The organism is Dickeya lacustris, from assembly GCF_029635795.1.
In the GTDB taxonomy this organism is placed as follows: domain Bacteria; phylum Pseudomonadota; class Gammaproteobacteria; order Enterobacterales; family Enterobacteriaceae; genus Dickeya; species Dickeya lacustris.
This window is the reverse complement of the sequence record NZ_CP114280.1, coordinates 3,111,525-3,169,195: the sequence shown is the minus strand read 5'-3', so window position 1 is coordinate 3,169,195 and position 57,671 is coordinate 3,111,525. Positions and strand designations below refer to the sequence as shown.

General features: G+C 52.3%; 46 protein-coding genes, 3 pseudogenes and 1 other annotated feature (2 of these 50 cut by a window edge). Of the genes and pseudogenes, 14 read left to right on the top strand and 35 right to left on the bottom strand.

What is annotated here, in order from left to right:
- From dapB to ribF, 7 genes are all read right to left on the bottom strand, one after another.
- On the bottom strand, positions 1-614 hold the 5' portion of the coding sequence (gene dapB / locus O1Q98_RS14400; protein ID WP_125260698.1) for a 4-hydroxy-tetrahydrodipicolinate reductase. It extends 208 nt beyond the left edge of the window; the window shows 614 of its 822 coding nt (coding positions 1-614); the start codon lies at positions 612-614; its stop codon lies off the left edge, out of view.
- A gap of 148 nt (positions 615-762) precedes the next feature.
- Entirely contained in the window at positions 763-1,680 is a 918-nt protein-coding gene (rihC, locus tag O1Q98_RS14395) for a ribonucleoside hydrolase RihC (protein WP_125260699.1), read from the bottom strand.
- A 116-nt stretch (positions 1,681-1,796) separates the two neighbouring features.
- Positions 1,797-2,747, bottom strand: a complete 951-nt coding sequence (gene ispH, locus O1Q98_RS14390; RefSeq protein ID WP_125260700.1) for a 4-hydroxy-3-methylbut-2-enyl diphosphate reductase — start codon at positions 2,745-2,747, stop codon at positions 1,797-1,799.
- On the bottom strand, positions 2,744-3,202 hold the full coding sequence (gene fkpB / locus O1Q98_RS14385; protein WP_125260701.1) for an FKBP-type peptidyl-prolyl cis-trans isomerase: 459 nt from the start codon (positions 3,200-3,202) through the stop codon (positions 2,744-2,746). The genes ispH and fkpB overlap by 4 nt, the downstream gene beginning before the upstream one ends.
- A 3-nt stretch (positions 3,203-3,205) precedes the next feature.
- Complete coding sequence (gene lspA, locus O1Q98_RS14380; RefSeq protein WP_125260702.1) at positions 3,206-3,715, bottom strand: signal peptidase II; 510 nt, start codon at positions 3,713-3,715, stop codon at positions 3,206-3,208.
- Positions 3,715-6,540, bottom strand: a complete 2,826-nt coding sequence (gene ileS, locus O1Q98_RS14375) for an isoleucine--tRNA ligase (RefSeq protein ID WP_125260703.1) — start codon at positions 6,538-6,540, stop codon at positions 3,715-3,717. The genes lspA and ileS overlap by 1 nt, the downstream gene beginning before the upstream one ends.
- Positions 6,541-6,574: 34 nt before the next feature.
- Positions 6,575-7,516, bottom strand: coding sequence for a bifunctional riboflavin kinase/FAD synthetase (ribF, locus tag O1Q98_RS14370; RefSeq protein ID WP_125260704.1), 942 nt, complete (start codon positions 7,514-7,516; stop codon positions 6,575-6,577).
- A 408-nt stretch (positions 7,517-7,924) separates the two neighbouring features.
- Between ribF and rpsT the strand changes: the two genes are divergently transcribed.
- A complete protein-coding gene (gene rpsT, locus O1Q98_RS14365) occupies positions 7,925-8,188 on the top strand; it encodes a 30S ribosomal protein S20 (RefSeq protein WP_125260705.1) in 264 nt (87 codons plus the stop codon).
- A 66-nt stretch (positions 8,189-8,254) separates the two neighbouring features.
- Here rpsT and nhaR read toward each other — a convergent pair.
- From nhaR to dnaK, 4 genes and pseudogenes are all read right to left on the bottom strand, one after another.
- A pseudogene (nhaR, locus tag O1Q98_RS14360) lies at positions 8,255-9,146 on the bottom strand (transcriptional activator NhaR).
- Between the two features lie 27 nt (positions 9,147-9,173).
- Entirely contained in the window at positions 9,174-10,349 is a 1,176-nt protein-coding gene (gene nhaA / locus O1Q98_RS14355) for a Na+/H+ antiporter NhaA (RefSeq protein WP_125260707.1), read from the bottom strand.
- A 320-nt stretch (positions 10,350-10,669) separates the two neighbouring features.
- Positions 10,670-11,803, bottom strand: a complete 1,134-nt coding sequence (dnaJ, locus tag O1Q98_RS14350) for a molecular chaperone DnaJ (RefSeq protein ID WP_125260708.1) — start codon at positions 11,801-11,803, stop codon at positions 10,670-10,672.
- A gap of 109 nt (positions 11,804-11,912) precedes the next feature.
- A complete protein-coding gene (gene dnaK / locus O1Q98_RS14345; protein WP_125260709.1) occupies positions 11,913-13,823 on the bottom strand; it encodes a molecular chaperone DnaK in 1,911 nt (636 codons plus the stop codon).
- Between the two features lie 380 nt (positions 13,824-14,203).
- On the opposite strand from dnaK, the gene satP reads away from it, so the two are divergent.
- The gene (gene satP / locus O1Q98_RS14340; RefSeq protein ID WP_125260710.1) at positions 14,204-14,776 is read left to right on the top strand and encodes an acetate uptake transporter; all 573 of its coding nucleotides are present in this window, start codon (positions 14,204-14,206) and stop codon (positions 14,774-14,776) included.
- Positions 14,777-14,869: 93 nt separating this feature from the next.
- Here satP and O1Q98_RS14335 read toward each other — a convergent pair whose 3' ends face one another.
- Together O1Q98_RS14335 and mog are read right to left on the bottom strand one after the other, a co-directional pair.
- Positions 14,870-16,183, bottom strand: coding sequence for an MFS transporter (locus O1Q98_RS14335; RefSeq protein WP_125260711.1), 1,314 nt, complete (start codon positions 16,181-16,183; stop codon positions 14,870-14,872).
- A 129-nt stretch (positions 16,184-16,312) separates the two neighbouring features.
- The gene (gene mog, locus O1Q98_RS14330; protein WP_125260712.1) at positions 16,313-16,900 is read right to left on the bottom strand and encodes a molybdopterin adenylyltransferase; all 588 of its coding nucleotides are present in this window, start codon (positions 16,898-16,900) and stop codon (positions 16,313-16,315) included.
- 445 nt (positions 16,901-17,345) lie between these two features.
- Here mog and O1Q98_RS14325 point away from each other — a divergent pair, with 445 nt between their 5' ends.
- Positions 17,346-18,461: a GGDEF domain-containing protein gene (locus O1Q98_RS14325; protein ID WP_125260713.1), complete on the top strand. Its 1,116-nt coding sequence runs from the start codon at positions 17,346-17,348 to the stop codon at positions 18,459-18,461.
- Positions 18,462-18,603: 142 nt separating this feature from the next.
- Here the strand turns inward: O1Q98_RS14325 and tal are convergent, their stop codons facing one another.
- On the bottom strand, positions 18,604-19,557 hold the full coding sequence (gene tal / locus O1Q98_RS14320) for a transaldolase (RefSeq protein ID WP_125260714.1): 954 nt from the start codon (positions 19,555-19,557) through the stop codon (positions 18,604-18,606).
- 24 nt (positions 19,558-19,581) lie between these two features.
- Here tal and O1Q98_RS14315 point away from each other — a divergent pair, with 24 nt between their 5' ends.
- Together O1Q98_RS14315 and yaaA are read left to right on the top strand one after the other, a co-directional pair.
- A complete protein-coding gene (locus O1Q98_RS14315) occupies positions 19,582-19,803 on the top strand; it encodes a hypothetical protein (protein WP_125260715.1) in 222 nt (73 codons plus the stop codon).
- A gap of 87 nt (positions 19,804-19,890) precedes the next feature.
- The gene (gene yaaA / locus O1Q98_RS14310; protein WP_125260716.1) at positions 19,891-20,670 is read left to right on the top strand and encodes a peroxide stress protein YaaA; all 780 of its coding nucleotides are present in this window, start codon (positions 19,891-19,893) and stop codon (positions 20,668-20,670) included.
- Between the two features lie 59 nt (positions 20,671-20,729).
- Here yaaA and thrC read toward each other — a convergent pair whose 3' ends face one another.
- The 4 genes from thrC to O1Q98_RS14290 all read right to left on the bottom strand — a co-directional run bounded on the left by thrC (position 20,730) and on the right by O1Q98_RS14290 (position 26,546).
- Positions 20,730-22,019 (bottom strand): threonine synthase, encoded by a 1,290-nt coding sequence (gene thrC, locus O1Q98_RS14305; protein ID WP_125260717.1) that lies wholly within the window; start codon positions 22,017-22,019, stop codon positions 20,730-20,732.
- 3 nt (positions 22,020-22,022) lie between these two features.
- Complete coding sequence (thrB, locus tag O1Q98_RS14300) at positions 22,023-22,952, bottom strand: homoserine kinase (protein WP_125260718.1); 930 nt, start codon at positions 22,950-22,952, stop codon at positions 22,023-22,025.
- Between the two features lie 2 nt (positions 22,953-22,954).
- Positions 22,955-25,411, bottom strand: coding sequence for a bifunctional aspartate kinase/homoserine dehydrogenase I (gene thrA, locus O1Q98_RS14295; RefSeq protein ID WP_125260719.1), 2,457 nt, complete (start codon positions 25,409-25,411; stop codon positions 22,955-22,957).
- Positions 25,412-25,523: 112 nt separating this feature from the next.
- Positions 25,524-25,643: a sequence feature (Thr leader region), on the bottom strand.
- 201 nt (positions 25,644-25,844) lie between these two features.
- On the bottom strand, positions 25,845-26,546 hold the full coding sequence (locus tag O1Q98_RS14290) for a tRNA/rRNA methyltransferase (protein ID WP_125260720.1): 702 nt from the start codon (positions 26,544-26,546) through the stop codon (positions 25,845-25,847).
- A 537-nt stretch (positions 26,547-27,083) separates the two neighbouring features.
- Here O1Q98_RS14290 and arcA point away from each other — a divergent pair.
- Positions 27,084-27,800: a two-component system response regulator ArcA gene (arcA, locus tag O1Q98_RS14285; RefSeq protein WP_035344338.1), complete on the top strand. Its 717-nt coding sequence runs from the start codon at positions 27,084-27,086 to the stop codon at positions 27,798-27,800.
- A gap of 95 nt (positions 27,801-27,895) precedes the next feature.
- Here the strand turns inward: arcA and creA are convergent, their stop codons facing one another.
- Entirely contained in the window at positions 27,896-28,369 is a 474-nt protein-coding gene (gene creA / locus O1Q98_RS14280) for a protein CreA (RefSeq protein ID WP_125260721.1), read from the bottom strand.
- 204 nt (positions 28,370-28,573) lie between these two features.
- On the opposite strand from creA, the gene robA reads away from it, so the two are divergent.
- Positions 28,574-29,443, top strand: coding sequence for an MDR efflux pump AcrAB transcriptional activator RobA (gene robA / locus O1Q98_RS14275; protein ID WP_125260722.1), 870 nt, complete (start codon positions 28,574-28,576; stop codon positions 29,441-29,443).
- Here robA and gpmB read toward each other — a convergent pair.
- A complete protein-coding gene (gpmB, locus tag O1Q98_RS14270; protein ID WP_125260723.1) occupies positions 29,440-30,090 on the bottom strand; it encodes a 2,3-diphosphoglycerate-dependent phosphoglycerate mutase GpmB in 651 nt (216 codons plus the stop codon). The two genes, robA and gpmB, sit on opposite strands and share 4 nt — an antisense overlap.
- A 51-nt stretch (positions 30,091-30,141) precedes the next feature.
- On the opposite strand from gpmB, the gene yjjX reads away from it, so the two are divergent.
- A complete protein-coding gene (gene yjjX / locus O1Q98_RS14265; RefSeq protein WP_125260724.1) occupies positions 30,142-30,681 on the top strand; it encodes an inosine/xanthosine triphosphatase in 540 nt (179 codons plus the stop codon).
- Between the two features lie 22 nt (positions 30,682-30,703).
- On the opposite strand, the gene trpR is transcribed toward yjjX, so the two are convergent.
- Together trpR and sltY are read right to left on the bottom strand one after the other, a co-directional pair.
- Positions 30,704-31,054: a trp operon repressor gene (trpR, locus tag O1Q98_RS14260; protein ID WP_125260725.1), complete on the bottom strand. Its 351-nt coding sequence runs from the start codon at positions 31,052-31,054 to the stop codon at positions 30,704-30,706.
- A gap of 305 nt (positions 31,055-31,359) precedes the next feature.
- The gene (gene sltY / locus O1Q98_RS14255; RefSeq protein WP_164513034.1) at positions 31,360-33,279 is read right to left on the bottom strand and encodes a murein transglycosylase; all 1,920 of its coding nucleotides are present in this window, start codon (positions 33,277-33,279) and stop codon (positions 31,360-31,362) included.
- A gap of 477 nt (positions 33,280-33,756) precedes the next feature.
- Between sltY and ettA the strand changes: the two genes are divergently transcribed.
- Positions 33,757-35,421 (top strand): energy-dependent translational throttle protein EttA, encoded by a 1,665-nt coding sequence (ettA, locus tag O1Q98_RS14250; RefSeq protein ID WP_125260726.1) that lies wholly within the window; start codon positions 33,757-33,759, stop codon positions 35,419-35,421.
- Positions 35,422-35,599: 178 nt separating this feature from the next.
- On the opposite strand, the gene O1Q98_RS14245 is transcribed toward ettA, so the two are convergent.
- The 3 genes from O1Q98_RS14245 to rpiA form a co-directional block, all read right to left on the bottom strand.
- Positions 35,600-37,303, bottom strand: coding sequence for a methyl-accepting chemotaxis protein (locus tag O1Q98_RS14245; RefSeq protein ID WP_125260727.1), 1,704 nt, complete (start codon positions 37,301-37,303; stop codon positions 35,600-35,602).
- A 734-nt stretch (positions 37,304-38,037) separates the two neighbouring features.
- Positions 38,038-39,270 (bottom strand): phosphoglycerate dehydrogenase, encoded by a 1,233-nt coding sequence (gene serA, locus O1Q98_RS14240; RefSeq protein ID WP_125260728.1) that lies wholly within the window; start codon positions 39,268-39,270, stop codon positions 38,038-38,040.
- Positions 39,271-39,579: 309 nt separating this feature from the next.
- Positions 39,580-40,254: a ribose-5-phosphate isomerase RpiA gene (gene rpiA, locus O1Q98_RS14235; RefSeq protein WP_125260729.1), complete on the bottom strand. Its 675-nt coding sequence runs from the start codon at positions 40,252-40,254 to the stop codon at positions 39,580-39,582.
- 203 nt (positions 40,255-40,457) lie between these two features.
- On the opposite strand from rpiA, the gene O1Q98_RS14230 reads away from it, so the two are divergent.
- Positions 40,458-41,351, top strand: coding sequence for a LysR family transcriptional regulator ArgP (locus tag O1Q98_RS14230; RefSeq protein ID WP_125260730.1), 894 nt, complete (start codon positions 40,458-40,460; stop codon positions 41,349-41,351).
- Between the two features lie 36 nt (positions 41,352-41,387).
- On the opposite strand, the gene O1Q98_RS14225 is transcribed toward O1Q98_RS14230, so the two are convergent.
- The 10 genes and pseudogenes from O1Q98_RS14225 to O1Q98_RS14180 all read right to left on the bottom strand — a co-directional run bounded on the left by O1Q98_RS14225 (position 41,388) and on the right by O1Q98_RS14180 (position 54,098).
- Complete coding sequence (locus O1Q98_RS14225) at positions 41,388-42,116, bottom strand: oxidative stress defense protein (RefSeq protein WP_125260731.1); 729 nt, start codon at positions 42,114-42,116, stop codon at positions 41,388-41,390.
- A 140-nt stretch (positions 42,117-42,256) separates the two neighbouring features.
- Entirely contained in the window at positions 42,257-43,093 is an 837-nt protein-coding gene (locus tag O1Q98_RS14220; RefSeq protein ID WP_125260822.1) for an IclR family transcriptional regulator, read from the bottom strand.
- 114 nt (positions 43,094-43,207) lie between these two features.
- Positions 43,208-44,093 (bottom strand): annotated as a pseudogene (gene mscS / locus O1Q98_RS14215) (small-conductance mechanosensitive channel MscS).
- Positions 44,094-44,190: 97 nt separating this feature from the next.
- Positions 44,191-45,268, bottom strand: a pseudogene (gene fbaA / locus O1Q98_RS14210) (class II fructose-bisphosphate aldolase).
- A gap of 302 nt (positions 45,269-45,570) precedes the next feature.
- On the bottom strand, positions 45,571-46,734 hold the full coding sequence (pgk, locus tag O1Q98_RS14205; RefSeq protein WP_125260734.1) for a phosphoglycerate kinase: 1,164 nt from the start codon (positions 46,732-46,734) through the stop codon (positions 45,571-45,573).
- Positions 46,735-46,801: 67 nt separating this feature from the next.
- Complete coding sequence (gene epd, locus O1Q98_RS14200) at positions 46,802-47,818, bottom strand: erythrose-4-phosphate dehydrogenase (protein WP_125260735.1); 1,017 nt, start codon at positions 47,816-47,818, stop codon at positions 46,802-46,804.
- A 355-nt stretch (positions 47,819-48,173) separates the two neighbouring features.
- Positions 48,174-50,168, bottom strand: coding sequence for a transketolase (tkt, locus tag O1Q98_RS14195; protein WP_125260736.1), 1,995 nt, complete (start codon positions 50,166-50,168; stop codon positions 48,174-48,176).
- A gap of 210 nt (positions 50,169-50,378) precedes the next feature.
- Positions 50,379-51,569, bottom strand: a complete 1,191-nt coding sequence (gene tsgA / locus O1Q98_RS14190; RefSeq protein ID WP_125260737.1) for an MFS transporter TsgA — start codon at positions 51,567-51,569, stop codon at positions 50,379-50,381.
- A gap of 398 nt (positions 51,570-51,967) precedes the next feature.
- Positions 51,968-53,947: a biosynthetic arginine decarboxylase gene (speA, locus tag O1Q98_RS14185; protein ID WP_125260738.1), complete on the bottom strand. Its 1,980-nt coding sequence runs from the start codon at positions 53,945-53,947 to the stop codon at positions 51,968-51,970.
- Positions 53,940-54,098, bottom strand: a complete 159-nt coding sequence (locus tag O1Q98_RS14180; protein ID WP_269975713.1) for a hypothetical protein — start codon at positions 54,096-54,098, stop codon at positions 53,940-53,942. Before O1Q98_RS14180 ends, speA begins: the two co-directional genes overlap by 8 nt.
- A 756-nt stretch (positions 54,099-54,854) precedes the next feature.
- Here O1Q98_RS14180 and metK point away from each other — a divergent pair.
- From metK to rsmE, 4 genes are all read left to right on the top strand, one after another.
- Positions 54,855-56,009, top strand: coding sequence for a methionine adenosyltransferase (gene metK, locus O1Q98_RS14175; protein ID WP_125260739.1), 1,155 nt, complete (start codon positions 54,855-54,857; stop codon positions 56,007-56,009).
- Positions 56,010-56,128: 119 nt separating this feature from the next.
- Positions 56,129-56,650: a SprT family zinc-dependent metalloprotease gene (locus O1Q98_RS14170; protein ID WP_125260740.1), complete on the top strand. Its 522-nt coding sequence runs from the start codon at positions 56,129-56,131 to the stop codon at positions 56,648-56,650.
- 155 nt (positions 56,651-56,805) lie between these two features.
- Positions 56,806-57,504, top strand: a complete 699-nt coding sequence (gene endA / locus O1Q98_RS14165; protein ID WP_125260741.1) for a deoxyribonuclease I — start codon at positions 56,806-56,808, stop codon at positions 57,502-57,504.
- Positions 57,505-57,634: 130 nt separating this feature from the next.
- Positions 57,635-57,671, top strand: the beginning of a protein-coding gene (rsmE, locus tag O1Q98_RS14160; RefSeq protein ID WP_125260742.1) for a 16S rRNA (uracil(1498)-N(3))-methyltransferase. The gene runs 698 nt beyond the window's last position; only the first 37 of its 735 coding nucleotides appear in the window; it begins with the start codon at positions 57,635-57,637; its stop codon lies off the right edge, out of view.

The following is a 57,671-nucleotide window of genomic DNA, read 5'->3' as shown; positions in this document are numbered from 1 at the left end:
CTTTTAGGGTCGCGCTCGCCGGTATGCCCCTCACGGGCATAGACCGCACAATCCTTCAAATCGCGCCCCAACGCGCCAGCTATCGCCTCACCCATTGCCAACGCCGTGCCTGATGGCGCATCCACTTTATGGCGGTGATGGGCTTCAATGATTTCGATATCGGTATACTCCCCCATCACTTTCGCTGCCTTTTCCAGTAGCTTCAGTAACACGTTTACGCCAACGCTAAAGTTCGCGGCAAACACGATACCGATATCAGCCGAGGCCTGCTGGATAGCCGCTTTTCCTTCATCGTCAAACCCGGTTGTCCCAATCACCATGCCTTTACCGTGCTGGCGACAAAAAGCCAGATGGTTGAGCGTCCCCTCCGGGCGGGTAAAATCGATAAATACGTCGAAATCATCGACCACGGCGTCCAGCGCGCTGTGAACCACAACGCCTGTTTTTGCCACGCCCGCCAGTTCCCCGGCATCACAGCCAATCAGGGATGAGCCTTCTCGTTCCAGCGCGGCGCCCAGCACCACGCCCTCCAGCTGTAACGCTGCCTGAATCAACTGCCGCCCCATGCGGCCACCCGCACCGGCGATAGCGACGCGAACCTGTGCATCACGCATATTCATACTCTTTATCTGTTAATGAGTGAGAAAATCTTCTCAGGTTAACCAGCCCGGCACCGGGCTGCCAGCCGAAAATCCGCATAATTAGAAATTTACGACAGCAGCGGTGCAATATCAGTAAACGCCATAAGGCAAACAGGCCGAATCAAGGCAGAGATGCCATCATCTCAGACACCCAGCGGCGGAACCCTGCCACATCCAGCGCAATAGCAACCTGCGCATTCGCCGGCCTGTGCAGACGATTATCCAGATCCACCACCGTTGCTCCGGCGGTGAATTCTCCCTGCGTCTCAACCGTGACAAAACAGCGCTGTAGCGTAAATAACTGCGGTTTCACCAGCCAGGCTATCGCGCACAAATCATGCATGCACAGGCCACCGGTCATACTGGCGCTGCGATAATGATGAAACAGCGCATGTAACATCGCACCGGAGCGGTTAAGCGCAGGCAGGGTCACTAAATAGTCTGGCGTGAGTACCGCCTTGAGCGTCACATCCAGCCCGCACATCACAATATCAATACCGCTTTCAAACACGCGCCGTGCCGCTTCGGGGTCAACCGAGATATTAAATTCGGCACTGGGGGTCACATTGCCGCGACCACAGGAGCCGCCCATCATCACCAGCCGCTCAATGCGCGAGCGGCAATCAGGGTAGTGCATCAGCAGCAGCGCAATGTTGGTCAGCGGGCCAATGGTGACGAGCGTAACCGGCCTGTCGCTGTTGCAGAGGGATTGATAGATTGCCTGGAACGCAGGTTGACTCAGCGCCTGACGGCTCGGCGGCGCAAAAGGGTAGCCAGCCAATCCTGACTCACCATGCACATCAGCGGCGCTCGACAATGGCCGTAACAACGGAGCGGCGGCACCGGCGGCAACGGGGACTGTCGCTTGCCAGAAATCCAGCAGTTGCAGCGCATTACGCGTCGTTTTATCGACGGTGACATTGCCTGCCACCGTGGTCAGTAAACGTAACTCCAGCTCAGGGCAAAACAGCGCAGCGGCGATAGCCACTGCATCATCAATGCCAGGGTCGGTATCCAGAATTATCGCCAGCGGGGACATATCGTTCTCCAAAAAAATGCCAGACGATCTACACCGTCTGGCATCTTTTATGATGATGGTCATGATAATGGGGTAATGATGAGATAAAAACGCCGCCGCTGCGTATCGCTTCAGCGTTATTCCACTTCACGCACGTCTACACGCAGCTCTTTCGGCACTTCGAACACAATATTCTCTTCGCGCCCTTCCATCTCAAAAGCCACATCACCACCGAGACTCTGCAAGCGTTTAATCACTTGCTGTACCAGAATATCGGGAGCGGAAGCGCCAGCGGTCACGCCGACACAGCCTGCATCTTTTACCCAGTGTTCCTGAATATCCTCTGCCGAATCAATCAGGAAAGACGGTTTACCCACACGCTGTGACAACTCCGCCAGACGGTTGGAATTGGAAGAATTTTTTGAACCGACCACCAGCACCACATCAGCCTGCGCCGCCAGATTACGCACGGCTTCCTGCCGGTTAGTGGTGGCATAACAGATGTCATCTTTGCGCGGGCCAATAATCAGCGGGAAACGCGATCGCAGGGCATCAATCACCGCCGAGGTATCATCTACCGATAACGTGGTCTGCGTCATGAAACAGAGGTTGGACTCGTCCTTCACCTTCAGTTTCCAGACATCATCAGGCCCCTCAACCAGATACATACCGCCATTGGGGTTATTGTACTGACCCATGGTGCCTTCCACTTCAGGGTGCCCGGCGTGGCCGATAAGAATCGCCTCCGTTCCTTTCCGGCTGGCGCGCGCCACTTCCATATGCACCTTAGTCACCAGCGGGCAAGTCGCATCGAATACCGTTAAATCACGGCTTTTCGCTTCCGCTCTGACCGCCTGAGATACGCCATGTGCCGAGAAAATCAGAATAGCGCCATCCGGCACCTCTTCGATTTGCTCAATAAAAATCGCACCGCGCTCACGGAGTCCATCCACAACATAGCGGTTATGCACCACCTCATGACGGACATAAATCGGCGCGCCATACACTTCCAGCGCCCGTTCCACAATACTGATGGCGCGATCGACCCCGGCGCAAAACCCACGAGGGTTAGCCAGCAGGATTTTCATGCGTCACCTCCATCGGCAGGGGGATGAATCTCCAGCGCTTCAATATCAAAGGTAATGGTATGGCCCGCCAGCGGGTGATTAAAATCGACCGTGACAGATTCTTCGGCCACTTCACGAATAATGCCAGGCATATCATTACCCGCCATGCCGCTAAACAGCATGATGGTGCCCACATCGGGCACCCCGGTTTGCGCAAAATCACGGCGCAGAAAGAACTGGATAAGATCCGGGTTAGCCGGGCCAAACGCAGATTCTGGCGGCAAGCTAAACTGACGCCGTTCACCTACCGTCAACCCGAGCAGCGCCGCCTCAAGCCCAACGGACAAGCTACCGTCGCCAAGCCTGAACATCGCCGGCTTGCCGTTGTCACGGGTCGCTTCAGCGACAGAACCGTCTTCCAGCGTCAGCGTGAAATGCACCAGCACACTACAGCCCTGAGTGACAGATAACGACATCGATTATTTACCTTCCAGTTGCTTTTTTTGTGGCGAGGCCAAAAACCCCTCCAGCACAATCAGCATCGCACCAATAACAATAGCGGTATCCGCCAGATTGAACGTCGGGTAATGCCAGTCGCCGATAAAAAAGTCCATAAAATCGATGACATAGCCGTGAACCAGTCTGTCCGTCAAATTACCAATCGCCCCGCCGATAATCAGCGAATAGGCAATATTGTTCAGTTTCTGCGATGCGCTGGAGCGGTACATCATCGCCAGTAACGCCACAATGATTGCCAGTGCAATGGCGGCAAACAGCCAGCGCTGCCAGCCACCCTTATCTGCGAGAAAACTAAACGCCGCACCATAGTTATGGGCGTAGGTAAAATTGAAGAACGGCATTAATGACAGTGATTCGCCCAGTTGAAAGTGGGTCATCACCCACTGTTTACTGCCCAAATCGACCACTAATACCAATGCAGCCAGCCACAGCCAGCGCAACCCCGTTGTTGCTCCAGTCGAGTTACTCATCAGACAAATTTACGCTCTTCGCCGTTGCCGCCAATATTGGTCGCGCAGCGACCACACACCTCAGAATGCGCCGAGTGGCTGCCAATATCCGTTTCGTAATGCCAGCAACGCGGACACTTCTCTCCTTCAGCCTTGCTCAGGGCGATTTTCAATCCTGACAACTCACTCTGCTGGGCATCAGCCGGTGCATCGGCGTAATGCTCCAGGCGCGCTTTGGACGTCAGCAGGGCAAAATGCAGTTCGTCTTGCAGGCCACTGAGCGCAGCAAACAGCGCGTCGTCAGCGTACAGGGTGACGGAAGCTTCAAGAGAACCACCAACGCGTTTATCGTTACGCGCCTGCTCAATCACTTTGTTGACCTCGCCGCGCACTTTTAATATTTCAGCCCAGTACGCATCGTTCATGGATTCGTTATCTGCCAGACCGAACAGCCCGTCATACCACTCTTCGGTAAAGACAAACTGAGCGCGTTCGCCCGGCAAATATGCCCAGATTTCATCGGCGGTAAACGACATGATAGGAGCCATCCAACGCACCAGCGCTTCAGCGATGTGATAGAGCGCAGTCTGGCAGCTACGGCGTGCCACGCTATCGCTCTTCGCGGTGTATTGGCGATCTTTGATGATATCGAGATAGAACGACCCCATCTCAATCGAGCAGAACTGCATCAGGCGTTGCACCACACGGTGGAAATCATAGCTCTCATAAGCGTCAACAATTTCCTGCTGCGCAGCCTTGGCACATCCCACCGCCCAGCGATCCAGCACCACCATATCTTGTGGCTTCACGCTATGCTGCGCCGGGTCAAACCCATTCAGGCTCGCCAACAGGAAACGGGCAGTATTGCGGATGCGGCGGTACGCGTCGGCAGAACGTTTTAAGATCTCATCAGAAACGGCAATTTCACCGGAATAATCGGTAGAACCGATCCAAAGGCGCAGAATATCCGCCCCCAGTTTATCCATCACATCCTGTGGGCTCACCGTATTACCGATAGACTTCGACATCTTGCGGCCCTGACCATCTACGGTAAAACCGTGCGTCAACACCTGACGGTACGGCGCTTTGCCGTTGATCGCCGTCGAAATCATCAATGAGGACATAAACCAGCCGCGATGCTGGTCAGAGCCTTCCAGATACATGTCTGCCGCATGGCCGCCAAATTCAGGACGCACATCCACCACAGAGGCATGCGTTGAGCCGGAATCGAACCACACATCAAGCGTATCCGGCACTTTCTCATAGTGTTCGGCGTCCGCACCCAGCAGATCGGCTGGGTTCAGATCCCACCATGCCTGAATGCCGTCTTGCTCAACACGCACGGCTACCGCTTCAATCAGTTCAGCGGTGCGCGGATGCAATTCCTGCGTTTCTTTATGCACGAACAGCGACATCGGCACACCCCAGGTACGCTGGCGGGAAATACACCAGTCCGGGCGGTTAGCCACCATCGATTCAATGCGCGCCTGACCCCAGTCTGGAATCCACTGCACGCCTTTAATTTCTGACAGCGACTGCGCACGCAGCCCTTTTTGATCCATGCTGACAAACCACTGCGGCGTAGCGCGGAACAGAATCGGCGACTTGTGACGCCAGCAGCACGGGTAGCTGTGTTGCAGTTTTTCGTGATGCAGCAACGCGCCGCGTTCACGCAGCAGTTCGACTATCTTGTCGTTGGCCTTGAAGACAAACATGCCATCGAGACCCGGGAACGTCCCCGTCAGGTAGCAGCCGTTCGGCCCGACCGGATTAGCAATTTCCAACTGGTATTTCTGGCTGATGACATAGTCGTCCGGGCCGTGGCCACCGGCGGTGTGTACCGCACCGGTACCGGCATCCAGCGTGACGTGATCACCCAAAATAGCCGGGACATCGAAATCGAGGAACGGATGGCGGAAACGCAGCAATTCAAGCTCGCTGCCTTTTACCGCCTGACCCAGACGAGAAACGGCATCACTGCCCGTCACGCGCCTGACAACAGAGTCAGCCAGACCTTCGGCCACGATAATCGCTTTATCCGCTACCTGAATCAGTACGTAATCAAATTCGGCATTCAGTGAAATGGCGCGGTTAGCCGGTAATGTCCAGGGGGTGGTCGTCCAGATAACCAGAGCAACATCGCCATTAACGGCATCAGCGGTCAGGCCGAATTTCGCCAGCACAGCGGCGCGGTCAACCGCGTTGAACGCCACATCAATCGCCGGAGAGGTTTTGTCGTAATATTCAACTTCCGCTTCCGCCAAGGCTGAACCGCAGTCTGCACACCAGTGTACCGGCTTGGCACCTTTGTGCAGATGGCCGTTTTTGATAATACGGCCCAGTGCGCGAATAATATTGGCTTCGGTTTTAAAATCCATCGTCAGGTAGGGGCGATCCCAGTCACCCAGCACACCCAGACGGATGAAGTCTTTTTTCTGTCCGGCTACCTGCTCGGCCGCGTATTTGCGGCACTCTTCACGGAACTGTGCAGCGCTGACTTTTTCACCCGGCTTGCCCACCAACTGTTCTACTTTCAGTTCGATTGGCAGACCGTGGCAGTCCCAGCCCGGCACATACGGCGAGTCATAACCAGATAACCCTTTGGATTTAATAATAATATCTTTAAGGATTTTGTTAACCGAGTGACCAATGTGAATGTTGCCGTTCGCATAGGGCGGGCCATCATGCAGGATAAAGGTTTTTTTACCCTTCTTGGCGCTACGAATAATCCCGTACAGATCCTGCTCATACCAACGTTTCAGCATGTCAGGTTCACGCTTGGCCAAATCGCCACGCATCGGGAACCCTGTTTCCGGCAAATTCAGGGTAGTTTTATAGTCACTCATTCGTTTCTCGATTTCGTTTTCGGCTAGAGAAAAATTAAACCGGTGCCTTTAACCCAAAGAACTCACGGGCGGCCACCACATCGTTGGCGATTTGCTGCTTCAGCGCATCCAGCGAAGCAAACCGCTGCTCACTACGTAATTTCTTACTCATCACCACATCTATATGTTTGCCATATAGATCCAGCGTTATATCCAGTAAATGCACTTCCAGTTGCTGGCGTTTGTCTCCCGTCACCGTCGGGCGGGTGCCGATATTGGCAACGCCGGGCAGCGGCGCATCGCCCAAGCCAAGCACCTCAACGGCATACACACCGCTCACCGGTGACACCTGGCGTTTCAAAGGCAGGTTAGCCGTTGGAAACCCGATGGTGCGCCCCAGCTCATTGCCGTGTACCACCCGGCCTGAGATGCTGAACGGATGGCCCAGCAGTTCTCCGGCAAGCGCCAGATCATCATTTGCCAATGCCTCACGCACGGCGGTGCTGCTCACCCGTTTACCGCTGCGGCAAAATGTGGCGGTGCTGTACACCTCAAAGCCCAGCTCGGCCCCGGCTTTCTGTAATAGCAGGAAATCCCCTTCCCGACCAGCGCCGAAACGGAAGTCATCGCCCACCACCAGAAATTTCACGCCCAGCTTTTCTACCAACAGGCTGGAGATAAAGGTACTGGCATGATTGGCGGCAAAACTGGCGTCAAACGTAACGCACAGTACGTAATCCACACCGGCCTGCGCCAAATATTTTACTTTATCGCGCAGCCGGGTCAGCCGGGCCGGTGCTTTGCCTGTCGCGAACAGCTCCAGCGGCTGGGGTTCGAATATCATCACCATGACCGGCAGCCCGCGCGATTTCCCCTCCTGCCTGAGGCGTTCAAGCAGCGCCTGATGCCCGCGATGAACACCGTCAAAGTTACCAATAGTTAGCACACAGCCGTAATGGCAGGCCTGAAGATTGTGTATACCGCGAATTAGCTGCATAACTGGCTCAAAACAGTGGAAATCGGCGGATTATACCTTGTACAACGGGTAAGGTTAACCCGCGATTCATGCCTTTTGTTGCCCGCACACCGGATTTTAATCTGCCAACACGATGAGAAATTCTCATTCAGCACTGGCGAGCGTCGGGCAGCAGCCCCATGGCTTTCAGTCGCTAATCAAACGTTTGGCATACTGCGCCTGAGATAAGCAGGGTAAAGGGTGAATTTCTGATGTGAAAGGCTGTATTCCGGGCGCTTAAGCTGCTAAAATCCCGCGCCATCACAACGTAACTGGCGCTGACGTACAAACGGCGCTTATTTGCACAAATCCATTGACAAAAGAAGGCTAAAAGGGCATATTCCTCGGCCTTTGAATTGTCCTCGATAGAATATATTTGGGAGTTGTACCTTGGCTAATATCAAATCAGCTAAGAAACGCGCCGTACAGTCTGAGAAGCGTCGCAAGCACAACGCTAGCCGTCGCTCTATGATGCGTACTTTCATCAAGAAAGTGTATGCGGCTATCGCCACTGGCGATAAAGAAGCTGCGCAGAAAGCGTTTAATGACATGCAACCGATCGTGGATCGTCAGGCCAGCAAAGGTTTGATCCACAAAAACAAAGCTGCGCGTCATAAATCTAATCTGGCTGCACAGATCAGCGCGATGCAGTAATCACGGCAACGTGATAGCTCGCTAAAGAAACCGGCTCTGGCCGGTTTTTTTGTCTCCGCATTTTGCTCATGAGGTGAACAGAGAAGAGAAATCCTCATTGCATATCCGCTGTTACCGCCGGATGTTGAATCATGCGTTCAGCGAAAATCACATAATACTCCTCACTGATACCGTCCAAACGGCCAATTGCCTGAATATCCTCATGGGTTTGCATTGCACTGACATGCAACGATGGCGCGACAAAAATGGCATCATGATTCAATCCAAACGCCATCATCAATGCCGCATCATCAAATTCCCCCATCACATCAACCGACAGGTTTTGCTCGCTAATCCAGTTCAGTAATTTCCGGCCTAACATGGTACGGCGCGCCGGAATCAATAATTTACGCTGGGTCAGGCACGCAGGAAATGGCAAATCAGGCAGCGGTTTACGACAATAAAAACTCACCTCACACTCACCCAGCTTGCGAGAAAATAATCCAGCCTGCTGGCCTGAATCGACCGGGCAGTCGGATAAAATCATATCGAGCTTATGCTGACTGAGCTGCTCTAATAGCAGCTCATGCGTTGACTCAAAACAGCGTAAATGAATCGACGCCTGTTCATTCACCACCGACTCCAGCACCCGGCTCACCAGGCGTTTGGAAAGCGCATCCGCTACGCCAACGTCAAATAACAGGCTGGATTCTTTGCGATAATTAACGATATCCAGCATCTCCTGGCTTAACGTAAACATTTTATCGGCGTAGCGGAACACCAATTGCCCCAGCTCGGTTGGCTCCAGCCCTCGCCCTTTGCGCTTAAACAGATTGCCCTGTAAACGCCTCTCTAATCGTTTGATTTGCCCGGTCACGGTCTGCGGCGTCAGAAATAGCCGTTCAGCGGCTGTCGCCACTGAACCGGCTTTATACACGTGCCAGAAATAATAGAGATGGTTGTAGTTGATGTGCGACATTATCGCCCGCCCCGTAGACCATAAAGATTAACGCGCGCGCGCAGGCAATATCGAGCGCAATATAAAATAGCCCAGCACTGCCGTTACCAGAGACGTCAGCAAAATTGCCAGCTTGGCATAGAGAATGTCTTGCATGTCTGCTTCGCCAAATGCCAGTAGCGTAATGAAGATAGACATGGTAAAGCCGATACCGCACAACACGGATACCGCCATAATCTGTCGTAATGTCACGCCTGCGGGTAATTTGGCCAACCCTAAACGCACGACTAAGGCACTAAACAGCGAGACACCAATCGGTTTACCCAGCAACAGGCCGCTGGCTATACCCAACGTTAACGGCGAAACCAGGTGATTTAATGTCACGCCTTGCAGCGAAATACCCGCATTGGCAAACGCAAATAGCGGAATAATCAACAGTGCTATCCAGCTTTGTAAACCATGCTCCAACGTAACGGCCGGTGAGGGTTTTCCTGCCGGTGCGCGCAATGGGATAAAGAACCCGACAATCACGCCTGCAAGCGTGGCATGTACCCCAGACTTAAGAATAAACACCCACAGCACCGCCCCCACCAACAAGTAAACTGAAGTTTTCATCACCTGCTGGTAATTCATATACGCCAATAAAACAATGGCCGCCAGCGCGCCTGACAGCGCCAGCCAGTGCAGTTGCTGGGTATAAAACAGGGCAATAATCACAATAGCGCCCAAGTCATCAATAATCGCCAGCGCCAATAAAAAGACTTTCAAGCCAACGGGCACCCTTTTTCCCAGCAGCACTAAAATACCAACGGCAAAAGCAATATCCGTCGCGGTAGGAATCGCCCAGCCGGAACGCGTTTGCGCATCACTGGCGTTAAAGAGCAGGAAAAACAGTGCCGGAACCAGCATACCGCCGAAGGCCGCCAGCACGGGTAACATCGCCTGTTTACGGCTGGCTAATGCACCCATCACCAGCTCGCGCTTCACTTCCAGACCGACCATCAGAAAAAACAATGCCATCAGGCCATCATTAATCCATAGCAGCAGCGGCTTATTAATATGTAATGCGCCGATCCCCATCATAACCGGCGTATCCAAAAATGCCTGATACCACGGCAATGTGGCCGGATGATTGGCGATAGCCAGCGCCAGCAGCGTCGCGGCAATAAGAATAAGACCAGCGGCCGCCTCAAGGCCAATCAAATAACGAACGAGCTTTATCATTCTTCTTCTCCCTTACAGATAATGCATCAGGCGTGTACGCCATGCTGTCACAAGCGTGACCCATCACGACTCAAACCACGACTGCATGCAAACACCACCATAAAACCGTAATGGCATAACATCGCGTTCCTCAGCCATCGGGGTAGACAAGGTTAAGCCACCTCACCCATCGTTAAAAGTAGTTTTAAACGCACTGAATACACGAAAAAACCGATGCTTTAGCCAATACCCGCTTCTTATCGCCAAAAATAAAAAAACCGGCCGCTACATAGCGACCGGTTTTCACACGCAACATTGACACGATTAACGAGTTAGGTCATCTAACGAGTTAGGTCATCAAAGAATTTTTTCACGCCATCGAAAAAGCTTTTAGAGCGCGGGCTGTTGCCTTCACCCGTAGGGCCGCCAAAGCTTTCCTGCAACTCTTGCAACAGTTGCTTCTGCCTGTCGCTCAGGTTCACCGGTGTCTCGACCACGACGCGGCACAGCAGGTCGCCCTGCACGCCACCGCGCACTGATTTCACGCCCTTGCCACGCATACGGAACAGCTTGCCGGTCTGGGTTTCTGCGGGCACTTTCAGCATCACCCGGCCATCAAGGGTTGGCACTTCGATTTCACCGCCTAATGCCGCCATGGCGAAGTTAATCGGCACTTCGCAATAGAGGTTATTGTCTTCACGCTGGAAGATGGGGTGTTCGCGTACCTGAACCTGTACGTACAAATCCCCTGCCGGAGCGCCAAACTCCCCGGCTTCTCCTTCGCCAGCCAGACGAATACGATCGCCGGTATCAACCCCTGCCGGGATCTTGACCGACAGCGTTTTACTTTTCTCGACACGACCGTGACCATGGCACTTGGTGCAAGGATCTTTGATGATTTTGCCGCGTCCATGGCAGTGCGGGCAGGTTTGCTGCACCGTGAAAAAGCCCTGACGCATCTGCACCTGACCATTGCCATGACACGTCGGGCACGTCACCGCATTGCTGCCAGGTTTAGCACCGCTGCCATGGCAAACATCACACTCTTGCAGCGTTGGAATACGAATTTCTTTGGTGACGCCGCGCACCGCTTCTTCGAGCGTCAACTCCATGGTGTAACGTAAATCAGCGCCGCGACTGGCGCGTTGACGACGACCGCCGCCAAAAATATCGCCAAACACGTCACCAAAAATGTCGCCAAAATCTGCCCCGCCGAAGCCACCGGCACCGCCGCCGCCCATGCCGCCTTGTTCAAATGCGGCGTGTCCATACTGGTCGTAAGCGGCACGTTTCTGAGCATCGGTCAAAATTTCATAGGCTTCTTTGACTTCTTTAAACTTCGCTTCGGCTTCTTTATCACCCGGATTACGATCGGGGTGATATTTCATCGCCAGCCGCTTATAAGCCTTTTTAATTTCGCGCTCATCTGCGCTTTTCGCAACGCCCAGAATTTCGTAGTAGTCTTGCTTCGCCATTATTTTTTCCTGCCCTCAACATGCGTGCACGGGCGCAGAGTTTCCCCGACGCCCGTGCTGGTTGCCAGCAACAGTATGAGCTACCGCTACTGCGCCCGCCTAAGGGCGATTATTTCTTGTCTTTGACTTCTTCGAACTCGGCATCGACCACATCGTCATCCTTACGTGCGGCATTGTCAGCGCCAGCCGCGCCCGCCTGGGCCTGCTGCTGTTGCGCCGCTTCCAGCAACTTGGTCGAGGCTTCGGCAAGTTTCTGGATTTTCGCGTCGATATCCGCTTTGTCTTCGCCCTTCAGCGCGCTTTCCAGCGCTTTCAATGCTTCTTCGATAGCGGTCTTGTCAGCGGCAGCCAGTTTGTCACCGGTTTCTTCCAGCTGTTTACGGGTGCTGTGCAACAGGTGATCGCCCTGATTGCGCGCCTGTACCAGCTCTTCAAACTTACGGTCAGCTTCAGCATTCGCTTCTGCGTCACGTACCATCTTCTGAATTTCATCCTCATTCAAACCAGAAGACGCTTTAATGGTGATGTTCTGCTCACGGCCACTGTTTTTGTCTTTGGCAGACACATGCAAAATACCGTCGGCGTCGATATCAAACGTCACTTCAATCTGCGGCATACCGCGCGGCGCGGCCTGGATACCATCAAGATTAAACTGCCCCAGTGACTTGTTATCGTGAGCGCGTTTACGTTCACCCTGCAACACATGGATGGTTACGGCAGATTGGTTATCTTCCGCCGTTGAGAACACCTGGCTGTGCTTGGTCGGGATGGTGGTGTTCTTGGTAATCAACGGAGTCATCACGCCGCCCATGGTTTCGATACCCAGTGACAGCGGTGTTACGTCCAGCAACAACACGTCTTTTACGTCACCGGCCAGCACGCCACCCTGCACCGCAGCACCGATAGCCACAGCTTCATCCGGGTTCACGTCTTTACGCGGCTCTTTCCCGAAGAAATCCGCCACTTTTTTCTGTACCAGCGGCATACGCGTCTGGCCGCCCACCAAAATCACGTCGTGGATGTCAGAAACGGACAACCCGGCATCCTGCAATGCGACTTTCAGCGGCTCCAGAGAACGAGTCACCAGCTCTTCAACCAGAGATTCCAGTTTGGCGCGCGTCACCTTAATGTTCAGGTGTTTCGGGCCAGTCGCATCAGCGGTGATATACGGCAGGTTAACGTCAGTCTGCTGGGCAGAAGAGAGCTCGATTTTCGCTTTTTCTGCCGCTTCTTTCAGACGCTGCATCGCCAGCGGGTCGTTACGCAGGTCAAAGCCCTGATCTTTCTTAAATTCATCAACCAGATAGTTGATCATACGGCTGTCAAAGTCTTCGCCGCCCAGGTGAGTGTCACCGTTGGTCGCCAATACTTCGAAGGTTTTCTCACCGTCAACATCATCGATTTCGATGATGGAGATATCAAATGTACCGCCGCCCAGGTCGTACACAGCGATAGTACGGTTGCCAACGCCCTTGTCCAGGCCGTAAGCCAGTGCCGCTGCCGTCGGTTCGTTGATGATACGTTTGACTTCCAGACCAGCGATACGGCCAGCATCTTTGGTCGCCTGACGCTGGGCATCGTTGAAGTAAGCCGGAACGGTGATAACCGCTTCGGTAATGGTTTCACCCAGATAATCTTCCGCTGTTTTCTTCATTTTTTTCAGCACTTCAGCGGAAATCTGCGGCGGAGCCAGTTTCTGGTCTTTCACATCAACCCAGGCATCACCGTTATCAGCCGGAATGATTTTGTACGGCATGATGTCGGCATCACGCTGCACTTCCTCGTCCTGAAAACGACGGCCAATCAAACGTTTGATAGCAAACAGGGTGTTTTTCGGGTTAGTCACCGCCTGACGTTTAGCCGGTTGGCCAACCAGAGTCTCACCATCTTGCGTGTAGGCAATGATGGAAGGCGTAGTGCGGTCGCCTTCGCTGTTTTCCAGTACCTTAACCTGCGTACCGTCCATAATCGCTACACAAGAGTTGGTTGTACCCAAGTCGATACCAATAATCTTACCCATCTAAACATCTCCACGTAAAAGTCATATCCGGTGTGCTGGTTTAACCTACTATGCGGGCGAAAAACGACTTTTCAACACCCCGAAATCGTCTTTGTCATGCAGCCAAACCATACTGATGACTCTAAGATGGGGACAACAATTCCAGCATCAAGGGGCGCTCACCAAAAAAAACTGCATCTTCCCGGTTTTTGATCAAATTATTCGCCCCCTATCTTGTTGTCTCGCCCATGTTGGCCCGCTATGATGCCGCGCTCGCCGCAGAAAAAGGCATTGACTCATTCTGTGGCAAGCTATCGCTCGTTATAGCCTGAGATTAAAACACTCAGGCAACACAACACATTGACCACTTATATTGACTATTTTGTTATTGCAGAGGATGTATGCACGCTAAAACGTTGGCTAATCCAGGTCCACTGGGACTGATGGGCTTTGGGATGACCACTATTTTGTTGAACCTGCATAACGCAGGCTTTTTCCCATTGAGCTCTGTCATTCTGAGCATGGGGATTTTTTACGGCGGTATCGCACAGGTTCTGGCTGGTCTGCTGGAATACAAAAAAGGCAACACATTCGGCGTTACCGCCTTTACCTCTTACGGTATGTTCTGGCTGGTGCTGGTCGCTATCATCATGCTGCCGAAGATGGGTCTGGCAGAAGCGGCAGACGGCCAGTTCCTCGGCGTATTCCTGGCGCTGTGGGGCATTTTCACCCTGTTTATGTTCTTTGGCACGCTGGCGGCTAACCGCGCGCTGCAATTCGTATTTGCCAGCCTGACGGTGCTGTTTGCCCTGCTCGCTATCGGCAATATTACCGGCAACCATGCCCTGCTGACCTTTGCCGGTTATGAAGGGATCGTGTGCGGTGCGAGCGCGATTTATCTGGCCATGGCTGAAGTGATCAATGAACAGTATGGTCGTACCGTCCTGCCTATTGGTGCCCGTGGCGCACACTAAGCTACCAGAATACTGATATAGATAAAGAGGCGCTAATGCGCCTCTTTTTTATGTGACCGCTTTTACATGGCAGCATAAACGTGTCTATAACCGCTATGCGGGCGAGCGTATCGCCTCCGCTGACTCTTCACTATCGCGATACGACGCGTTATGCAAATAAACGCCCAGTATCAGCGCCAGCGCACACAGCGCCAACACATAAAAAGCCGGTGCCAGCGGCGTCCACTTCATCACTAATGTGACAAAAACCGGCGTCAGGCCGCCGAAAATAGCGTAAGCCACGTTATACGAAAACGAGATCCCCGAGAATCTCACCGAGGCAGGAAAAGCTCTGACCATCACATAGGGCACTGCGCCAACAACGCCGACACTCAAGCCAGCCAGCGCATAGCTGATAAACAGCAGCGTATGGTTTTGCGCTGCCTGCGAGTAGAAAAACCAGCTACACGCCGCGAGCAGTAAGCTGCCAAAAATAAACGTGCGTCCCGCCCCCATTTTATCGGCAGCCAGCCCCGCCAACACGCACCCGAACATCAATGCGACTATCGCGAGGCTATTTGCCTGCAACGTCAATGCCGGTGCGATATTATACAATTTCTGCAAATAAACCGGTGCCATCAGAATGACGACCACGATGCCCGCAGATAAAATCCAGGTCAGCAACATACAGATAATGACCGAGCGTTTATGGCGATACACCACGGCTTTGAGCGGCATCTCTTCGGCCAGCGTTTTATGCGCCAACATTTCGCGGAAAATCGGCGTTTCCTGTAACCAGCGGCGCAAATAAAGCGCAATCAGGCCAAATGCCCCGCCGATAAAGAATGGAATACGCCATCCACCTGCCGCAATCTGCGCTGGCGACAACAGCGTATTCAGTAAAGTGGCAATCATTGACCCAAACAAAATTCCGAGCGTCAGGCCAGCGGTTAGGGTGCCACAGGCAAAACCAATCCGCTCACGCGGTACGTGCTCGGCGACAAATACCCAAGCGCCAGGCACTTCACCGCCAATCGCCGCGCCTTGCAGCACACGCATCAGTAACAATAACAGCGGGGCGGCGATGCCAATATTCGCATATGTCGGCAACATCCCCATCACCAGCGTCGGCAATGCCATCAGCAAAATGCTCAGGCTGAACATTTTTTTGCGGCCAACCCGGTCGCCAAAGTGCGCCATCACAATACCGCCCAGCGGACGAGCAAGATAACCAGCGGCGAAAATGCCAAAAGTTTGCATCTGTCGCAGCCATTCAGGGATGTCCGGCGGGAAAAAGAGTTCACCAATAACGGCGGCGAAAAACACAAAGATAATGAAGTCGTAGAACTCCAGTGCTCCCCCCAGCGCCGCCAGTGACAGGGTTTTGTAATCGTGCCGGTTCAACCGGCGCTGTTTTTCAGCAGCCATAAATCACCAAAAAATACTAGTGTGATGAGAAAAATAACTTTCATTTTTCATGTAAACGAAAGATTACTATAGCGTCAGCATTCTTACACACCAGTGCGGTGAAATATTTAGCATTGAAAATATCTAAATTCAGCCATTTATATCGCGAATTGCACTTTTTGGACGAAAAACCGCTACGACATCGGGATTCGTTTCAATATACGGGCCTTCCAACAGTTGGATACAGTAAGGCACACTGGCAAAAATCCCTGCAACAATGACCTGCCCGTCAGCATCTTTAAGGCCGGACAAGGTTTCACGAATCGATTTCGGTTGGCCCGGCAGGTTCAAAATCAACGCCTGCTTGCGAATCACCCCCACCTGACGCGACAAAATCGCCGTGGGTACAAAACGCAGACTGATCTGGCGCATCTGCTCGCCAAAGCCAGGCATTTCTCTGTCCGCGACGGCGAGCGTGGCATCCGGCGTCACATCGCGTCGCGCCGGCCCCGTGCCACCGGTCGTCAACACCAGATGGCAACCGCACTCATCCACCAGCTCGCACAGTGCCTGTTCAATTAACGGCTGTTCATCCGGCACCAAACGGGTTTGTACATCAAAAGGCGTCGTCAGGGCTTCTGAAAGCCAGGCTTGCAGAGCTGGAATGCCCTCATCCTGATAGACACCGCTGGATGCGCGATCAGAAATCGATACCAAACCAACACACAAACTGTTCATAAACACCCCTTGTTTATCAAAAAATTTTTCTGAAATTTCGATTCATCATCTTATGCATTAAAGCATTCAAAAATCTGTGTACTAATGCGACAATGCTCGAAATCTATACGGAACAATAAGAAACGAGAATTTCCGCCTGCAATGTCTAACTATTCAGCCGGTTAGTGATTAGATACGCGTAATCGTTTCAAACAATATACTCTAAATTTCTTGGTTTGCAGGGAAGCACCACAGCGGCCATTTCCCGCCGTGCGATAGCCGGAAATCACGCCATCGCCCCCTGTCCAGATTTAGCGGTTATTAGCATAACTAAAGCGTCTGCCCCAACCAGCATGACGGCCCTATCAGGCGTTACCAGCCGTACCGTTCGATAGGCAAGCCTACCCTGGGGCATGGCCGATATTGCCGTACTACGGCGCATCACGGGGAAACGCAGGAAAAGTAAATGAATATAATTAAAAGCTATCTTGTACGGTTACTTGCCAACCCCGTTTCCGCATTTTTCTTATTTGGTATCTTCTCTATTACCCTGACCAGCGTGTTATTGCTGAACTCGCGTCAAAAAGACTGGCAGGAAGAAAAACGGAATTTTGACAATGCCATCCAGGTGTACGAATCCTACAATACGGGCGGCGAAGCCACCGAAAGCGATCGTTTCTACAAAGTGGGCAATGCCATGTTTTCCCGGGTGCGCATTATGTCATTTAACACGCGGGATACTCACCACGAATGCATCAACCGCCTGTCAGAAATGAGCCTGTCACTCAATGAAATGGCCATTATCCGGGTATGCAGAAATCTGTTACCTTCAGCCGGGAATAATCGGCCAGACGAGAACCAGCTCACCACCGTTATCCCGATTTTATCACCGACGGATCAGTTAATTGGCGTGCGCATACGGATCACCACACTTGGCCCATCGCCAGGGATTGACTGCGTCTTCACGTCTTCAACCGAAGTTATCACACTGGTTTGCATCAGCCTGATGACTGCGGTTATGGGAAGTGTGCTGTCGCTGGTCGCAAAGAAATACCTGATAGAACTGCCTGCTTCTGCCCGTTATGACGATCTGACCGGTTTTTTACGTCGTGACGCTTTTTACCAGTTCGCGAATCGCGCACTGAAAGCCGGACGTCAGGGCAATAAGCCCTTGTGCGCCATGCTGATTGATATTGATCACTTCAAACAAGTGAATGACACACTGGGGCACGCCGCCGGGGACGAAACGCTAAAAGCCGTGGCCGATACGCTTCGCCATACCTTTCGTCATCACGATATTTCTTGCCGTCTGGGTGGCGATGAATTTGCCATTGTGCTGCCGAATACCACGCTGGAAAACGCGCTTCGAGTAACAGAGCGCGTCAGAGCCAATCTCGGCGACCCACAGGCTGAGGTGCAAAAAATCGCGCCAGGTATTTCTGTCAGTATCGGACTGGTGGCCATCGAATCCCCTGATGAAGCGCTTCATGACATCATCCGTCGGGCTGACGTTAATCTCTATCTGGCAAAAAGAACGCGCGACTGCACCGTCACCGATAATATGGCTAAAACGATGGCATAGCCCCAATACCCGCTGCGCCTTACGGCAACCCATGCAGAAATACACAGAATCAGTAACACAAAACGGCCAGCAGAGGCTGGCCGTTTTTGGGTAAACATCACTGGCCGTATGATGGCCGCATGTCACCTTATCACCACACCGCTTACAGCAGCTCGGCGATCATGGTTTCCAGTTTGCCCTGGTCTACGGCAAATTTACGAATACCGTCAGCCAGTTTATCTACCGCCATCGGGTCTTGGTTATGCTGCCAGTAGAACTCCGCTTCGGTTAACTTCGCCGGACGTGCTTTGACGTCACCGCTGTACGCCAGTTTCCGCACCACGTCACCCTCACTTTCAGAGAGCTCTTTGAGCAGCGCCGGAGCAATGGTCAGGCGATCACAGCCAGCCAGCTCCAGAATTTCGCCCGCATTACGGAAACTTGCGCCCATCACCACGGTTTCATAGCCGTGCTGTTTGTAGTAGGCATAGATATCGGTCACGGAAACCACGCCCGGGTCTTCATGCGCCGCAAACTCTTTTTTATCGCCATTGGCTTTGTACCAATCCAGAATACGGCCAACAAACGGTGAAATCAGGAACACGCCCGCTTCAGCACACGCACGAGCCTGAGCGAAAGAGAACAGCAGCGTCAGGTTACAGTTGATACCTTCTTTTTCCAGTTGCTCTGCCGCACGGATACCCTGCCAGGTCGAAGCCAGTTTGATCAGGATGCGATCATTGCTGATACCGGCATCGTTATACAATTTGATCAGTCGTTTGGCCTTGGCAACACTGGCCTCGGTGTCATAGGAAAGACGCGCGTCCACTTCTGTGGAAATACGCCCTGGGATCAGTTTAAGAATCTCAAGGCCGATATTCACCGCCAGTTTGTCACCGGCATCAATAATCTGTTGTTCGCGCTTGTCACTCTGCGCACGCGCCCAGGCGACGGCATCATCAATCAGCGTGCGATACTCTGGGATCTGGGCCGCATTCAAAATCAGAGAGGGGTTGGTGGTGGCGTCCTGCGGCTGGTAAAGCTTCATTGCCGCAATATCACCGGTATCCGCCACTACAGTGGTGAATTGGCGTAGGGAAGTCAGTTTATCCGTCATGTTGGCCTTTCTCATTGTTTGTGCATGAACTGGTGGCAGGAACTGTCGCCAGAGCCTGATAATAACACGCACCGGCCCTTGCGCAAGCGGCCCGGTAACAACCGCATGGCTCAAAAGATTGATTTATTTTTTAAAAATCAATCAAGTAAAATCACAAGCTCTTCTGCTACGCCATTAGCCGGTTTGCCGCTACTTTATCGCTACTTCGCTGCTATTTTGCTGCGACTTTGTCGCTACAGCGGCTAATTCCCTATGCCTGTTACAGCTATTGCCCCTTTTTTTAACCATGTTTGCTACAGTAAGCCCACTCAAAACCTGCACGGGATACGTTAAATGTTGATAGTTCTTTCTCCGGCCAAAACACTGGATTACACCAGTCCGCTTGCCACATCACGCTATACGCAACCCGAATTGCTCGACTATTCGCAAAAACTCATTACGCGCTGTCAGCAGCTCACCCCTGCCGAAATCGCATCCTTAATGGGAATCAGCGATAAGCTGGCCGACCTTAATGCCGCTCGCTTTCAGACATGGCAACCCGAGTTCTCGCCAGACAATGCACGTCAGGCGCTGTTGGCGTTTAAAGGCGATGTGTATACCGGCCTGATGGCGAAACATTTTAGCGAAGACGATTTTGATTTTGCCCAGCAACATTTGCGCATTTTATCCGGCCTGTACGGTGTATTGCGCCCGCTGGATTTAATGCAACCTTACCGGCTGGAAATGGGTACGCGCCTGAGCAATGACGCTGGAGAGTCACTCTACCCATTCTGGGGTGACACAATTACGCACACCCTGAATCAGGCGCTGGCGGCGCAAGGGGATGACGTGCTGATTAATCTGGCCTCAGATGAGTATTTCAAAGCCGTCAAACCCGCCAAACTCAACGCGCAGTTGGTAAAACCGGTTTTTCTCGATGAGAAAAATGGAAAATTCAAAGTTATCAGCTTCTACGCCAAAAAAGCGCGCGGGTTAATGAGCCGCTTCATCGTGCAAAACCGGCTGACACACCCTGAGCAATTGCGAGATTTCGACAGCGAAGGCTATTACTTTGATGCGGCGAACTCTTCAGCAAGCGAACTTGTCTTTAAGCGCCGCGAGCGCGACGCTTAACTCGGCGGAACATCCCGGGAAAGCGGCCAGGCAGCGTGACACTGGCCGCTTATCAGGAATCAGTGCGGCAACGCCATCAGGAATTGACGCAATTGCGCAAAATCAGCGGCAAAGTGGTGCGATAATAACGCCAGCTCTGCACGTTCAGCCAGCGCTTGCGGCAGTTCCAGCGTTTTACCCAGAATCGCCTCCACACTCTCTTTGAATTTCGCCGGATGCGCGGTGCCCAGGAACAAACCGTATTCGCCCGGCTGTAGCTGATCGCGCAGCAGACGATAGGCAATCGCCGCATGGGGCTCAGAGGTATACCCCAGCGCTTCCAGCTCCAGCATGGCCGCTTTAGTGGTTTCATCGCTCACGGCACCAAACGCCAGTGCAGTCAGCGGCCAGCCCTTACGACGGAATAACTCTTCTACGCGCGGCCAGTTATTCGGCTGGCTGACATCCATTGCGTTAGAGAGCGTCGCCACCGTCGGGTTAGGCTGCCAGACACCGTGTTGCAAAAAGCGTGGCACCGTATCGTTCGCATTGGTGGCAGCAATAAAACGTTTCACCGGCAAGCCCAGCGATTTGGCCAACAGGCCCGCTGTCAGGTCGCCAAAGTTACCGCTCGGCACTGACACCACCAACTGATTGCGGGCTTCCTGCGGTAATTGGGCCACCGCTTCAAAGTAGTAGCTGATTTGCGCCAGCAGGCGGCTGATATTAATAGAGTTAGCGGAATTGAGCCCTATCGCACGTTTCAGCTCTTCGTCATCAAACGCGTGTTTTACCAACGCCTGACATGCATCGAAGTCGCTATCAATCGCAATGGTGTGAATATTGCCACCGAGCGTACAGAACAGTTTTTCCTGTAACGGGCTGATTTTACCGTTCGGGTAGAGGATAACCACGCGTACGTTTTTCAGGCCGTAAAACGCGTGGGCGACGGCAGCGCCGGTGTCGCCGGAGGTGGCAGTCAGGATGGTAATTTGCTCATCGCCAGCGACTTCAGCCAGCATCTGCGCCATAAAACGGCCACCAAAATCCTTGAATGCCAGCGTCGGGCCGTGGAACAACTCCAGCGCGCCAATGTCTTCGCTCACTGAGACCACCGGTGCCGGGAAGCGGAACGCCGCTTTCACACGCTGATAGACGGTCTCATCAGACATTTCATCGCCAATAAATGCCGATAAAATACGGCTGCTGCGGGTGACAAAATCCAGCGACAGCAGTTCATCAATCGTGGTGCGATCGAATTCGGGTAATTCCAGCGGGAAGAACAGGCCCTGATTGCTGCCCAGCCCCTTTTTAATCGCTTCGGCAAAGCTCACCTGTTCATTGTGGTCTTTCAGATTGTACAGTTTCATGCGTTATCCCAATTGTCGCGCGCCTGCGGTATCCAGACGGCAAATATGAACAAACCCTTCATCGTTTTGCAGATAGTTCTCACGCAGCCAATCCGCTACACGGTGGGCAGCGTTCATCTCATTGCATACGGAAAACAGCGTCGGCCCGGAGCCGGAAATACCACACGCCAGCGCGCCGAGCTCACGGGTTGCCTGACGCGCTGCCGCAAAGCCCGGCAGCAGGCGAGTACGGTACGGTTCGGCAATCACATCCTGCATTAATTTTGCCGCCAGTTCCGCCTGTCCGGTATGACAGGCGTGGATGAAACCGGCCAGATAACGGCCATGGCTAATACAATCCTGACGGCGATACTGTGCTGGCAGGATTGCCCGCGCTTCGGCGGTAGAGACTTTAATGCCCGGATAGGCCATCACCCACAGCCATTCATCAAACCCTGGCACCGGCTGGCTGACGATGCCCATTTCTTCGACCATTAACTGAATACCGCCGAGAAAACAGGGCGCGACGTTATCGTAGTGAACGCTGCCGGAAATACGCCCCTCCAGTTCCCCCATCAGCGTGAGCAGGCGGTTATCATCCAGCGGTTTGCCGCAGAATTCGTTCATCGCCATCAAACCGGCGACGACCGAACACGCGCTGGAGCCAAGGCCGGAGCCGATCGGCATGTTCTTTTCCAGCGTCATAGCGACCGGCACCGTCTTGCCGATTTCCTGACAGAACCGTTCCCAGCATTGATAAACAATGTTCTCTTTCGGGTTATCGGGCAATTTGCTGACAAACCGCCCTTCATTACGCAGGGTAAACAGCTCGGCTTCCTGCACCGTGACACAGTCGCCCAGCAGGGTGCCATCAACCGGTGATACCGCCGCACCCAGCACGTCAAAACCGACGCTGACATTCCCGATAGACGCCGGGGCATAAATCTTTACCATTCTCATACTCCTACCTTCCACGACAACGTGCGCAGCAAATCAGCAAACACACCGGCTGCCGTCACATCATTGCCAGCCCCGTACCCACGCAGCACCAGTGGTAAGGGTTGATAGTACCGGCTGTAAAACGCCAGTGCGTTCTCGCCGTCTTTGACTTTAAACAGCGGGTCATTACTGCCCACGGCACTGATCGTCACCTGACATTTGCCTTCGTCAATCTTACCGACATAACGCAACACTTTACCTTCCGCGCGGGCGGCCTCAATACGCTGGGAGAACTCGGCATCCAGCGCCGGTAAGCGCGACAGGAAACTGGCAACATCGCCCTGGGCATAGTCAGGCGGCAGTACGGAATCTACCTGAATATCCTCAAGTTCCAGCTCATAGCCCGCTTCACGCGCCAAAATCAGTAACTTACGCGCCACATCCATCCCGGAAAGGTCATCTCGCGGGTCTGGCTCGGTAAAGCCTTTTTCTTTTGCCAGCAAGGTTGCCGCAGAGAGCGACATGCCTTCATCAAGCTTACCGAAGATAAACGACAGCGAGCCGGACAAAATACCATTAAAGCGGATCAGCTCATCACCGGCATTCAGCAGGTTCTGCAAGTTTTCGATAACCGGCAACCCCGCACCGACGTTGGTGTCATACAGGAACTTACGACGCGATTTGGCCGCCGCCTGACGCAACTGATGGTAGTAGCGCAATGAGCCGGTATTGGCTTTTTTGTTCGGCGTAACGACGTGAAAACCTTCAGCCAGGAAATCAACGTATTGGTCAGCCACCGCCTGGCTCGAGGTACAATCGATAATCACCGGATTGAGCAGATGGTACTCTTTCACCAGGCGGCTGATGGCGGCCGGACTAAACGGCTCACGCGCGCGCGCCAGCTCATCACGCCAGTTGTCCATCGCAATACCGTGTACGTTAGTCAGCATCGCTTTCGAGTTGGCGATTCCGCATACGCGCACATCAATGTGCTTTTGTTTCAACCACGGCTGTTGACGCTGAATCTGCTCCAGCAGTGCGCCGCCCACGCCGCCCACGCCAATGACGAACACATCCAGCACCTGATTGGTGTTAAACAGCATCTGATGCGCAACCCGCACGCCCGTGGTGGCGACGTCGTTATTGACGACCACCGAGATTGAGCGCTCAGACGAGCCCTGCGCTATCGCCACAATATTGATGTTGGCGCTGGCCAGTGCCGTAAACAGTCGCGCCGACAGGCCGCGCAGCGTGCGCATACCGTCGCCGACCACGGAGATGATGGCCAGTCGCTGCACCACATCCAGCGGCTCCAGCACGCCTTCTTTTAATTCCAGATAGAATTCATCTTCCAGCGTTTTACGGGCTCGCGGCAACTCGCTTTGAGACACGCAAAAACTGATGCTGTACTCAGACGACGACTGGGTAATCAGCACAACGGAAATACCGGCGCGCGACATAGCGGCAAACACGCGCGCGGCCATGCCCACCATCCCTTTCATACCGGGGCCGGAAACGTTGATCATCGCCATGTTATTCAGGTTGGTGATGCCTTTAACCGGGTATTGGGTATCGAGGCTCTCAAGCCCGATAAGCGTACCAGGTGCCTGCGGATTTTCCGTATTTTTGATAAGGCAGGGAATCTGGAACTGGGCGATAGGAGCAATAGTGCGAGGATGAAGCACCTTGGCACCGAAGTAAGACAGCTCCATCGCCTCCTGATAAGACATGGATTTCAGCAATCGGGCATCCGGTACCTGACGTGGGTCACAGGTGTATACGCCGTCAACATCAGTCCAGATTTCACAACAATCGGCACGCAGACACGCCGCCAGCACGGCTGCCGAATAGTCAGAGCCGTTGCGACCTAACACGACCAACTCGCCTTTATCATTCCCGGCAGTGAAACCCGCCATCAGTACGACGTGGTCAGCCGGAATCGCCTGTTCGCGAATACGGCGGGTTGACTCGGTAATCTCAACCGTCGATTCCAGATAATGGCCCTGCGCCAACAAACTGCGCACGGGATCGATGACAGACACGTGATAACCACGCGCCTGGAAAACAGCCTCCATTATTGCAATAGAGAGCTTTTCACCACGGCAAATCATGGCGGCGTTCACGCTATCCGGGCATTGGCCTAATAGCGCGATACCATGCAGCACCTGTTTTATCTCGGCGAACTCCTCATCGACGAGCGCTTTCAAGCGGTCATAGGCAAAACCGGGCTGTGACTGTGCTAATCCCTGCAACAAATCGGCAAAAATGGCTTCTGCTTCTGCGATATTTGGCTGGGTATCCTGTTTGGCGACGGTTTTTTCAACCATTGCCACCAGGTGATTGGTTATCTTTGCCGGTGCCGACAATACCGTGGCAACCTGTCCCTGACGTGCATTGCTTTCAATGATATCGGCAACGCGTGCAAACCGCTCTGCGTTGGCAACCGAAGTCCCGCCAAATTTCAACACTCGCATTTTTGTCTGTTCTCCTGAATTTTCAGTGGTCAAAAACGCCCGGTGCGTTTTTGAATACCGTTGACTACGGCCTTGTTACGTTGGCAGGCAGAAATAAACCCGCGATATCTGTAAAAAAAAAGCCCGCACTGTCGAGTGCGGGCTTTTTCTGGATTTCTCTGTACGCGTCAGCCCGCACCGTTACTGGTAGTACCGGTGGTAATAATAATGGTGGTGATAACCAGGCTGATGGAATGCATGACGTACCGTTCTTGTAAGCAGAAAATTTATCTGCCTTATTAGTTAGGGCAATCGCCCTGTCAAGTCAATGGATTTCTTTATCAGGCGCACCGATTCACTGGGGGCGCAATGGATGCATTGGCTGCACACAGACAAAAAAACCACACAATACTTCGATTAAGTTTAAATATTAGCTTTTATATCTATAAAATAACTATTTTTTGATATCTTCAACCGAGAACGTTTTTTCCACGTCATGTAACAGTCGATGCAACATCGCGCTGTCACGCTGCTCCAGTAACCCAAGACGCTGTTGCAGCCAGTCACGCAACTTTTCATCTTGCTGTGCGCCCACTGCCAGTAGCAGACGATCGCAGCGCTCTCTCAATGCCGATAGCTGCCCAGGCTGTGCCGGTTGTGCGGCCGGAGCCGTAACATCCATCAACGACGACAGTTGGTAGCAGTACACCATAACAGCCTGCCCCAAATTCAGCGATGGATAATCCGCCACCATCGGCACACCGGTAAGGATATCCGCCAGCGCCAATTCTTCGTTCGTGAGCCCGGAATCTTCGCGACCAAACACTAACGCGACAGATGAAACCCATTGCCGTTTTTCTTCCAGCACAGGCAACAGTTGCGCAGGCGTACAGTAATAATGAAACCGAGCACGGCTTCGTGCCGTTGTCGCAACGGTAAACTCAACGTCAGCCAGCGCATCCGCCAGTGTCGCAAAACATTCCACATTATCCAGCACATCGCCAGAACCATGAGCCACCCAACGCGCAGCCGGTTCAAGATGTGCCGAACTATCAACAATACGCAGCCGACCAAACCCCATCGTTTTCATCGCCCGGGCAGCAGCCCCGACATTTTCCGCGCGCGCCGGGGCGACTAAAACAAGATAAAACTGCACATAACCTCCCAGATTGCCCGAAGGACACTGGCTTTATAATTCGATAATAAGAAACAAAATACTAACAAAATCAGCGACACAACAGACAGCGCCGGGCGCTAAACGCCCCATCACTGAGTTCAAGAAAACGGAAACGCTTCAGCCATCAACATTTATTATGCCGTAGCGAAAATAAAAATGTTAAATTGTGATAGATATCGGCATTCATTGCGCGTTTTCTACAAATTGCTAACGTGCTACAATGAAATTTGATATATGTCAATGGAACCGTAGATTTGCCCGTCGGTAAAATCAGTGTTCGCTGTTATGTTGCTGTTAATAAGGTTAAACTGAGCGCCACATCAGGCCCGGTTGTAAGGCCTCATCGTCACCTGTTACCAGATGCGCTTCAGGTGGAAACGAGTGCATCAAAACGTATTTACGTACTTGAGTCGGTCGGCGAAAAAACGGTGAACATAATTTGCCAAAACGCCCGAGAGAACCAGGACTTCTGTACTTTCGAATCTCTATATTAGTTGGCAATTTTAGGTAGCAAACATGCAGACCCCGCACATTCTTATTGTCGAAGACGAATTGGTTACTCGTAACACCCTCAAAAGTATTTTTGAGGCTGAGGGATATGTCGTTCACGAAGCCACCGACGGCGCCGAAATGCACCATATCCTGTCTGAACACGACATCAATTTGGTCATTATGGATATCAATCTGCCAGGTAAGAATGGCCTGTTGTTAGCACGTGAATTACGTGAACAGGCAAGCGTGGCGCTGATGTTCCTGACCGGGCGCGATAACGAGGTCGATAAGATTCTTGGCCTGGAAATCGGTGCTGATGATTATATCACCAAGCCGTTCAATCCGCGTGAACTCACCATTCGTGCACGTAACCTGCTCTCTCGTACCATGAATTTAGGTGGCGGGACTGAAGAGCGTCGTCTGGTGGAAAGCTACCGCTTTAACGGTTGGGAGCTGGATATCAACAGCCGTTCTCTGGTTAGCCCGACCGGTGAGCAGTATAAACTGCCGCGTAGCGAATTCCGTGCCATGCTGCACTTCTGCGAAAATCCGGGCAAAATCCAGACCCGTGCCGAGCTGTTGAAGAAGATGACTGGCCGTGAGCTGAAACCGCATGACCGTACTGTAGATGTTACGATTCGCCGCATTCGTAAACATTTCGAGTCCACGGCGGATACGCCGGAAATCATCGCCACTATTCATGGCGAAGGTTATCGCTTTTGTGGTGATCTGGAGGACTGATCTCCTCTGCACGTTATCACAAGCAAAAGGCCGGGTTTTACCCCGGCCTTTATTATGCCCGCGCAGCTATTATGCCTGCACAACCACGTAAGCCATTATTTACTCCAGGGTAAAATCGGCACCGCACTGAGTGCATTCTTCGGTGAACCATCGATAACACGATCAGAATAGGTCAGATAGACCAGCGCATTACGTTTCGCGTCATAGAAACGAACGACCTGTAATTTCTTAAAAATCAACGAAGTTCTCTGCTGAAAAACCACATTCCCTTTACCCTTACTGCTTGTGATTTTATCACTCAGCGTAATCGGGCCAACCTGCTGACAAGAAATAGCCGCATCGGATGTGTCTTCAGCCAGTCCCAATCCGCCCTTGATTCCTCCGGTTTTCGCACGGCTTAAATAACAAGTGACATTCGTAACATCAGGATCATCAAACGCCTCAACAATAATTTTATGATCCGGGCCCAGCAGCTTAAACGCCGTATCCACTGAACCGATCTCCTCGGCACGCACGGCCGTCATGCCAAAAAACAGGGCCGCCGCCGTCAAGAACAGGTGTTTCTTCATTGTTGTCTCTCTCTTTAATTGCTGTAACGGTGTTCTATCTGTAGTGCAAAGAGCATATATCGGACAGGTTGCTGTCGCCGCCTATGTTAATCAGATTCTTTGCTCGTCAGGCACAAAAATCTTGTGTAAGTGCGTACGAGAAAAAATTGCTATGATGCCTGATCTTACACGCTTAACGCTCAGTGTATTTTATGAGGACGATCTATGGATCAAGCCAGTATCATACGTGACCTGCTTAACTGGCTGGAAGGTCATCTTGACCAACCGTTATCACTGGATAATGTTGCAGCCAAGGCCGGTTACTCTAAGTGGCACTTACAGAGAATGTTCAAGGAAGTAACAGGGCATGCTATAGGTTCATACATTCGCGCACGTCGCCTCACGAAAGCGGCTGTCGCCCTGTGTCTCACCAGCCGCCCTATTCTCGACATCGCCTTACAATACCGTTTCGATTCTCAGCAAACGTTCACTCGGGCGTTTAAAAAACAGTTTGCTCAAACACCGGCCTCATATCGGCGCGCTGACGACTGGAATACGTTTGGCATTCACCCACCGATTCGGCTCGGCGCATTTACCATGCCACAGCCTGAGTTCATCCGCCTTCCAGAAACACAACTCGTGGGCCTGACGCAAAGCTACACCTGTAACCTTGAGCAAATTACCTGTTTTAGAACTGAAATTCGTATTCACTTTTGGCGGCAGTATCTGGGAGAAGCGAAACATGTGCCGCCGGTACTTTATGGCTTGCACCATTCTCGCCCAAGTAAAGAGAAAGACGATGAACACGAAGTGCTATATACCACGGCATTAGAACCCCACCATGTGCCCGATGGAGTTCATCCTGGTGAACCGGTGATGTTGCCGGGCGGAGAATACGCCATGTTTATCTATGAAGGCCCGCCCGATAACTTGCAGGATTTCATCATCACGCTCTATGACACTTGTCTGCCAACCTATAAGTTGACTCGCCGACAGGGGTTTGACATCGAGCGCTATCACCCACCGGGTGACAAAGAGGAAATAGAGCCCCCGAAAATTATTCGGTGTGAGTACCTTATTCCTGTCCAGCGCTAACGTTGCACTTCATCCAAGGCTGGAGCGTCAAGATGAGCGACGTCTCCGGCAGTTTCCACCACCCATCCCGGCGCAAGCCAGGGACTTTGCTGGTAATCCACACGAGAGAGTGAACAGTTACGCAGGCGCAATCGACGTTCGGCAAAAGCAGGTAATCCCAACAGCGTGCTTAACAGGCAACCTAACGCGATACCATGGCTAACCAACAATGGCCGGCTGCCTTGCGGTAAAGCCAGGCACTTATCTAATACCCGATGCATCCTTAGCGCCAGTTCCGACATCGACTCGCCTTCAGGCACGCGACCATCCCGAGTACCATCAAGCAGCGTCTTACGCCATCCTTCCTCTTCAGGGCTAAGGGAGTCAATCAAGCGCTCCTCCAATATTCCCATATTCAATTCACGCAAGTCCGGCTCCAGAATCACTGTGCACTCACCGCACGCCTGGGCAATGATGTCAGCAGTATGGCGTGTTCTGCCAAGATCGCTGGTAAAAATATGGGTAATCCCCAATTTTTTCACTCTTTCCGCCACACGTCGTGCCTGAGCCTCTCCTGCCAGCGTCAATGCACTGTCTGATTGTCCCTGAATACGGCGCGCTACGTTCCATTCAGTTTCACCATGACGAACAAGATATACCTGTAACATACTCTTTTTCCGTTATACTGCGTCAAACTCACTGCAAGGTAGGGAAGCATTATGTACCACGTTGTCGCATCTACGACCAACCCGGCCAAAATTCGCGCCATCACTTTAGCATTTGCTGATGTCTTTGGTGCAGATAATTGCCGTATAGAAGGGGTTGATGTAGATAGTGGAGTACCTAGTCAGCCACAGGGGTCGGTTGAAACCCGCACCGGTGCCAGGAATCGTGTAATGAGAGCGCGCCAGGTGCGCCCGGAAGCTGATTTCTGGGTTGGCGTAGAAGCAGGGATTGAAGAGAGTATGACCTTTGCCTGGATGGTGATTGAAAACGCCACGATTCGCGGCGAGTCGCGCTCCGCAAGCCTGGTACTACCTGACAGCATTCTGCAAGGCATTAGTGCAGGCAGAGAGCTTGGCGATGAAATGGCGCGATTAACCGGTATTCAGGATATTAAACGTCAGGGCGGGGCAATCGGTGTCTTCACCGATGGCAAATTATCCAGAACCAGTGTGTATTATCAGGCGCTGTTATTGGCTCTGGTGCCATTCCATAACCCGGTTTATCAACACCCGATACTCACGCCCGGCGCATGACCACCATACTGTTGGCAAGCACTCACGACTCTTTCTGCGAAGAAGGTTCATGCTCTGGTAACAATTGCGCTTCCAGCCACGTTTTTAATCTGGGCGGTGCGGATTTAAGGCCGTTAGAGCCTCGTGTAATCGTTGCAATTCCGGCCCCCAGCTCGTTTTTCAGCTCTCGCTGACTCATTTTGCCGCGCATCAGCTCCTGAATAATTCTCACCCGAGTTCCTAAAGCCGCACGCTCATCAGGGGTTAACAATAGCTGTAACAGTGGCTGTTCCACACCTTCGGCTACCGCCAGTTGCAGCAACGCCACAAAAGATTGCCAGTCTTTATCATTGTATTCGGGAGAGTTAACATCAAGGGAAGCAAATGGTGTCATAATGGCATGCCATACTATTAAACTAGTACAGTAGGATAGCATACTATTTCAGACGAAAAAAAGCACAATGACTAGAATATTTCTCTACATACCAGCAAACGACAGTGTAATAACCGGCCTTCAGCGCCTGTAGGTAAAAGCTGTTCAACCGTCTTGTACTCTTTTTTGTACAATTTTTCTCCCAACAGCCTGCTCCAGACACCGCCAGCCGAACATAACACACTGGGAGCAAGCGGAGCTCAATGGCATGAAACAGGCTGCGAAAGCCATTCTTTCCCCGCTTTCGCAACCCAGAGGCAATGGCGTCAGTAGTGTCGTTGCCACTCATTATCAGTAAACAGACTGGTTGGCTTCTGCATCAAACTACGGTAGAAAACATCATATGCCAGCACGTTCTTAACATAGGCCCGGGTTTCAGCAAATGGAATGCTCTCAACGAACGCGACAGCATCCAGGCGGCCACTGCTGTCTTTCAACCAATTGCTGACACGGGAAGGCCCGGCATTATATGCAGCTGACGCCAGCACCCGATTTTGCCCAAACAACTGATACACATAGTCTAAATAACGGGTGCCCAATTGGATATTGATGAGCGGATCTAACAGCTGATTACTGCTTGTATAGTTGGCAATATTAAACATCTCTGCTGTATGTTGGGCTGTTGCCGGCATTAACTGCATTAACCCTGATGCGCCAACGCTTGAGCGCGCCTGAGGGTTCCAGGCACTCTCCTGACGCGCAATCGCCATCGCATAGCTTTGGCTCACGCCCATCCCTTGCGTTGCCTGGCGGAACACGTCTTCCCATGCCAGTGGAAAACGTTCTGGCAAGTTATCCCATAACCTGGCAACGATAGTGGCCTGTACGCTGAGATCATACCAATGTTGCTCAAGGGCAAACCGTGCCAGCGCTTCTTGCTGTGGTTTATCACGGCTGGCGACCAACGCCCCCCATTCCGAGCGAGCCAGGCTTTCCAGCCCCCAAAACATAAGCTCTTTTACACGAGCAATCTCAGCTAACTGGCCAAGAGAAGGATCGGGTTTGGCTGCAATAATCGTGGTTAGCGGATAATTCACATTTAATTTCTGTGCGGCCGCCATCGGATAAAAACCTCGGATCTGCATCAAATCACGCAGTTGACTCTCCCCTTCGGCTTTTTGCCCTTTTTCTATCATCAAGACAGCGGCCCAATAACGCCATTCCTCTTTCTGCCGGGCCTGTGCTGGCAAACGAGCTAACCATTGCGAAAACCCGCTTCTGTCTCCCTGAGCCAGCGCCATACGTACACGACGTTCCAGTAACGGTACGGATGTACTGCGCTGAATAACCGCATCACGCCACTCAGCCTGAGCCTGAGTGACGTCATTTCCAATAAAGCGCCCGGCAACGTCATCTTCCATGCTCTGACGCTCCTGAGGGCCCACTTTTTGTAAACGCACCAATTGCGGCAACAGCGCTTGCGCCCCCTCTGGGTCCTGACGCGCCAGACGGCTAAACGCAGATAACATCACTTTGCGTGTAAAATCGGTTGGGCCTACGCTACGGGCAAAGCGCTCAATGGCTTTGGGATTGCTTTGTAACTTCAGTAATGCATCGGTGATGGTTTTATAATCTGCCGGTAACTGTTTAGATAAATGGCTGACCAGGCCAGCATTACCGGCCTCCATTGCAAGCCTCATGCGCTCTAAAATCAGCAATGCGGTTAATCCACCTTGCTGCTGCCAGGCAGAAAATAACGGGTCACAAGACGCAGGCAAAGCGCTGCCAACCAGCCAGATGTCTTGGGTTTGTTCCCACACGCCCTGCGGCTGGCCTGTCATCACCTTCGCATATAAGTAGTTGCAACGAGAAGCAACGGCTTTGGGTTGCTCCGGGCTGAAGGCCAGCACCCCTGACCAATCCTGACGGCGCGCCAGCTCATTAATAAAACTGTTGTTCAGTGTGCGAACCGAAGGAAGCGTCGGATGTGCCGCCATAAACTGTTTGACTTGCGCGACAGTCAGCGTCGACAAATCCTGCGTTAATGCCCGATATTCCAGATAGGGGTAAAGCGGGTAGTTGAGTAGCGTTGGCATAAGCTGGGACACCACATCCATCTGGTTCGCATCCCACGCGGTCTTTACCTGCTGATAACGCTGGCGCTGTTCATTGAGCGAATCCGCCAATACCTGGCTTGATGCCCCAATAAGACACAGTGCGACGGCCACATATCGCCAATACCTCATGCTGAACATCTCTCTGCTGCCCTCATTCATGATTATTTCCGCCAACGCCGCCGAGATAAATGTATTTAATATCTCTCAGCCCTTAAACCATCAGGCAGGTTGCTACCGCGCGGCGTTTACCTGACAGAACCGATGTCAAATTGACCGTCAGTTTGGCATATCCTGCTGGGCAACGATACGCCCCGGCGGGCTGAAGACAGAACAAAATATTGAGATTTATCGCGGCAAGACCATGTTGCCCGCAGTTTCAACCAACCGCACACCATCGATTGCATTACCGCTGGAACACACCTCGCAGACTCGTTAACGCAATAACGGGATAGCTGGGATCATTTGGCGAAAACAGCTAAACTCCGTCAACAGTAAATCCCCTTTGCTGGCAGCGTACAACGCGCTTTCAGCAACATGCCCCTATAAGCGCCATGCTTTAATGGCATCACGCTAAACTGAACGAATAGAAAAGAGGCTCAGAGCAACGTGGCTCAATACGTTTACACCATGCACCGCGTCGGCAAAGTGGTTCCGCCGAAACGACATATCCTGAAAAATATCTCCCTTAGCTTTTTCCCTGGCGCCAAAATCGGTGTACTGGGGCTAAATGGCGCAGGTAAATCAACCCTGCTGCGTATTATGGCCGGGATTGATACAGACATTGAAGGTGAGGCTCGACCACAGCCTGGGATTAAAATCGGCTATCTGCCGCAAGAGCCCCAACTGAATCTGGAGCACACCGTCCGCGAAGCGATTGAAGAGGCGGTATCTGAAGTAAAACGCGCGTTGACCCGCCTTGACGAAGTGTACGCCGCTTACGCCGATCCCGATGCCGATTTCGATAAATTGGCTAAAGAGCAAGGTGAACTTGAAGCCATCATTCAGGCTCATGATGGCCACAATCTCGATAACCAGCTTGAACGTGCTGCGGATGCACTGCGTTTGCCTGCGTGGGAAGCCAAAATTGCCAACCTCTCCGGGGGTGAGCGCCGCCGCGTTGCCATCTGCCGCCTGTTGCTGGAAAAACCCGACATGCTGCTGCTGGACGAGCCAACCAACCACCTGGATGCAGAGTCGGTTGCCTGGCTGGAGCGATTCCTGCATGACTACGAAGGCACGGTTGTTGCCATTACGCATGACCGCTACTTCCTGGATAATGTGGCAGGCTGGATTCTGGAACTCGACCGTGGCGAGGGTATTCCGTGGGAAGGGAACTACTCTTCCTGGCTGGAGCAGAAAGATCAGCGGCTGGCTCAAGAAGCGTCAACAGAAGCGGCACGCCGCAAATCCATTGAGAAAGAACTGGAATGGGTACGCCAGAACCCTAAAGGCCGTCAGGCAAAAGGGAAGGCTCGTCTGGCCCGCTTTGATGAGCTCAATAGCGTTGAATACCAAAAACGTAATGAAACCAGCGAATTGTTTATTCCACCAGGCCCACGCCTCGGCGATAAAGTGCTGGAAGTGCAAAATCTGGCTAAATCCTATGGCGACCGAATGCTGATTGACGGCCTGTCGTTCTCCATTCCTAAAGGCGCGATTGTCGGTATCATCGGCCCTAACGGTGCAGGTAAATCAACCCTGTTCCGTATGTTATCAGGTCAGGAACACCCGGATTCCGGCACTATCGAGTTAGGTGAAACAGTACAGCTTGCCTCGGTAGACCAGTTCAGGGATAAGATGGACGGCAGTAAAACCGTGTGGGAAGAGGTTTCAGGTGGGCAGGATATTATGCGCATCGGTAACTTCGAGCTTCCCAGCCGCGCTTATGTTGGTCGTTTTAACTTCAAAGGGGTTGACCAAGGCAAACGTATTGGCGAGCTATCGGGTGGTGAGCGTGGCCGAGTGCATCTGGCAAAACTGCTGCAAGTCGGTGGCAACATGCTACTGCTTGATGAACCGACTAACGACCTTGATATCGAAACACTGCGCGCGCTGGAAAACGCCCTGCTCGAGTTCCCTGGCTGTGCCATGGTTATCTCCCATGACCGCTGGTTCCTGGATCGTATCGCCACGCATATCATCGACTATCAGGATGAGGGTAAGGTCGAATTCTTCGAGGGTAACTTCACCGAATACGAAGAGTACAAGAAGCGTACGCTCGGTGCCGAAGCACTAGAGCCTCATCGCATCAAGTATAAAAAGATGGCATAAGCGTTAGCGTTACACCGAAAAGGACAACCGTCGGGCTTCTCAGGCCTGACGGAAAAACGCCCGGCTCTCAGAGAACAATAGAGAGTTCAATAGATAGCAAAGCGCCCGTCATAAAGACGGGCGCTTTTTTCATTATTTTTTCATGCCTGTCATTGACTCATGCATGAGAGACAGAATATCAAAACGTTTCCCAATTCTGTTCGCTACTCCTGCTGCCGCTTCTGGCGCTTATAGCGGCGACAGGTTGCGAGGGCGCTCGGTGAGAGGATAACACCGCTCGCGCAGGTGCCTGCTCCTGATGACGACTCAGTTTAAACACCGCCACTGCCTGCGTCAGCCTTTCCGCCTGAGATTCCAGCGATTGCGCTGCCGCAGAAGCCTGCTGAACTAACGCCGCATTCTGCTGAGTCGTTCCCTCCATTTCCAGCACAGCCTGATTGACCTGGCCAATTCCCCGGCTTTGCTCATCAGATGCAGAAGCAATTTCGCCCATGATATCCGTCACGCTCACCACGGCCTTCACAATCTCTTCCATGGTCATACCTGCCTTGGCGACCAAATCAGACCCCGTCTCGACCAATCGCCCCGACTCGCCGATTAACGATTCAATCTCTTTTGCCGCCTGAGCACTACGCTGCGCCAGACTACGCACTTCCCCGGCCACCACTGCAAAGCCACGGCCTTGCTCACCGGCACGTGCGGCCTCAACAGCAGCATTCAAAGCCAGAATATTGGTCTGGAATGCAATGCTGTTGATAACGCTGGTAATTTCAGAAATTTTCTTCGAACTGGAGGAAATCTCACTCATCGTATTAACCACATCCTGTACGATGCTTCCCCCCTGCTCGGCTTTGCTGGACGCGTTACGCGCCAATTGGCTGGCATGGTTAGCGTTATCGGAGTTTTGTTTCACCGTCGAAGTCAACTCTTCCATGCTGGCAGCCGTTTGCTCAAGCGCAGCAGCCTGCTGTTCCGTACGTGAAGAAAGATCGACGTTGCCTGCACTGATTTCAGATGCCCCCTGATAAATGGAGTCAGCACCTTCACGCACCACCGTTACCGTGTTAGTCAGCGATAACTGCATCTGTTGGAGGTTTTCACCCAAAATACCGATCTCATTACGACCCAGATTTTCAGCCGGATGCGTCAAATCCCCTTGAGCGATACGTTGAATGCGCGTCATCAATACATTAATCGGCACCAGAATCGCTTTACGGACAACCAGATAGGTCAACACCGCCAGCAAAATGGCCAGTGCAAACGAAATCCCCATCAGGATATTGCCCAACTGCGAGTTTGCCGCCGCCTGGGAATTAATACTGTTGGCGTGATCCGTCAGATACTTCACTTCCTTACGTACCTGAATAGCATAGTTAGTGTCTAACTGGCGGCCGAGCGTAGTTTCTATTTCGATGGTGCTTTCAAATTCACCGTTACGAACAAAGCCAACCATCGGCATCATCACCTTATCGCGATACGCCACGTAGTTTGCCGTTAGCTCGGCATCCAGCGCTTTTTCCTCATCTGATTTATCCGTACGGGACATATAATCATCAAAGCGTTTCTGCGAGCTTTTGATACGATCCACGCCTTCATTAAAGGATTTACTGTACGCATCCTGATCGCCAATACGTGACGCTGCCACAGCCTGCACTAATAGCTGACGGGAAACACGGAAGTTATCCATACTGCTGCTGATGCCGGCACGAATATCCGATACCAGATTCGCTCTTTCCAGCGATACATTACTCTGTTTAAGAAAATAACTCGCTGTACCAATCGAGATCGCAAACAGCACCAGAATAATAGTGAGCAATGTAATAAAGAGCGTCACAAGACGAATGTTGTTTATCGAAGAAATAGTCCCTTTTTGGTTTACCATTCTGATTTCTCACTTTCACCACGAGATGCTAATCACTTCCGCTGCCATCAGCAGCGAAAGCACGTATACCTGTAACACTTCACGCCCCCCTGATGTGGCTTCCGCTGGCCTGCCTGATGGCATACCCCATCTGACTGACGGCGGCCGCCGCATTTGGGTAACGAGAATGAATGTCATATAAAGTAGCGCTGCCACATACAGCATTTCCTGAGAAAACGTGACGGTAACGACGCCACGACCGGTTATCGAATGCGTCACAAAACACGTCAACCAGGAAAAACGAAACAATATTTCAATTTAATTATTTTGTCGTTTCTTTAAAAAAGAAAAGCGGTTATAACTTTATCATGCACGGTGGATGAGTGGACAGTACAAATCATCCGGTTCCTTGTGTGCGATCTCATTCTGAGAATTAAAATAATGTAATTGCCTAAAATTATCGTAACCGTTGTCATAAAACATTGTGCGGCAGCACTAAATTCGCTGATTGTGCGCGTAAATAGCGGCTCACTGACGGCAGGCAAAAAAAGTAAAAAAATACGCCTAAAGTGCGTCGTTCATACCCTTATCGTAAGCAAGTGGTTGATGATAATAAGATATGTATGTCTTCAATGCGCAGTGATAAGAGGGCGTGTATTCGGTTATATTCGCCATATTGCAAACAATAAAAAGCCAGCCGTTATCAGGCTGGCTTTTTGCTGCGCCCCGCTACGGGGGCAGCACATCACTGACGCTTAATAGAGCAAGCGGGCGCGAATAGTACCAGGAATGGACTTCATCAGCTGTAATGCGGTGTCTGCGCCATCCGTTTCTACATCGATTACCACGTAGCCGATTTCCGGGCTGGTTTGCAGATACTGCGCGGCAATGTTAATGCCCTGTTCTGCAAAGATATGGTTAATCTGCGTCATGATACCCGGTCGATTTTCATGGATATGCAACAGACGGCTAGCCCGATCGCCATGCGCAGGTAATGAAACTTCAGGGAAGTTAACCGCTGACAAGGTGGAACCATTGTCCGAATATTTCGCCAGTTTTCCGGCGACTTCATCACCGATGTTGACCTGCGCTTCTTCCGTCGAACCACCGATATGTGGCGTCAGGATGACGTTATCGAATTCACACAACGGTGACAGGAACGGGTCTGCGTTGGTGGCAGGCTCTTGTGGGAACACATCAATCGCTGCGCCAGACAGGTGCTTGCTGGTCAATGCGTCGCTCAGGGCCGGGATATCCACTACAGTACCACGGGAGGCGTTGATAAGAATGGCACCCGGCTTCATCAGCGCCAGTTCATTAGCGCCAATCATATTTTGCGTACTGTCGGTTTCCGGCACATGCAGACTGACAACATCGCTCATGTTCAGCAAATCAGACAGATGGCGTACCTGCTGGGCATTACCTAATGGCAATTTGCTTTCAATATCATAGAAATAGACATACATCCCCAGGCTTTCGGCCAGAATGCCTAATTGTGTACCTATATGCCCATAACCGATGATCCCAAGCTTTTTGCCACGCGCTTCGAAACAACCTACGGCTTGTTTATGCCACACGCCGCGATGAGCTTTGGCGTTAGCAGCCGGCACACCGCGCAACAGCAACAGCAGTTCGCCTATCACCAACTCGGCAACGGAACGGGTATTGGAAAAAGGTGCGTTGAAAACCGGGATACCACGCTTGGTCGCTGCGGCTAAATCAACCTGGTTCGTACCAATGCAGAAACACCCGACGGCAACCAGCTTCTCTGCGGCAGCGAAAATTTCTTCTGTAAGATGAGTACGCGAACGAATCCCCACAAAATGCGCATCACGAATCGATGCTTTTAGCGCTTCCGTGTCCAGCGCGCCTTTGTGATATTCAATATTGGTGTAACCCGCTGCGCGCAGATTTTCCAGCGCGTTCGGGTGAACCCCTTCCAGCAACAGGAACTTAATCTTGTCTTTTTCCAGTGATACCTTTGCCATTTCCCGACCTTATTTTCAGACTTCAGATGCGACGGTTCAAAAACCAGTCTGTGCAAACATAACAAAAAATACGCACTCGGCAATACAAACGATTGCCTGCCTATCTTCCGGTAATGCCTCGTAGTAACCGTTTCACGGCAAAAAATACTGCCAACCCTTCAGTGAACCACACAGGAATGATACGAAATAAGAAAAGCTAATATTAAGTACCAAAATTGAGCCGTTATGAAAAGCCAGATTTTTTAGATAAAAAAATCCGGCGGCTGTGTTCAGCGGCCGGATGGGTGTGCGTCACGGGCTGTGACGAGATTAACCTGCGCGTGACTTCAGTCGGACGGTTTTCACGCCATCAGCCGTTCCAACCAGCGCCACATCAGCGCCGCGATTTGCAAACAACCCGACGGTAACAACCCCCGCAATGCCGTTAATTCGGTCTTCCATTGCAGCAGCATGCGACAAATCCATATCATGGACATCCAGAATAATATTGCCGTTATCGGTCAACACCCCTTCGCGATAAACGGGCCGTCCACCGAGTATTGTCAACTCGCGAGCAACAGACGCACGCGCCATGGGAATCACCTCTACCGGTAATGGGAAACGCCCCAATACCTCGACTTGCTTGGAAGCGTCCACAATGCAGATAAACTGGCGGGCTATCGAGGCAACAATTTTTTCACGCGTTAATGCAGCGCCACCGCCCTTAATCATCTGCATCTGAGGGTTTATCTCATCTGCGCCATCAACGTAGACATCCAGCACATCCACATCGTTACAGTCAAAAACCGGAATACCCAGGCTTTTTAGTTTCGCGGTAGAGGCATCCGAGCTGGAAACCGCCCCCTCGATTTGATGTTTGATAGAACCCAGCGCGTCAATAAAATGCGCGGCGGTAGACCCCGTACCAACGCCAACAATAGTGCCGGGGCGAACAAAATCGAGTGCAGCCCAGCCAACGGCTTTTTTCAGTTCATCCTGCGTCATAGTGTGTTTATGCCTGTGGGAAAATAGCGACGAAAACGTGTGCGTAGTTATAAAACATGGCTGCGGTAAAAGGGGGCTTTTGTCGCTGGCGGTAAGCGGTATTTAGGTATAAATACGCCAAATGATGTGATTTTTTCGGCGATGCCTCACAAAAATGTGGCATATTGCCAAAATGGTTTTTACGCAAAGGAATACTCATCTCCATGAAACGCCCGGACTATCGCACGCTTCAGGCGCTGGACGCCGTGATCCGTGAGCGCGGCTTTGAACGCGCGGCACAAAAACTTTGTATTACTCAGTCCGCCGTCTCTCAGCGTATAAAACAGCTGGAGAACCTGTTCGGCCAGCCGCTGTTGGTAAGAACCATTCCGCCACGCCCGACCGAGCAAGGCCAGAAACTGTTGGCGCTGTTACATCAAGTGGAATTGCTGGAAGAAGAGTGGCTGGGGAATGAAAACAGCAGTGAGACGCCGCTGTTGCTGTCGCTGGCCGTCAACGCCGACAGCCTCGCGACCTGGCTGCTACCTGCGCTACAGCCGGTACTGGTCGATTCGCCTATCCGACTGAATTTACAGGTTGAAGATGAAACCCGCACTCAGGAACGCCTGCGCCGTGGCGAAGTGGTCGGTGCGGTGAGTATTCAGCCACAGCCGTTACCGAGTTGTCTGGTTGATAAACTGGGCGCGCTCGACTACCTGTTCGTCGCCTCACCGGATTTTGCCAACCGCTATTTCCCGAACGGCGTAACGCGTTCAGCCTTGTTGCGCGCGCCAGCCGTCGCGTTCGACCACCTTGACGACATGCATCAGGCATTTTTACAGCAGAATTTTGACTTACCGCCGGGCAGTGTTCCTTGCCATATCGTCAATTCATCAGAGGCATTTGTGCAACTTGCACGTCAGGGCACTACCTGTTGCATGATTCCACATTTGCAAATCGAAAAAGAACTCGCGAATGGTGAGCTCATCGACCTGACGCCGGGGTTATTCCAGCGCCGGATGCTGTATTGGCACCGTTTCGCCCCGGAAAGCAGAATGATGCGACAGGTAACGGACGCGCTGCTCAGTCACGGGCGTCAGGTGCTGCGTCAATCCTAAGGCTGGCGCCCCGCGAGTGGGGCACCGTCCGCACGATCAGGGCGTGCGCTGTAATTCAAATACCACATCAACCTGATCATCGAAATGGATAGCCTGTTGCTCATAGGTTTGCGAAACCTCTACCGGTGCAGCCCTGTCTGCGGCTTTAAACATACGCGCAACCGGTGTTGGCTGATAATTAGCAACATGATAGCGAATGCTATAAATCGGCCCTAAAGCCGTATTGAACCCGGCAGCCAGCGATTGCGCCTGCTGCGTTGCCTGCTCTATCGCTTTTTTCCGCGCCTGTTCACGATACACCTCTGGATGAGAAACCCCGAGTTCTACCGTATGGATTTCATTCAGGCCGGTTTTTAACGCGCCATCAAGCAATTCATTCAGTTTATCCAGTTGGCGCACCGTCACTTCAACCTGACGCACGGCGCGATAGCCTTTCAGCACCGAGCTGCCATTCTTCAAATAGTCATATTCAGGCTGCGTGCGTAAATTAGCGGCATTGATGTCTTTTTTATCAATCCCGCTCTTGTCCAGAAAGGTGAAGTATTGGGCAACCCGCTCATCCACCTGTTTTTTCGCATCGGCAGCCTCCTTGGACGAAACACTCACTTCAATCGCCAGCCGCGCAATATCCGGCATCGCCTCAACGCTGGCTGCGCCAGACGTCACCACATGCGGCCCGTTAGGTAACTCATAGCCCGCCAGCGCGGATGCACAGCCGAACCCCAGCCCTATCAGGGCTGCTCGTACCCAAACATTCAGCTTCACGTTATCCCCTTTGAATTTGGTTGAGAGATAAAGCCTAACCAAGTCAGGCTATTCTCAATATAGGCAAATATCCGAGAATACCTACCCCAAAGGGTCAGAATCGTAGCAACAGCATGCTGCCGTCGCCCGGCATAGACTCGTCAAAGCGAAGGAATAAACCCTAATTCACGCGAGATATGCTGTGCCGTTTCACGCAAAGGCGTAACCAACGCAGCCATGCCGATTTGCTGTAAACGCGCCATCGACAATGAAATAGAAACGGCATACGCCACCCGTTGCTGAATATCAAACACCGGAGCGGAAACACAAGACACCCCAAGCTCATTTTCTTCGCGATCCATCGCCAGGCCATGGTGACGAATCTCCGCCAGTTCCTGCTCCATTCTGTCGAGCTCAATGATGGTGTTTGCCGTCAGTGGGCGAATCAAATGATGATGGGTTTGCCAATATTCGCCAGGATAATCTTCTGCGCCATAGGCCATGAAGATCTTCCCCATCGCAGAGCTGTGTAATGGCATATGCTGACCGATATACGCGCGCGTGCGCATCATTCCTGTCGTCGGCTCCAGCTTATAAATCAAAATGGCATGGTCATCTTCGCGGGTTGAAAAATTTACTGTCTCCCCCACGTTCAAATTCAACGCTTCCAGATGCGGTGCCGCAACATGCAGGACATTGAGTGACGATAACGCCTTTTGCCCCACGGCAATAAATTTGGTGGTCAGGCGATAACTGCCGGGTTGCTGGGCAGGGGTGACATATCCACATCCGGCCAGCCCCTGTAATAAACGGTGAACGGTACTTTTATTCATGCAAGCGAGCTCGGCAATCCGTGCCAGCGGGCACCCGTTTGGGTAATCGCTTAAAATTTCGATCAGTTGCAAACCACGAAATAAACTTTGACTACCCAGCGGTTTTCCCGCTTTCCCCTCTTCATCCTTGCTCTGTTCATTTATCACGTCTGATTTTCCTCTCATCGCATCAGTCAGAACATCCAACTCAGACTGATGAAACATCATGAAACAGCGTTTTATTTGATGCAACAGGAGAAACCACCCTGCACGTGCAACAGGGTGGACATCAATCACGCATTATCGTGTGGGTGCATTCGATGAGCCGGACTGTGCAGAAGGGGTGGCATGATGTAAATGCACATCCATTTGCGGATAAGGAATGCCGATACGGTGTTGATCCAACGCCCGTTTAAAGTTTTCCAGCAGATCCCAATACACCGTCGTCGCATCACCGTTTGTTGTCCAAACTCTGACAATAAAGTTCAGCGAAGAGGCACCCATTTCGTTGAGCCGGATAATCACATCTTTCTCATGCTGAATGCGCTTATCTGCCGCTACGATATCACCCAACACTTTTTTTACCACATCGATATCAGCATCATAGGCTACGCTAACGACAATCTCAGTGCGTCGATCGGGCTCACGGGAACTGTTGATAATATTACCGGCGATAATTTTACCATTTGGCACTACAATAATTTTCCCATCCGCCGTGCGAAGCGTGGTAGAAAAAATCTGAATCTGGATAACCGTCCCGCTAATTCCGCCGAGATCGACAAACTCCCCAATGCGAAATGGCCGAAACACCACCAGCAATACACCGGCAGCGAAGTTAGATAATGACCCTTGTAGCGCTAAACCGACGGCCAAACCCGCCGCACCCAGTACGGCCAATAATTGATGCCGTCTGCACGCCAACCCGGCTCAATGCGGCAATCAGAGTAAAGGCAATGACACCATAACGCACCAGAGCCGAGAGAAAATCAGCGACGGTTGCATCAATGCCTCGCCCCGTCATCAGGCGGTTAAGCGTGTTGCCCACCACACGAGCAGCCACCATTCCAGCGAACAAAATCATTAATGACGCAATCATGTTGACCGCGTATTGCAGTAACACATGCTGGTTATCTACCAGCCAGGTGTGTAAACGGCCCATACTTTCAGTGACATTCAACTCTTCCATTATTCACTCCCGTTGGGTTGTTTGATACGCAGATAAAATTAAGGCTCCCGCAGGAGCCTTAGTCAAATTATCAGGTCGATAATGATTTGGTCGGTACTTAGAGTACGTCGATAGCGTTCAGTTCTTTAAACGCCTGTTCCAGACGGGCTACCATGCTTGCCTGACCGGCACGCAGCCAGACACGCGGGTCATAGTATTTTTTGTTCGGCGTTGTCGTCACCTTCCGGGTTGCCCAACTGACCTTGCAGATAGCCTTCATTTTTCTTGTAGTAATTCAGGATACCTTCCCAGGTTGCCCACTGGGTATCGGTATCGATGTTCATTTTCACCACACCGTAGCTAACGGCTTCGGCGATTTCTTCTGCAGAGGAACCCGAACCACCGTGGAATACGAAGTCCAGGCTGTTGTGCGGCAGGTTGAATTTCTCAGACACATATTCCTGAGAGTTGCGCAGAATTTTTGGCGTCAGTTGTACGTTACCCGGCTTGTAAACACCGTGTACGTTGCCGAAAGAAGCGGCAATAGTGAAACGCGGGCTAATGGCGCTCAGTTTTTCATAAGCGTACGCCACGTCTTCCGGCTGAGTATACAGCGCAGAGTTATCCAGATGGCTGTTGTCTACGCCATCTTCCTCACCACCGGTGCAACCCAGTTCGATTTCCAGCGTCATGCCAAGTTTAGCCATACGTGCCAGATACTTACTGCAAATCTCGATATTCTCTTCCAGCGACTCTTCAGACAAGTCGATCATGTGAGAAGAGAACAGCGGTTTACCGGTCGCGGCAAAGTGTTTTTCACCGGCATCCAGCAAGCCATCGAGCCACGGCAACAGTTTTTTCGCGCAATGGTCAGTGTGCAGAATAACAGGCACACCATAGTGTTCAGCCATCTGGTGGACATGATGAGCACCGGAAATCGCACCCAGAATTGCCGCCTGCTGACCTTCAGCTTTCAGGCCTTTACCTGCGGTAAAAACAGCGCCGCCGTTGGAGAACTGAACAATAACCGGCGCGCGCACTTTGGCTGCGGCTTCTAAGACAGCGTTAACAGAGTCAGTACCGACGCAGTTAACAGCGGGCAGTGCAAAGCGGTTTTCTTTGGCAACTGCGAAAACTTTCTGAACATCATCACCAGTGATGACACCAGGTTTTACGAAATCAAAGATTTTAGACATGTCACGTGTCCTGTTTCGTTGGCCGTGGAGGGTTAGAGATCTGTCTGTTACTTACAATGCATGAAGACCATGACAATCATTGACGCTGGGGCAATGCTTATCACGGCAACAATGATTGTTGTAACAGCCACTGCACATGCGGTGACGGTTACAACAACCACTGCAAAACCACCGCAGCCTGTCGCGCATGGCGCTAACAGGTGCGGCGTTGCGTCATTGGTGCCTGACGCCTGCTACCTGACGATGCATCAGGTAACAGTACGTGGGCGATATCTATATCACCCACGTTTGCAGCCGTGTCGTTACTGACGAGCGCGCTCTTCCAGCATCACCACAGCAGGCAGTTTTTTACCTTCCACGAACTCCAGGAAAGCGCCGCCGCCGGTAGAAATATAGGAGATCTTGTCGGCAATGCCGAACAGGTCGATTGCCGCCAGTGTGTCACCGCCGCCCGCGATAGAGAACGCATCGCTGTTAGCGATCGCTTGAGCAATGATTTCAGTGCCTTTGCGGAAATTCGGGAACTCAAACACGCCAACCGGGCCATTCCACAAAATGGTTTTCGCATTTTTCAGGATGTCAGCCAGACGCTCTGCAGAGACATCGCCCAGATCCAGAATCTGCTCGTCATCTTTAATCGCAGTGACAGATTTCAGGGTCGCCGGTGCGGTTTCAGAGAACTCAGTTGCTACGCGCACGTCGCTCGGAACCGGAATATCACAGGTTTCCAGCAGTTTTTTCGCTTCAGGAATCAGTTCAGCTTCATACAGCGATTTGCCCACGTTGTGGCCTTGTGCGGCAACAAACGTGTTGGCGATACCACCACCGACAATCAGCTGATCAGCGATTTTAGACAGAGAATCCAGCACCGTCAGTTTTGTAGATACTTTTGAACCACCGACGATGGCGACCATCGGGCGAGCCGGGTTGCCCAATGCTTTGCCCAACGCTTCCAGCTCGTCAGACAACAGCGGGCCGGCACAGGCGATCGGCGCGAATTTACCCACACCGTGAGTAGAAGCCTGCGCGCGGTGAGCCGTGCCGAATGCGTCCATCACAAATACGTCGCACAGTGCGGCATATTTTTTAGACAACACTTCATCGTCTTTCTTCTCGCCTTTGTTAAAGCGCACGTTTTCCAGCACAACCAGTTCGCCTTCCGCGACCTCAACGCCGTCCAGGTAATCTTTAGCCAGACGAACCGGCGAAGACAGACGCTCTTTCAGGTAGTTCACCACGGGCAACAGAGAAAACTCTTCGTTGTATTCGCCTTCCGTCGGGCGACCCAGATGAGACGTGACCATCACACGGGCACCCTGTTTCAGGGCGATTTCAATGGTCGGCAGGGAAGCGCGGATACGCGCATCAGACGTCACTTTGCCATCTTTAACCGGCACGTTCAGATCCGCACGGATCAGCACGCGTTTACCAGCCAGATCCAAGTCGGTCATCTTAATTACAGCCATGGTGAACCCTCTTGTTGATTCTCTTTAAAGTTGCTTGAGTGAGGCGACAGTTACCTGCCGCCGACTATCAGAAACCGCAGGCTGCCATTGCCCGAGTTGTATCCAACATGCGGTTGGCAAAGCCCCATTCATTATCACACCAGACCAGCGTTTTGATCAGATGCCCGCCGCTGACCCGGGTTTGTGTTCCATCGACAATCGCACTGTGCGGATCGTGATTGAAATCCACGGAAACCAGCGGCAAATCGGTATAGTCAACTATACCACGAAATGTATTCTGCGCTGACTGGCGAAAAAGCGTATTGATTTCACTTACGTTTACCGCATTTTTCACACTGACGCTCAAATCAATCGCCGTGACGTTAATCGTGGGCACTCGCACCGAAATCGCTTCAAACCTGTCCTCGAATTTCGGAAAAAAACGGGTGATCCCCACAGCAAGCTTGGTATCCACCGGAATGATCGACTGACTGGCGGCGCGTGTGCGCCGAAGATCATGATGATACGCATCGATCACCGGCTGATCGTTCATCGACGCATGGATCGTCGTCACAGTACCGCTCTCGATGCCATACGCATCGTCCAGCAGTTTAATAATCGGAATAATACAGTTGGTGGTGCAGGAGGCGTTCGACACCAGGCGATGGGCAGGGAGCAGGTCGAGATGGTTAACGCCATAGACGATAGTGGCATCCAACTCCGGCGCGCCCGGATGGGAGAATAACACCTTCTTCGCCCCAGCGGCCAAATGAGCCTCACCCTCAGCGCGGCTGCCATACACGCCACTACAGTCCAATACGATATCCACCCCGAGCTCGCGCCACGGCAAGCCGTGAATGTCTGGCTCATGCAATAAACGGATGGTGTCATCACCGACAGACAGGCGATCGCACTCCTGGCGCACATCCCACGAAAAACGACCGTGGCTGCTATCGTACTTGAGCAGATGGGCAATCCCTTCGGCATTGGCCAGTTCATTAATCGCCACCACCGTGATTTCGGCGCGCCGCCCGGATTCATACAAAGCACGCAGCACGCTGCGACCAATACGACCAAAACCGTTTATCGCAATACGGATCGTCATGAAATTCCCTGTGTAGTGATAAAGACACCGCGCATCATAGAATAATCAGTCCATCGTCAGGAATAAACCGCTTATTACACGTACTTTTATGCCGGGCCAAACACCACTGAAACGACACGCTGAATGCTGTCACACCAACAACTGAAACGCTTCAGCTAGAATAAACGAATTGCACAGTAAAAGAAATATGGCCGCAGCGTGGATGTGAGAAGGGTGATCAGCGTCAAAAAATTACCGCACACTTTGCCGTGCGTAATGCATACAGATGCTGACTATCGCGACTAAGGACACGCGATAAGGGCAATAAAAAGGCCGGGAGATCCCGGCCTGATGAAGGTTCAAACCCGTGCTGGATTTATTTCAGCAATGCTTTGGCTTTTGCCACCACGTTATCGGTGGTGAAACCAAAGATTTCAAACAGTTTTTCCGCCGGTGCGGATTCGCCAAAGCCTTCCATACCGACAATCGCGCCATTCAGGCCAACGTATTTGTACCAGTAATCAGCAATACCGGCCTCAATGGCAACACGCGCACTGACCGCCGCAGGCAACACCGCCTCACGGTAAGCTTTATCCTGTTTATCAAACGCATCGGTAGACGGCATAGACACCACACGAGCCTTAATGCCGTCAGCCGTCAGTTGCTGCCAGGCAGCCACCGCCAGTTCCACTTCAGAACCGGTAGCAATAAGAATCAGCTGCGGCTGGCCGTCGCTGTCTTTGAGCACGTAGGCCCCTTTCGCCACATCCGCCAGTTGCTGCGCGCTACGATCCTGCTGTGCCAGATTCTGACGAGAGAGAATCAGCGCCGTCGGGCCGTCTTTACGTTCAATGGCATATTTCCAGGCTACGGCGGTTTCTACCTGATCCGCCGGACGCCAGGTGCTCATGTTCGGCGTGACGCGCAGGCTTGCCAGTTGCTCAACCGGTTGATGGGTCGGGCCATCTTCGCCAAGACCAATCGAGTCATGGGTGTAAACATAGATACTGCGCACTTTCATCAGCGCCGCCATACGCACCGCATTACGGGCATATTCAACGAACATCAGGAACGTCGCGGTATAAGGAACAAAACCACCGTGCAGCGAGATACCGTTGGCAATCGCCGTCATGCCAAATTCACGGACACCGTAGTGAATGTAGTTGCCTGCGGCATCTTCATTCACGGCTTTGGAACCAGACCAAATCGTCAGGTTGCTCGGTGCAAGGTCAGCAGACCCACCCAGGAACTCCGGCAGCAATTTGCCATAGGCTTCCAGCGCATTCTGCGAAGCTTTACGGCTGGCGATTTTGGCCGGATTGGCCTGTAGCTGCTCGATGAACTGAGTGGATTCTTCCTGCCAGTTAATCGGCAATTCGCCGCTCACGCGACGGCTGAACTCAGCGGCAAGCTCTGGATAAGCGCTGGCGTAAGCGTTAAACGCCTGCTGCCAGGCCGCTTCTTTGCTCTGCCCTGCTTCGCGGGCATCCCAGGCGGCATAGATATCAGCCGGGATGTCAAACGGGCCGTATTTCCAGCCCAACTGTTCACGCGTGGCGGCCACTTCAGCATCGCCCAACGGCGCACCGTGGGAGTCATGCGTGCCCGCTTTATTCGGTGAACCGAAGCCAATGGTGGTTTTACACAACAGCAGTGACGGCTTATCGCTTACACTTTTCGCTTCTTCGATAGCACGTTGAATCGACGCCGCATCGTGGCCATCAACGCCACGCACCACATGCCAGCCGTAAGATTCAAAACGCGCCGCCGTATCATCGGTGAACCACCCTTCGATATGGCCGTCGATGGAGATGCCGTTATCATCATAAAACGCGATCAGTTTACCCAGCTTCAGGGTGCCTGCCAGTGAACACGCTTCATGAGAAATCCCCTCCATCATGCAGCCATCACCTAGGAAAACGTAGGTGTGATGGTCAACGATGTCATGGCCCGGGCGGTTAAACTGCGCGGCCAGCGTACGCTCGGCAATCGCCATACCGACCGCATTGGCAATGCCCTGCCCAAGCGGGCCGGTGGTGGTTTCCACGCCCGCAGTGTAGCCCACTTCCGGGTGGCCCGGCGTTTTGGAGTGCAACTGGCGGAAATTTTTCAGCTCGTCAATCGGCAGGTCATAACCGGTCAGGTGCAGCAGGCTGTAAATCAGCATCGATGCATGACCATTCGACAGCACAAAGCGGTCGCGGTTGGCCCAGTTTGGGTTAGCCGGGTTATGGTTCAGATGGTCGCGCCATAATACTTCCGCGATATCCGCCATACCCATTGGTGCGCCAGGATGACCGGATTTGGCCTTCTGCACGCCATCCATACTCAACGCACGGATAGCATTGGCAAGTTCTTTACGAGAGGACATGCTTTACTCCAGATCGGATTGAACAATCACCTTTCGAACATAAAACATATTAATCAATACGTTAGCTCAAAACGGCAAAGAAAGGATACTGCCAAATGTACATGAAAAACGGCTTGATTGCACATGGAACAACAAGCGGCGCACCGAAGTGCGCCGCTTGTCAAATATAGCGATGAATCCTCCGCAGAAAGGCCTGCGGCCATCAGCGAATTAATGCGTGGCGCTTTCATGGCCATGCAGACGATGGCGAGTCACCAGCCCCAGCAACAGACACATCACAAACACGACAAAATACAACCCGTTAGCGGTAACTAACGCGGCATGAACGCCAAGGTGTTGAACGATGGGGCCCGTCACAATAAAGGTCAACATGGTGCCCACCGTGCCGCAGGTCAGAATAAAATTCACCAGTTTCGGAGACGGCACCTTTGTTTGCTGTGAACCCAGCGTAATCAGGGTGGTGTAAATCGCGCTGGAAATAAAACCCAGGCCAAAAATGAAATATTTCAGCAAATCCGGTTGCCCGGCGCTGACAAACAGGTACATCGCCCCGGTCGCCAGCAGCGCCAGCACCGTAACCACACGCTGCAAATCAAAGAATTTCAGCACCACGCTAAACACCCACATGCCAATCATGTAAGACGTCCAGAAGCTACTGACCAGCGCCCCTGCATCACCAATATTCATATTGAAGGTTTTGGTGACATATTCCGGCACCCACTGAATAAAGGCTAACTGGCCGAGGATGTAGCACAATGCCGCCACCGACAGGAACAGCACCCCCGTTCCCCACTTTTCCTGCACCACATTCTGTTGTACATCCGCTTTTTTTGCGCCGATTTCAGGAAAATCAGACCACAGCGTCAATACCAGAATCACGACATAGAGCAGGCCAATGCACGCATAAATCCAGTACCAACCGAAATGACGCGACAGCAGTGCGGCGGCGACAATCGGGAAAATAGTCCCGGCCATGCTGAAAAAAGAGTCGGTAAACAGCAGGCGAGCACCGCGCTGGCGGCCAACGTAGAGCTGGGTTATCAGGAATGTCCCTATCGACATGGTAATACCGCTGACCACGCCAAGCACAAACATGCAGGCCGAGAACACCGCCAGCGATTTTCCGACAAACAGCCCGATAACGGAGAGCACAATCAGAATAAAGCCGAAGATCAGCTGTTTTTTCAGCGCAAACACGTCCATCAGCCAGACGTTCAGGAAAATAGATAACAAAATACCGGTGTTAAGAAACGTAAAGGTATTACTCATATCCGCAATCGGGACGTTGAAATACTGTGCGATATCGCCCATCACCATGCCGGTGACAATAACCAGCGCACCCGTCAACGCATACGAGAAGCAGCTGGTAAAAAATAGCCGCTGACGATTAAGATCAGACATATTTCCTTCCTGTCATAAGAAACATAAAAAGCGCAGCCCGCAATGAGCACGCGCCATAAACCCCACAATCGGATTGCCTCTGCCGCTTCCGCTGTCACGGCTTTGGGACTCAGCCATACACGTCGATTTTCAACGATTACGCACGTTTTTCAACCGTACATGTCTCAACGGTGTTAGCCGCTTTCAGCCAGCGTGTTAACCGAACGCGCCCACACAGCCTGATGCAGTATAGCGGCTTCGCATAAAATGCACGCCAGCGGCCAAAACCACCGGCTAACAGCGGCGTTCATGCCCACTCTCATTAAATAATCACCACCTCTCAAGGAAGTGGTTTAACGCTGATAACAAAAAAAGGTTGAGTACCACGGTACTCAACCTTTTTATTCTGTTACCCGGTTTTACTCTTCATCTTCCAGGTAGGTGTAGCCATAAAGACCGGTTTCGAACTCCTGCATGAATTGCGTTTGCAACTCTGGGGGCAGATCGGTCTCTTTCACCTGGTCACGAAAACGCGACATCAGCACGCTCGGGTCAAGCTGAACGTACTCCAGCATGTCGGCTACCGTGTTACCTTCATCAGACTCTTCAATCTCAACCGTGCCATCCTGGAACACAAACACATCCACCGTTGACGTATCACCAAACAGATTGTGCATGTTGCCGAGGATTTCCTGATACGCCCCCACCATGAAAAAGCCCAGCAGCGGCGGATTTTCCGGGTCATAAGGCGGCATAGGCATCGTGGTTGCCACGCCATCGCCATCCACATAGTGATCGATGGCACCATCGGAATCACAGGTGATATCAAGCAGCACCGCGCGGCGCTGCGGCGGTTTGTCTAACCCTTCTAACGGCAGCACCGGGAAAAGCTGGTCAATCCCCCAGGCATCCGGCATTGACTGGAACAGTGAGAAATTCACATACAGCTTGTCCGCCATACGCTCTTGCAGCTCGTCGATAATCGGCCGATGGGCGCGGTTACTCGGGTCAAGTTGCTGTTGCAGGCGCTGACAAATATTCAGATACAGCTGCTCGGCCTGCGCGCGCTGGGTTAAATCCAGCATACCGTGGGTATACTGCGTGTGGATATCGTTCAAGTCCATCTGGCTGTCGTGCAGCCACTCACGCAGTGAACGGCGGTTGCCCGGCTCCTGAATTTCCTGCCAGGTATCCCATAAGCTTTCCAGCGCACGCGGAGCATCGGCATCCGGCTGCGTGGGCTCGCTGAACTCATTACGCTCAACACCAATAATATTCGAGACCAAAACGGTGTGGTGAGCCGTCACTGCACGCCCGGACTCCGTGATAACCGTCGGATGCGGCAGGCCGTACTCATTACAGGCATCGCCAATGCCCCAAATCACGTTATTGGCGTATTCGTTCAGGCCATAGTTGACCGAGCAGTCTGACTGCGAGCGCGTCCCTTCATAATCGACGCCAAGGCCACCGCCGACATCAAAGCACTGAATATTGACGCCAAGCTTATGCAGCTCAACATAAAAACGCGCCGACTCACGTACGCCGGTGGCGATATCGCGAATATTGGCCAATTGGGAACCAAGATGGAAATGCAGCAATTGCAGGCAATCCAGACGGTTGGCACTGCGTAGCAGTTCTACCAGTTGCAGCACCTGGGTTGCCGCCAGGCCAAACTTGGATTTTTCACCGCCGCTTGACTGCCATTTACCCGAGCCTTGCGAGGCCAAACGCGCACGCACGCCCAGACGAGGCACCACATTAAGGCGCTCTGCTTCTTCCAGCACCAGTTTAATTTCGGACATCTTCTCGATGACCAGATACACCTTGTGGCCGAGCTTTTCACCAATCAGCGCCAGACGGATATATTCGCGGTCTTTATAGCCGTTACACACAATCACCGAGCGCGTCATTCCGGCATGGCCGAGTACCGCCATCAGCTCGGCTTTAGAACCGGCTTCCAGGCCCAGCGGCTCGCCGGAATTGATTAGCGACTCAATCACGCGGCGATGTTGGTTAACTTTGATGGGATAAACCAGAAAATAACCGCCTTCATAACCGAAAGACTCGCGCGCGCGTTTAAACGCCGCATTGATGGAGCGCAGGCGGTGTTGCAGAATCTGTGGGAAACAAAACAGCGCGGGCAGGCGTTGATTATCCTGCTGACGAGCCTTCACCAGCTTGGCGAGATCAACGCGGGCTTGCGGTACATCCGGGTCAGGACAGACGCTGATATGCCCCAACTCGTTGACGTCATAATAATTATTGCCCCACCAGGCGATATTATAAGTGCGCAGCATTTCACTGGCATCGCGGTCATTCATGGCAACCTCCTGCATGGAGCGCAGATGATCGTGTTTACCCGCCACTGACGAGTACGGTTGAATCATATCGTCAGACATGGCGACTCCCCTCTAGCACTTCTTGATGAATAATCACATTTTTTCCCGCAACAGATACCTGCCGCGCCGCGATGGCGCAGAAAGCCGATAGCGAAACAACCGGCAGGCCATAGTATGCCGCCGTTTTATGACTCTTATTAGTGTAAAACACGATGTCAGACTCCGAGGTTCGGGTCGGTAAAAACCAGGGAAAACACCACCAGAAGAACGCCAAACGCATTCATTGGTGCAGAGAAAAAAGCAGGTTAGCCAGCTCGGGAGTCCTGCGTTGCGCTGCGGGACAGGCAACTTCGGGCAAATAGCGCAAAGGATTCAAAGGATTGAGTCAGTGACGTCGAGGCGTCAGAAGGAAAGCGCAGCGGGCGCAACTCACTCAATAAACAACGGATCATTAATCCTATCACCTCCACGCTCGCCGCAGAATGCGGTCAGGCTATCACGAAAATCATCAGAAAAACCGCGTAACACCATCCCGGTTTTCACACACGTTTTATAGCAAAACATAGCAGTTTTTCAGGATAAAAAACCGCTCATCGCCAGTGTGAAGCAACCCCGGGTGACGGACAACAAAACCGCCCGCCGTTTATACCTATCCCTCCCCGGAAAAGCAAAATGAAAATAGTAAAAAACCCTGTCATTGCAAGAAAAACGGCCTATACCTATTAACAATGGGCCGTTTGGGTACAAAAACTGCTGGCAAGGGGCCAACGTGTAACCTAGAATAGCCGTCCAGATGTTAATCCATCCATACTGATTAATGGTATCTCCCCCAGTGATTCACGTTGCCAGCGTTCTGAAAAGAGAGCGCTATCGCGTTCGGCCTGATTTATCACGCTGTGCGGCGGCAATCTGAGGAAGAGCGGGATACATTGCTTAAACGGCTTTAGCTTATAAGGTAAAGAAACTCATGGCTAAACACCTTTTTACGTCCGAATCGGTCTCCGAAGGACATCCTGATAAAATCGCTGACCAGATTTCTGATGCCGTCCTTGACGCGATTCTGGAGCAAGACCCCAAAGCACGCGTTGCCTGCGAAACTTACGTAAAAACCGGCATGGTGTTAGTCGGTGGTGAGATAACCACCAGTGCCTGGGTGGATATCGAAGAGATCACACGCCGCACCGTGCGTGATATTGGCTACGTCAATTCCGAAATGGGCTTTGATGCGAACTCTTGTGCCGTATTAAGCGCCATCGGCAAGCAATCTCCAGATATTAATCAAGGTGTTGACCGTAAAGATCCGCTGGAGCAAGGTGCAGGCGATCAGGGCTTGATGTTCGGCTATGCTACCAATGAAACTGACGTACTGATGCCTGCGCCTATCACTTACGCGCACCGTCTGGTGCAGCGCCAGTCTGAAGTGCGCAAAAACGGCACCCTGCCGTGGCTGCGCCCGGATGCGAAAAGTCAGGTTACGTTCGCCTATGACAATGGCAAAATCGTCGGTATTGATGCCGTGGTGCTGTCTACCCAGCATTCAGAATCCATCGCCCAGAAAGAGCTTCAGGAAGCGGTGATGGAAGAGATAATCAAGCCGGTGCTGCCGTCTGAATGGCTCTCTGCCAATACCAAATATTTCATCAACCCGACTGGCCGTTTTGTCATCGGCGGGCCAATGGGTGACTGCGGCCTGACCGGGCGTAAAATCATCGTTGATACTTACGGCGGCGCAGCGCGTCACGGCGGTGGCGCATTCTCTGGTAAAGACCCGTCAAAAGTGGATCGCTCTGCCGCTTACGCCGCTCGCTATGTGGCGAAAAATATTGTCGCTGCGGGCCTGGCCGATCGCTGTGAAATTCAGGTGTCTTACGCGATTGGCGTGGCGGAACCGACCTCCATCATGGTGGAAACCTTCGGTACGGAGAAAGTCTCCAGCGATCGCTTGGTTGATCTGGTTCGTCAGTTCTTCGATCTGCGTCCTTACGGTTTGATTCAGATGCTGGACTTGCTGCATCCGATCTACCAGAAGACCGCCGCTTACGGTCACTTTGGCCGTGAAGAATTCCCGTGGGAAAAAACTGACGTGGCAGAAAAACTGCGTGAGGCTGCCGGTCTGAAATAATTTGCCGTTTCCCAAGGCACTAAAAAACGGTGAGGCCTGGCTTCACCGTTTTTTTATTGCGCGATGTTTAGCGGTGGGCAATGATTGCATCGCAACCACCAAGGCCGTAAGCTGCCAACATGAACCGCTCGTTACGACTCCCGATAGCCCTGCACCAATCCGTCATGCACTGCCTGCGAGAAAAACTCCGCCAGGCCAATGAACATTTAGGCCAACACTACCCTGAACCCGCGATCAATTATCAACAGCGTGGTGCCATCGCCGGTAGCGCCTGGCTAAAACAGTGGGAAATTCGCCTCAATCCGGTATTGCTGCAAGAGAATCAACAGGCGTTTGTTGATGAAGTGGTACCACACGAGCTGGCGCATCTGCTGGTGTATGCCCGTTTTGGCAAAACCGCGCCGCATGGTAAAGAATGGCGCTGGATGATGGAAACCGTCCTGAATACGCCTGCGCATCGTACGCATCGCTTTGCCGTTGCATCGGTACAAGGTCAAACGTTCCACTACCAATGCGCCTGTAGACAGCATCAGCTCACATTGCGTCGCCATAACCGTGTTGTGCGCGGTGAAGCAGAATACCGCTGCCGCCACTGCGGTAGCCGCTTGCAAGCGCTGACCGAGCAGAACGCCTCACCGTGACATCATGGCTGCCATCAGCAAGACAGCAGCACACCAGCTAGTCACAAGCCCTTTTCTGAAGATAATTTCAGCATTTCATGCTGCTTTTTTTAGCTTGGCCTATACGCCATTCTTCAGGTACGCTGCCGTTTTTCACTTCGCTGGAATACTGGAATATGCTTCGCAATGTTGTGATTGTCGCTGCGTTCAGCGCGGGCCTGAGCTCTCTGACTGCCATCGCTCAGGACATCAATAACTTTACCCAGGCCAAGGCAGCGGCCGCCAAGATCCATCAGGATGCGCCCGGTTCGTTTTATTGTGGCTGCAAGATAGACTGGCAGGGCAAAAAAGGGGTACCGAATCTGGCTTCTTGCGGTTATCAGGTGCGTAAAGATGCTAACCGCGCCAGCCGCATCGAATGGGAACATGTCGTTCCGGCCTGGCAATTTGGCCATCAGCGTCAATGCTGGCAAGACGGCGGGCGCAAAAACTGCACCAAAGACGAGGTTTACCGCCAACTGGAAACCGACTTGCACAACCTGCAACCCGCTATCGGCGAGGTGAACGGCGATCGCGGTAATTTCATGTACAGCCAGTGGAACGGCGGCGAGCGCCAATATGGGCAGTGCGAAATGAAAATTGACTTTAAAAATCAGCTCGCCGAACCGCCTGAACGGGCGCGTGGCGCAATTGCCCGTACCTATTTTTATATGCGGGATCGCTACCAGTTAAACCTGTCACGCCAGCAAACCCAGCTATTTGAGGCCTGGGATAAACAGTACCCGGTAACACGCTGGGAATGCACCCGCGAGTCGCGTATCGCCGCTGTACAGGGCAACCATAACCCGTATGTGCAACAGGCTTGCCAGCCATAGCCGGGCTCCCTACTATAACGGCTTGATTCCTGTATCACTGAGTACGCTTCGCCGCTGTCAAACACGGCGGCCGCGACCTGTAGGGCTATCGCGCCCATTGAACCCAGATGAGGTTAAGGCCAAACAATTCATGCGAATACCGCGCATTTTTCACCCTGAGACGCTTG

Excerpts from the sequence above, each read along its gene's own strand:
- pgk (WP_125260734.1), bottom strand. The coding sequence starts at position 46,734 with ATGGCTGTAATTAAGATGACCGACTTGGATCTGGCTGGTAAACGCGTG.
- arcA (WP_035344338.1), top strand. The coding sequence starts at position 27,084 with ATGCAGACCCCGCACATTCTTATTGTCGAAGACGAATTGGTTACTCGT.
- satP (WP_125260710.1), top strand. The coding sequence starts at position 14,204 with ATGCACGCTAAAACGTTGGCTAATCCAGGTCCACTGGGACTGATGGGC.
- yjjX (WP_125260724.1), top strand. The coding sequence starts at position 30,142 with ATGTACCACGTTGTCGCATCTACGACCAACCCGGCCAAAATTCGCGCC.
- yaaA (WP_125260716.1), top strand. The coding sequence starts at position 19,891 with ATGTTGATAGTTCTTTCTCCGGCCAAAACACTGGATTACACCAGTCCG.
- rihC (WP_125260699.1), bottom strand. The coding sequence starts at position 1,680 with ATGTCCCCGCTGGCGATAATTCTGGATACCGACCCTGGCATTGATGAT.
- O1Q98_RS14315 (WP_125260715.1), top strand. The coding sequence starts at position 19,582 with ATGAACTGGTGGCAGGAACTGTCGCCAGAGCCTGATAATAACACGCAC.
- creA (WP_125260721.1), bottom strand. The coding sequence starts at position 28,369 with ATGAAGAAACACCTGTTCTTGACGGCGGCGGCCCTGTTTTTTGGCATG.
- tkt (WP_125260736.1), bottom strand. The coding sequence starts at position 50,168 with ATGTCCTCTCGTAAAGAACTTGCCAATGCTATCCGTGCGTTGAGTATG.
- dnaJ (WP_125260708.1), bottom strand. The coding sequence starts at position 11,803 with ATGGCGAAGCAAGACTACTACGAAATTCTGGGCGTTGCGAAAAGCGCA.
- tsgA (WP_125260737.1), bottom strand. The coding sequence starts at position 51,569 with ATGTCTGATCTTAATCGTCAGCGGCTATTTTTTACCAGCTGCTTCTCG.
- O1Q98_RS14230 (WP_125260730.1), top strand. The coding sequence starts at position 40,458 with ATGAAACGCCCGGACTATCGCACGCTTCAGGCGCTGGACGCCGTGATC.
- lspA (WP_125260702.1), bottom strand. The coding sequence starts at position 3,715 with ATGAGTAACTCGACTGGAGCAACAACGGGGTTGCGCTGGCTGTGGCTG.
- ribF (WP_125260704.1), bottom strand. The coding sequence starts at position 7,516 with ATGCAGCTAATTCGCGGTATACACAATCTTCAGGCCTGCCATTACGGC.
- mog (WP_125260712.1), bottom strand. The coding sequence starts at position 16,900 with ATGAACAGTTTGTGTGTTGGTTTGGTATCGATTTCTGATCGCGCATCC.
- O1Q98_RS14170 (WP_125260740.1), top strand. The coding sequence starts at position 56,129 with ATGAACCGCTCGTTACGACTCCCGATAGCCCTGCACCAATCCGTCATG.
- serA (WP_125260728.1), bottom strand. The coding sequence starts at position 39,270 with ATGGCAAAGGTATCACTGGAAAAAGACAAGATTAAGTTCCTGTTGCTG.
- thrB (WP_125260718.1), bottom strand. The coding sequence starts at position 22,952 with ATGGTAAAGATTTATGCCCCGGCGTCTATCGGGAATGTCAGCGTCGGT.
- O1Q98_RS14220 (WP_125260822.1), bottom strand. The coding sequence starts at position 43,093 with ATGAGAGGAAAATCAGACGTGATAAATGAACAGAGCAAGGATGAAGAG.
- gpmB (WP_125260723.1), bottom strand. The coding sequence starts at position 30,090 with ATGTTACAGGTATATCTTGTTCGTCATGGTGAAACTGAATGGAACGTA.
- fkpB (WP_125260701.1), bottom strand. The coding sequence starts at position 3,202 with ATGTCGTTATCTGTCACTCAGGGCTGTAGTGTGCTGGTGCATTTCACG.
- tal (WP_125260714.1), bottom strand. The coding sequence starts at position 19,557 with ATGACGGATAAACTGACTTCCCTACGCCAATTCACCACTGTAGTGGCG.
- epd (WP_125260735.1), bottom strand. The coding sequence starts at position 47,818 with ATGACGATCCGTATTGCGATAAACGGTTTTGGTCGTATTGGTCGCAGC.
- nhaA (WP_125260707.1), bottom strand. The coding sequence starts at position 10,349 with ATGATAAAGCTCGTTCGTTATTTGATTGGCCTTGAGGCGGCCGCTGGT.
- thrA (WP_125260719.1), bottom strand. The coding sequence starts at position 25,411 with ATGCGAGTGTTGAAATTTGGCGGGACTTCGGTTGCCAACGCAGAGCGG.
- endA (WP_125260741.1), top strand. The coding sequence starts at position 56,806 with ATGCTTCGCAATGTTGTGATTGTCGCTGCGTTCAGCGCGGGCCTGAGC.
- dnaK (WP_125260709.1), bottom strand. The coding sequence starts at position 13,823 with ATGGGTAAGATTATTGGTATCGACTTGGGTACAACCAACTCTTGTGTA.
- speA (WP_125260738.1), bottom strand. The coding sequence starts at position 53,947 with ATGTCTGACGATATGATTCAACCGTACTCGTCAGTGGCGGGTAAACAC.
- O1Q98_RS14335 (WP_125260711.1), bottom strand. The coding sequence starts at position 16,183 with ATGGCTGCTGAAAAACAGCGCCGGTTGAACCGGCACGATTACAAAACC.
- trpR (WP_125260725.1), bottom strand. The coding sequence starts at position 31,054 with ATGACACCATTTGCTTCCCTTGATGTTAACTCTCCCGAATACAATGAT.
- ileS (WP_125260703.1), bottom strand. The coding sequence starts at position 6,540 with ATGAGTGACTATAAAACTACCCTGAATTTGCCGGAAACAGGGTTCCCG.
- sltY (WP_164513034.1), bottom strand. The coding sequence starts at position 33,279 with ATGAGGTATTGGCGATATGTGGCCGTCGCACTGTGTCTTATTGGGGCA.
- metK (WP_125260739.1), top strand. The coding sequence starts at position 54,855 with ATGGCTAAACACCTTTTTACGTCCGAATCGGTCTCCGAAGGACATCCT.
- ispH (WP_125260700.1), bottom strand. The coding sequence starts at position 2,747 with ATGAAAATCCTGCTGGCTAACCCTCGTGGGTTTTGCGCCGGGGTCGAT.
- rpiA (WP_125260729.1), bottom strand. The coding sequence starts at position 40,254 with ATGACGCAGGATGAACTGAAAAAAGCCGTTGGCTGGGCTGCACTCGAT.
- robA (WP_125260722.1), top strand. The coding sequence starts at position 28,574 with ATGGATCAAGCCAGTATCATACGTGACCTGCTTAACTGGCTGGAAGGT.
- O1Q98_RS14325 (WP_125260713.1), top strand. The coding sequence starts at position 17,346 with ATGAATATAATTAAAAGCTATCTTGTACGGTTACTTGCCAACCCCGTT.
- O1Q98_RS14245 (WP_125260727.1), bottom strand. The coding sequence starts at position 37,303 with ATGGTAAACCAAAAAGGGACTATTTCTTCGATAAACAACATTCGTCTT.
- thrC (WP_125260717.1), bottom strand. The coding sequence starts at position 22,019 with ATGAAACTGTACAATCTGAAAGACCACAATGAACAGGTGAGCTTTGCC.